Here is a 57,671-nt window from a genome sequence, read left to right as displayed (position 1 = left end):
AGCGCTTTGATGGAGTAATTTTATAGTCTAATAAAAAGCAAACTATGAAAACACTAAAAATGACATTAGTATTACTGTTGCTGGCCAACGGAGTACTATTTGCACAGAATGACAAAGACCGCGAAATTATACGGGACGCCGAACAGGCCAAATCGGCTTTTATAGCCGAAAACAACACCATTGCTACTTATTTTGACAATGCCGTTGCCTATGTGATCTTTCCCAATGTTGGGAAGGGAGCGCTAATTGTAGGAGCCGCCTCCGGAAACGGAGTGGTTACGCATAATGGAAAACAGGTAGGTATGGCCAATTTAAAGCAGGTGGATATCGGACTCCAGGCAGGAGGTAAAACCTATAGTGAGGTAATCTTTTTTGAAACGGAAGAGGCCTTTCAACATTTTACCAACAACGAATTTGAATTCGCTGCCGGGGCTTCTGCAGTCGCTCTAAAGAGCGGAGAAGCCGTAAATGCCGAATACCGCGACGGAGTAGCAGTCTATGCTTTACCCAAGGCAGGATTGATGGCCGAAGCCTCTGTGGGCGGACAAAAATTTGAATATCATCCCTTTACCCATAATAGTAATAATAGATAATTGGGGCACCGCTGTTGGAGCATTAGCTCCGGCCGGAGCGAAACCACTTTAGAAACCCTGTATGAAGAATGGGTTTTTGGAGTGGTTTTTTTTGAATATAGGGAAAAGGGAAAAGGAAAAAGGAAAAGGGAATAGGAATTAGTGAGTCGTGAGTCGTGAGTCGTGAAGCGTGAAAAGAGACTAGGGAATAGGGAAAAGAGAAAAGAGAAAAGAGAAAAGTAAAGAGAGAATAGACAATAGAAATTAATTCTGCTAACATCTAACATCTAACATCTAACATCTAACATCTAACATCTAACATCTAACATCTAACATCTAACAGCTCACCACTCACCGTCCTCCCCAACAATAGCATCGCATTTACATAGAATAAAACCACTTTCTTTATCTTCGCAAAAAAAAGCATGCTCAAAGCAGTGTTATTCGATATGGACGGGGTGATAGTAGACACCGAACCCCTGCACAAAAAAGCCTATTTTAACATGTTTGCCGATGTGGACATTGCTGTTTCGGAAGCTTTATATGAAAGCTTTACCGGGCAATCTACCTTAAATATCTGCAAGCAATTATGTGACCAATTCACGCTCGAACACGCACCGGAAACTCTGGTAGGCATAAAACGCTCACATTTTAAGTCACTTTTTGAAAATGATACAGAACTCGCTCTGCTGGATGGCGTTCTGGAACTTATTAAAGACTATCATCGCAACAAACTAACACTCGTCTTAGCCTCTTCGGCTTCCATGCCCAACATTGACAGGATATTTAATCGCTTCGATTTAAATCGGTATTTTACGGCCAAGCTTAGCGGTGCCGACCTGCAAGCTTCCAAACCCCATCCCGAGATTTTTATAAAAGCTGCCGCTGCAAGCGGTCATGATTCCCGCCACTGTATGGTAATTGAAGATTCCACTAACGGAATTACCGCAGCCAAAGCCGCCGGTATATTTTGTGTGGGCTACAACAGTCTCAATTCCAAAAATCAGGATTACTCCAAAGCCGATAGGGTGATTTCAAATTTTAACGAGATTGATTTTGCAAAGGTGAAGGACTGGAATGTAGGGAATAGGGAATAGGGATAAGGGAATAGGGAATAGGGAATAGGGAAAAGAGAAAAGAGAAAAGAGAAAAGAGAAAAGAGATAATAGAAATTAATTTTGCTAACATCTAACATCTAACATCTAACATCTAACATCTAACATCTAACATCTAACATCTAACATCTAACATCTAACATCTAACATCTAACATCTCACATCTCACACCTAGATCGCCATCTTTAACCGATGGAATTCGTTTCCAAATTGCCGGGAAAATTTTGTTAAAAATTGATTCAGGTAGTCAAGATTATTGGGTGTGCTGCTATTTAAAAGAACAATTACTCCTTCAATGGCCCCTTTGAAAAATATTGGAACCGCCATAGCAAATTGTATTCGGGTTCGTTTGGCATTGTAAACTCGAACAAAATTCTTACAATGTTTCACAGAGTCCCAAATTTCAATCTTCCCTGATTTCCAAGCGGTTCCCGGAAGTCCTTGCCCATAGGCTGTACTTTTAAAGTTGCAAATACGCAGAAATGTAATCGTATGTTTTGTCTCCACATGACTAGTGGTGAATTTGGTAAGCTGATTATTATTGCGAGTTGGAATCCAGCCTTCTGCAATATCCATTTCAGTAAACTTCAGTAACATATCCAGCATTTCGGGGAAACTTTCCTCAATAGATATTGCTGAAGTAATCTTTTCGTGTAGCTTTCTATAAAACTCCATTTCCAGAGTTTCGAGCTTTTCTTTTTTTATGCCATTCAAATCCGTCTGATTTCGACTATGAAGCCATCTGGTAAGAATTGTATGTAAACGCATAGGTTTCAAGGCATTTTCAGAAACCATATCGAAAATTCCCCATGCAAAGAAATTATTAATCTCGGTGGTGCCAAACGATGTATTCAAAGTAATAAATGCCGTTTGTGGATTGTTGTCAATAGCTTCTTTTAAAAGACTCTGTGAGGACTTCGTATCAAGATACCAAAACACCAGATGAGGAGCTGTATCGGGCATTGACCAAATTGGTTTAAATGAACACTCAAAATGAGCAATCTTAGATGTTTTCAATTCCTCCTCCAGAATTGCTTGTTCCTTCGAAGGGAAATTTATGGCAATAACAATATAAGAGGGTATCTTGAGGATACTCATAACGTAAGGGATAAATAGGTTTGTTACCGTAAAAATAGATAAAATTCATATTCGATTTTACCCGAAAACGTTATTGTTATGATAAAAACATACAAGGAATTCTTAATTTGTGGAAAATCAAACTTTTAGTGAAGAGTGAACGGGGAAGGGTGAAGGGTGAAGAGTGAAGAGTGAAGAGTGAATAGGAAATAGGGATTAGGGATTAGGGAATAGGGAATAGGGATTAGGGATTAGGGATTAGTAATTAGGGAATAGTAATTAGGGAATAGGGAATAGGGAATAGGGAAAAGAGAAAAGAGAAAAGTAAAGAGAGAATAGAGAATAGAAATTAATTTTGCTAAAATCTAAAATCTAAAATCTAAAATCTAAAATCTAAAATCTAAAATCTAAAATCTAAAATCTAACATCTCACATCTCACATCTCACATCTCACCTCTCACCTCTCACCGTTTATTAATATCCACGCTCAACCTCTTTCAAAATGAACTAATTTCAAATTAATCACTATCTTTATTCAGACCATACCACAATGAAGATGGGTAAAACCATTAAAAAAAATATTTCTGCAATACCTCACGATTCCTTCTTGCGTAATGCAGGTGAAATGGGACAACTTATTCGTGCTAAAAATTGGGGAGATACGGTACTAGGACCCATGGAAAATTGGCCTCAAAGCCTAAAAACCGGCCTCAGTATATTACTCCATTCAAAATTCCCGAAATTTCTTTTTTGGGGCCCGGACCTCATTTGTTTTTATAACGATGCTTTTAGACCTAGTTTGGGCAAAGAAGGCAAACACCCCGATATGTTAGGTTCTCGAGGAGAAGATTATTGGGGAGAAATTTGGGACATCATAAAACCTTTAATCGATCAGGTGCTGGATGGATATGAAGCCGTCTGGAGCGAAGATCAGTTAATACCAATCTATAGAAACGGAGCTATAGAAAATGTGTATTGGACCTTTAGTTATAGTCCTATTTCAGACGAATCGGGAAAAGTAGCCGGGGTATGGGTTACCTGTATCGAAACAACACAAAAGGTTTTTACCATGCAGGAATTGGAAGAAAGCAAGGATCAGCTTCACTTTGCAATAGAAGCAGCCAATTTGGCGACCTGGGATTACAACCCCAAGCTCAATCTTTTTAGGGCTAACAAAAGGCTGCAGGAATGGTTTAATCTTGACGGCCCCGATATTAATCCTGAGATTGCTTATTTATCGGTATGTGAGATAGACAGAGAGCGAGTTCGAAAAGCAATCGAATGGGCCATGACGTATGAGTCCGGGGGAGCATACGATATTACGTATCTGCTGTATGAGAAAAATTCTGTTAAAAAAAGGGTGGTAAGAGCTATTGGACGTGCATGGTTTAATGAAAATAAAGAGGTGTATCGATTTAACGGAATCCTTCAGGACGTAACCGAACAACATGTGGCTGAAGCTAAAGTGCAGGCAGCTATGCATAAACTTTCCGAAAGCGAAATAAGATTTCGTAATGTAGCCAATAGTGCTCCGGTACTTATTAAAATGACAGATGACCAGGCGCGTATTAGATTTGTAAATAAATTGTGGCTGGATTTTACCGGGCGTGCCGCAGATTATTATCTGGGATCCACAGCGCTAATGGACATACATCAGGATGAACGAGAAACAACAAAATCTAAATATGAAGTTGCCTTTAAACTTCAAAAAGAGTATCGGGCCGAATACAGAGTGAAACGAAAGGATGGCTCGTATAGGTGGATATCGAATATAGGAGTTCCCAGATTTACGGAGGATGGAAATTTTGAAGGTTATATCCATGCACTAATGGATATTCATGACATAAAAATGCAAGAGCATCAAAAGGATTTGTTTATCGGAATGGCAAGCCACGAACTCAAAACACCCGTGACATCCATAAAAGGATATACCCAAGTACTTCAAAGTGCATATAAGGATAGTGATGACAAATTACTAAAAAGTTCCCTGGATATAATCGACAAACAAATTCGGGTACTTACCAATCTTATCTCAGACCTTTTGGATTTGTCCAAAATGAAAACCGGCGGTCTTGACCTTAATTTCGAAACGTTCAATCTCAATAACCTGATTGTGGCTGCTATTCGGGAAATGAAACTTATAAACCCTACTTATGAATTTACATTTGTAAAAGGAGAGGGTACAACTATAGTAGCAGACAAGAATCGTATTAGACAAGTTTTAATAAATTTACTTACCAATGCAGTTAAATATTCACCACATTCAAAACTAATAGAAATTAAAAGCATATTTACAAAAAACACTGTCTCTGTACATATTCGCGATTTTGGAATTGGCATCAAAAAGGAGAATCAGAAAAAAATATTCGACCGATTTTTTAGAGAAGAAGGAAAGGATGAAAAAACTTTTCCGGGATTCGGAATCGGACTGTATATTGCATCAGATATCATAAAAAAACACAAAGGAACCATTGGAGTAAAGAGTGAAAAGGGAAAAGGTTCCGACTTTCATATTACTATTCCTATCGTAAAAAGCTAAAACCCACTACAATGACAAACCAAACCACACAAATCCTTATCATTGAAGACTCCGAAAATATATTGTCACTTCTCGAACTGATGCTCGATCTTCAAGGCTGGAAAATATCAGGAAGAGATAATGTTGATAATATTATTGAAGCGCTTACGACCAACAAACCCGATTTAATTCTAATGGATATGTTACTGTCAGGCGCCAACGGTTGTGATGCCTGTAAACTCATAAAAATGACTCCGGCGACAAGACATATCCCCGTAATTATGATGTCTGCACACCCGTCGGGACAATTGGATTGCATAGGAGCAGGAGCCGATTTTTTTATACCGAAACCTTTCGAAATGAACGACCTGATCGAAGCAATTGTTTCTAATTTGAATAAAAGTGAATCGTGAATGGTGAATGGTGAAGGGTGAAGGGTGATTAGTAATTAGGGAATAGGGAATAGGGAATAGAGATTAGTTTACTTCTAACTTCTAACTTCTAACTTCTAACTTCTAACTTCTAACATCTAACATCTAACATCTAACTTTCAACTTTCAATCGTAAATCGTAAATCGTGAAGAGTGAAGAGTGAAGAGTGAAGAGTGATTAGTAATTAGTAATGAGGGATTAGGAATTAGGGAATAGAGATTAGTTTATTTCTAACATCTAACATCTAACATCTAACATCTAACATCTAACATCTAACATCTAACTTTCAACTTTCAACTTTCAACTCACATCTCACATCTCACAACTCATATCTCATGGCTTTATATGAATCGGAATCCGTATCTTCGTCTTAACACGACTACCAACCTATGGACTACTATTTTATTGCTTCAATTCTCGTGGTATTGGCGGCGGCTTTCGGCTATATCAACGTTCGCTTTTTAAAACTGCCTAATACCATCGGACTCATGTTAATCACCATCGTTTTTACGTTGGTTGTATTTGCGATAAGCTATTTTGACAGCACGCTTTTGGATGCCGAAAAGTTTATCATCACGCAAATCGATTTCAAAAGTGTATTGCTGGATGTAATGCTGAGTTTTTTATTATTCGCCGGAGCCTTACACACCAATTTCGAACAACTGAAAGTACAACGCTGGCCGGTATTGGTCTTTGCCACAGCAGGAGTTCTAGTGTCCACTTTTTTGGTTGGAACAGCCATGTTCTATGTTTTACAGCTGTTTGGACTTGAGATTGCATATATCTACTGCTTACTGTTTGGAGCCCTTATTTCGCCTACAGACCCCATTGCCGTATTAGGAATTCTGAAAAAAGCCGGAGTACCCAAAAAACTGGAAACCAAAATCGTTGGTGAATCCTTGTTCAACGACGGGGTAGGAGTAGTGATCTTTCTAACCATTTTTCAAATTGCCAATCTGCATGGCGCAACATTCGAACCCACAGATATCATCGTATTGTTTGGGCAGGAAGTGCTTGGAGGCATTGCCTTGGGCTTATTATTAGGTTGGGTTACCTATCGATTGATGAAATCCATAGACGACTATGACATTGAGGTAATAATTACCTTGGCTGCCGTGATGGGAGGTACCTTAATTGCACAGAAATTTCACCTATCCGCTCCACTTGCCATGGTAACAGCAGGACTTTTTGTAGGAAACGATACCGTTCGCGCTTCTACCATGTCTGAAATTACCGAAACCTATGTTGACAAGTTCTGGGAGCTCATCGATATTTTACTAAACACCATACTTTTTGTCCTAATTGGTATGGAAATGCTCGTTTTAACCTACGAAGGCCATTATATTGTGGCGGGAATCATTGCCATTCCAATTGTTCTGGCGTGTCGTTTTACATCGTTGGTACTACCTATCAATTTCTTTAAAAAACGTCTGGATTTTGTACCCAACACCAATATTATTATGACCTGGGGCGGACTTCGTGGCGGAATTTCAATAGCTCTTGCTTTAGGACTCACTCAGGAAATGCATCGCGACCTGTTTTTAGTCATCACCTACGTGGTGGTGGTATTCTCTATTTTAGTCCAAGGACTAACCGTTGAGAAGTTGGTGAAACGCCTGGCGAAGGGAAATGGGGATTAGTAATTAGTTATTAGGGAATAGGGAATAGGGAATAGGGAATAGTTTACTTAAAACTTAAAAATTGTGGATCAACTATTAATCACTTTATTCTACAAAGCTGTATTTTTATTGTTAAAAGCTTTTTGTATCGATGAAACAGATGCAACTTTTGTTTGAAAAGATTGTAGAACAAGGATTGTGGTCTAAGAAATTAGCTCTGAAAAAAAATGAGTACCTCAAAGTTTCAGGGACTACGGACACAAACCTGTACTTTGTGATGAAAGGAAGTCTACGGATTTTTGTGTTAGATGATCGCAATGAGCATACAATTCGCTTTGGATATAAAAATAATCTGATAGGGGATCTCGAGAGTTTTATTACTGAAAGCCCTTCCGAATACTACATACAAGCCATAAAAGCGACGCAGCTAAAGGTGGTTACAAAGCAGACCATCCTTCAGCTGAATGAAAGCGCTCCCGAATTACAAAAAAACTGGACTGAAATACTCGAGTTGGTTCTCATTCAACAACTGGCCAGAGAACGGGATCTGCTTACCATCTCGCCGGTGGAACGCTTGCAACGAGTGTCCAAACGCAGTCCTTTACTGTTTCAGGAAATACCCTCAAAATATATTGCTTCTTATTTGCGAATGACCCCCGAAACGCTTTCCAGAATAAAGAAAGGCTAGATCGATCCTTTCGCAATACAGTTATTTTTCAGTTTAAAAAATTCCCATATTTCTGTTAGAAAGTGGAGCTGCTGATTTTTTTTATTAGCTATTGTAACATTTTCAATTTTTTTGAATCTATTGATTTCAATCAATTTCCGGGTTGGCATTAATTAAGAATTTTGCGACCTGATTAACAATTATAAAAAATAAGAAAATGAAAACACATGTTTTAAAAGGCATCGCAGTATTAATGGGTCTGCTTGCCTTGGGTTGTAATGAGCCGAAAGACACTACTGAAGCAGGTGACGGCTACGAATCTCAAGCCGAGCTTACAGATCGCATTGAGAGAGGGCGATATTTGGTGAATGTACTCGGGTGTACCGATTGTCATTCTCCCAAGATCATGACCGCCCGTGGCCCCGAATCGGACCCCGACAGGTTTTTATCAGGTCACGATGAAAATGAGACCTTGCCGGGATACGACCTTGCAATTACAAAATCGTTTGTGCTGTTTAATATGAATGGTACAGCAGTGGTAGGCCCCTGGGGGACTTCGTTTGCAGCTAATCTAACGCCCGATGATACCGGAATTGGCACCTGGTCTGAAGCGCAATTTTTGAAAGCCATAAAAGAAGGCAAGTTTAAAGGTCTGGATGGAAGTCGATCTTTGCTGCCTCCCATGCCCTGGCAGTCGTATTCACACATGCCGAATGAAGATCTTAAGGCCGTATTCGCATATTTAAAGAGCATAAAACCTGTTGAGAACGTAGTGCCTGCAGCCATTGCACCCGGCAGTTAGTATATCAAAATAGTATTCATCAATTAAAACCAAAATTATGTATAAAATAACCAAGTACCTAGTAATAATGCTACTTACCCTACAAAGTGGTGTAGCGCAAACGTTGAATAATTCTCCCTTGGGGAAAAACGATCTGTTTAGCCTGCTAAAGGCGGTTCCTGTTTTACAAGCAACCCCGGAAGCAGCTTTTCTCTATAAGTGTAACAACGATGTGAACTGTCAGAGTGGTTCTCCGCTCGAAGATCAATACGATGCATTCAAGCAAAAGATGGAATTGTTTAGCAACAATATGCAGGCGGCTTTAAGTGCAAAACACAATGACTATTTGAACGAAAAAGGCACGGACGGTATTCACAGGGACTTAAAAAATCAGGTGAATGAAAATGGCATTGTTAAAGACATGGGAGGCATCGATAAGATTAGTGGTATGAGTGAGCGTGAACTCGAAATCTCCGCCAAAAAGGCTGCAGCTTCACAGATGTCATCCATGCCCTTTAGTCCGTTTTCGGAGGCAGAGATGCAACGTATGATGAGCGATCCCGATTATGCTAGACAAATGACGGAAAAGTTTAATAATATGACCGATGCTCAAAAAGCAGCCCTGGTTCAGGGAAAGCTTGCAACCATGGACAATTCGGTCTCCAATGAGGAATTCGAACAACAAATGAAAGGAGCGCAAGAGGTGAAAAATGCCATAGATGTTACGGCCTTTGTAAATAATAGCATTCAAAAAATGAGAGAAGCCTTGGCGACCTATGGAACCAAACTTAATAATGCACGAGCTACAAAAGGAAATCACAATGACCTTCGTGCAAATTATGAAACGGAATATCAAAAAATTCCGTTGGTGGAGATGGGTGAAGGACAAATCCCTGATCCGGCGAAAGTTAGGGAGCTAAAACGCAACTACGCACATAAACATAAGAAGAGAGCGGCTATGGAACTTGAATTGGCCATAGGCGAGTTTCGTCAGTTTGAAGCTGCTATTAGTGCGTGTATTTCAGACTATTATGCCTACCTGGATGTAAACGAATTTCGTATTAACGGATCGATGAATGCCCTTTATAAAGGTACAAACACAGAAGTCAGCTTGGCACAATTAGAGCTGGGGATTGGAGCAGCCATAGGCGATTTGGCCGCGCTGAGTTTTAGTGAAAACACAATAGCTTCCGGATACGAGCAGCAATTACAGCTTGAATTGAATGCAAGGTAAGTTTGTTGGTGAAGAGTGAACAGTGAGCAGTGAGCAGTGATGAGTGAATAGGGAAAAGGGAATAGGGAATAGTTTACTTAAAACTTTTAACAGCCTACAGTCTACAGCCTACAGCATATAGCTTAAAGCCTACAGCTTAAAGCTTACATCTTACAGCCAAATTTATCCTACCTTTGTCAAAAAATAAATCAATGGCGCACAAAGCGGGATTTGTAAATATTATCGGGAACCCAAATGTTGGGAAGAGCACCCTCATGAACGCCTTTGTTGGTGAGCGGTTATCTATTATAACTTCCAAGGCACAGACTACTCGTCACCGCATCTTAGGGATTGTAAATGGTGATGATTTTCAGGTGATTCTAAGTGATACCCCGGGAATCATTAAACCGGCCTATGAGCTTCAGGAAAGTATGATGAGTTTTGTGAAATCGGCGTTTGAAGATGCCGATGTGCTCCTGTATCTCGTGGAATTGGGTGAAAAGGAATTAAAGGATGAAGCTTTTTTCAGAAAAATAACAAATGCAACCATCCCGGTGCTGTTGCTCATCAATAAAATTGATGTGGGAGATGAGCAAAAACTGGCTGAAGCCCTTGCCCTTTGGCAGGAAAAAGTTCCCAATGCCGAAATATTTGCGATTTCCGCACTAAAGAATTTTGGCGTAGCCGAAGTGTTTACCCGTATCATCGATCTTTTGCCCGAATCCCCGCCTTTTTACCCAAAAGATCAGTTAACCGATAAGCCTGAGCGATTTTTTGTTAATGAAACCATTCGCGAGAAAATCCTTGTACATTACAAAAAGGAGATTCCGTATTCGGTCGAAATTGTCACTGAAGAGTTTTTTGAAGAAGATCATATAATTCGAATGCGTAGTGTTATTATGGTGGAACGTGAGACCCAAAAAGGAATCATAATTGGGCACAAAGGAGCACCTCTAAAACGCGTGGGAACTGAGGCTCGGAAGGATTTGGAAAAATTCTTCGGAAAACAGGTGCATTTAGAGTTGTATGTAAAAGTAAATAAGAATTGGCGTAGCGATGCAAGGCAATTGCGACGCTTTGGCTACAACAATTCCTGAATCGTAAGACCTCACACTTCATATTCGAAGTAAAACTACTTCAAAGTTAATATGTTAGTTGGTGTAAAAGCATTACTTTTGCACACCTAAAAATTTAAGTTATGAGTATCGTTGCCATAGTAGGAAGACCGAATGTTGGAAAATCTACCTTTTTTAATAGATTAATCCAACGTCGTGAGGCTATTGTGGATGCTTCAAGTGGTGTTACAAGAGATCGTCATTACGGGAAAAGTGACTGGAACGGAAAAAATTTCTCGTTAATTGATACGGGGGGTTATGTAAAAGGGAGTGACGATGTTTTTGAAGCTGAAATCGATAAGCAGGTAGAACTTGCCATAGCCGAAGCAGACGCGATTATCTTTATGGTAGATGTCGAAAACGGTGTCACAGGGATGGATGAGGTGGTTTCGAAACTACTTCGGAAATCACATAAACCTGTATTTCTTGCCGTAAACAAAGTGGATAGTGCCAATCGTGTGAACGATGCAGTCGAATTCTATTCCTTAGGCTTCGAAAAATATTATATGCTATCCAGTATTAGCGGTAGCGGAACAGGCGATTTGTTGGATGATTTGGTTGAATCCTTACCCGAAACTCCCGAAAAAGAAGAAGTTGAATTACCTCGTTTTGCAGTGGTAGGAAGACCTAATGCCGGAAAATCATCGTTTATCAATGCACTTATCGGGGAAGACCGTTATATAGTTACCGATATTGCGGGAACTACGCGTGATAGTATGGACACCAAATACAACCGATTCGGATTCGAATTTAATTTGGTGGATACTGCGGGAATTCGGAAAAAGAGTAAGGTAAAGGAAGATGTTGAATTCTATTCGGTAATGCGAAGTGTCCGCGCTATCGAGCATTGCGATGTAATGATTCTTGTGTTCGACGCGACACGTGGTTTTGACGGACAGGTTCAAAATATTTTCTGGTTGGCACACCGAAATAACAAGGGTGTTGTGATTCTCGCCAATAAATGGGATCTTGTCGAAAAGGACAATCAAAGCGTCAAGGAATTTGAAAAGTATGTTCGTCAGCAATGTGAACCCTTTGTGGATGTCCCGGTAATTTTTATGTCGGTTTTAACCAAACAGCGAATTTTTAAGGCCATTGAAACTGCTGTTGAGGTATATACCAATCGGAGTAAAAAGATAAAAACAAGTTTGCTAAACGATACCATGCTTCCTATTATTGAAGCATTTCCTCCGCCTCAATACAAAGGCAAGTACATAAAAATTAAGTATTGTACTCAATTACCAACTCCATACCCCAGTTTTGCTTTTTTCGCAAACCTTCCACAGTATGTAAAAGAGCCTTACAAACGATTTTTGGAGAATAAATTGAGAGAAAACTTCGACTTTACCGGAGTCCCGGTGACTGTTTATATTCGGAAAAAGTAAATTTTGGTGAAGAGTGAACAGTGAGCAGTGAGCTGTGAAAAGGGAAGAGGGAATAGCGAAAAGGGAATAGCGAAAAGGGAAGAGCGAAGAGGGAATAGGGAATAGCGAAAAGGGAATAGCGAATAGGGAATATCGAAAAGGGAATATCGAAAAGGGAAGAGCGAAAAGGAATTAGATTTGCCTACTGCCTGCAGCCTACAGCTTTTCCTTTTCCAAATCCCAAATCGTAAATCGTTAATCGTTAATCGTAAATCGTAAATCGTTAATAGTATTAATTTTACTAATCCTATTTACTAACTCCGAATCCCTTCAATTACCAACTCCCGCTGGCACCACCGCCACCAAAGCCTCCGCCGCCGAAACCACCACCAAAGCCTCCGCCTCCGCCAAAGCTGCCACCTCCTGAACTTCCGCCACCATAGCCTCCGGTGCGCCCCATATTGCTGAGAATAATAACGTCCAGCATACTGCCGGTTCCTCCTCCACCGCCACCCCGACCTCCTTTTTTAAAGGAAAGTGCAATCACGAGAATAATAAAAACAATCAAGAAAATCTCAATAGGTCCCAAGGAAATGCCGTCATTAAATTTTCGGTCCTCCTTAAACTCGCCATTCAAGGCCGCGAAAATTGCGGTTGTACCCTTGTTTAAACCCGCGTAATAGTCTCCGGTTTTAAATTCGGGAATAATCACCCTATTTATAATACGTTCTGCTATGAGATCGGTCATTCTGTATTCAATCCCATACCCGGTATTAATGTCAATGGTTCTGTCTCCCTTGGCCAAAAGAATAAGAATCCCGTTGTCTTCTGCGGCTTGCCCAATGCCCCATTTTTGTCCCCATTTGGCTCCGAGTAACGAAATGTCCTCTCCTTTGGTGGAATTTATTACAACAATTACAATCTGTGTAGAGGTAGTATCGGCGTAGTTTTTAAGTTTTGTTTTTAAGGCGTCTTGCTGCGGAAGGGAAAGCAAATTGATATAATCGTAGACAGCTTCTGCTTTTTCGGGTTTAGGCGGAATTTCATACTGTGCCGAAACCGCTTCCGAAAGAAAGAAAAGCAGGAGCAATAAGCCAGCAACCTTGTATTTTGAAATAATCCGAAACAATTTCATTTGATTTTAGTTTAGCTGAAAATTTGCACTTTTAACCCATCACCCATCACCCATCACCCATCACCCATCACCCATCACCCATCACCCATCACCCTATCGAAATCTCATCGGGCAGCTCATTGCGATCGGTTTTAGTATATGGAAAGTGTTTTTTTAGCTGCTCTCCGGCCTTTAAGACACCATCAATCAAACCTTGCGCAACGTTTCCGGCTTTAAAATGATTGATAATCGTATCTTTTGTGCTTTCCCAAAATTGAGGTGACACCACATCATTAATGCCTTTATCACCCATAATTACTAGTGTCCGGTCTTCCACAGCCACATAAATAAGCACACCATTACTTAGTTTTGTATTGTCCATATGCAGGAAATCGAACACTTCGGCGGCCCGGTCAAATGCATCTATGGTACTGTGTGCTTCCAGATGTACACGAATTTCACCGGAGGTGTTTTTTTCGGCCTTTCTGATAGCTTCAATTACCTGTATTTCCTCTTCGCGGGTTAAAAAATCTTCTACCTTAGACATGCTGTTTATTTGCTGAAATCGAATTCTACTTTGGGAGCATTTTCACTGCCGGCTTCAGCTTCGTAATAGGCTTTAGAAGTAAATCCGAGCATTCCGGCTACCAGATTGGTGGGTACTTTCCGTATGGCAGTATTGAGTTCACGTGCGGTTTCATTGTAGCGATTTCGTTCCACATTGATTCGGTTTTCGGTGCGTTCCAGTTCGTTAATAAGCTCCTTAAAATTTTCATTCGCCTTTAAGTCGGGATAGCGCTCAAAAACGGCAAGTAATCTGGACAACGCCGAACTCAAGCCCGTTTGTACTTGTTGAAATTGCTCCAATTGCTGTGGGGTAATGTTGGTTGGATCTATGGTCACTGCTGTTGCCTTACTGCGTGCTTCAATTACCTGCGTGAGTGTTTCCTGTTCAAACTCGGCATAACCTTTGGCGGTATTCACAATATTGGGGATGAGATCGGCACGCCGTTGGTACGAACTTTCCACATTTGCCCATTGGGCAGCAACGTTTTCTTCCATGGGAACCAGTTTATTATTCACACTGGCCATCCAGGCTCCAATAACTAAAATAAATGCTAACACTATAAATACCGGAATCCATTTTTTCATGACCGTAGATTTTAAAGTTGTTCTTTAATTTTAAGCAATTCGGCTTTCACTGTTTCCAATTTACGAATTATCTCAAATCGGTCGAGCGTTTGCTGTTTGTTTTCTTTGAGATGTGTTTTGGCGCCTTCCAGTGTAAATCCGCGTTCTTTTACCAGATGGTAAATCAATTCGAGATTTTTTATATCCTGAGGTGTAAACTTTCGGTTGCCCTTGGCATTTTTCTTGGGCTGCAGCACATCAAACTCCTTTTCCCAAAAACGAATGAGGGAGGTATTTACATCGAAGGCCCGGGCGACCTCGCCAATACCGTAATATCGTTTTTCAGGAAGTTCTATGTGCATTAGTCAAGTGATTGATTTTCCTGTTGAGATGCTAGTAACATACTTGCAAATTCTTCCGGAGTTAGGTTTCCGTAATAGAAATTAATAGGATTAATACGTTCCCCGTCCTTAAAGATTTCGTAGTGTAAATGAGGGGCTTCAGAGCGTCCTGTACTTCCCACAAATCCGATGAGATCGCCTCGTTTTACTCTTTGCCCATTCCTAACGTTGAACTTGTACAAGTGCGCATAGAGACTCTCATAACCATAACTATGATCTATACGTATATGATTTCCATAGCCTGAAGCGGTATTGTCTGCACGAATCACTATCCCGTCACCCGAAGCGTATACCGGCGTTCCACGAGGTGCGGTAAAATCCATTCCAAAGTGAAACTTACTTCCCTTGGTAAAGGGATCTGTACGATATCCGAAACCGGAAGCCATACGCGTAAGGTCTTCATTTTTAACCGGTTGAATGGCAGGGATAGCCGATAATAATTCTTCCTTTTCTTCGGCCAATTGGGCAATTTCATCTAGAGAACGCGATTGCACCACAATTTGTTTGGTTAAAATATCCAAACGTTTACTGGAAGCGATAATTAATTTCGAATTGTCGAAACCTTCCAAATCTTTGTATCGGTTAACACCACCAAATCCTGCTTGACGCTGTTCGATAGGAATGGGATTGGCTTCAAAATACACACGATACAAATTGTTGTCTCGATTGGCAACTTCAGCTAAAACAGATTCGGCTTCTGCCATTTTTTTATTGAGAATCTGAAACTGCAGCTCCATATTGGAGAGTTCGCGCTTCAGTGTTTTTTCTTTTGGAGTCTCTACATAGGGCAAATTTATATATACCAACAGCAAAAGAAATCCGCTTAACATCATACCCGCGAGACTGAGTAAAAAAATACCAAGCCTACGGCCTTTCTTTTTTTCTATTTTTCGATAGGACAGGGTTTCACTATCGTAGTAATATTTAACCTTAGACATACGTTAAAAAAACTTATTTTTGCTCGATGATGGGTAGTGCCAATTGTACTTAACGATTTACAAATATAGAAATTGTTTCGAGCATAGCCCTAACATATATTTTTTAGCTTAAAAAGCATTTTATGAAGTCCAAGGAAATACGTTCCCAATTTTTAGAATTTTTCAAAACAAAAACACATGCAATTGTGCCCTCCGCGCCTATGGTGGTGAAGGACGATCCAACTCTGATGTTTACCAACGCAGGCATGAATCAGTTTAAAGAATATTTTTTGGGAAATAATGAACCTAAAAATAACCGAATTGCCGATACCCAAAAGTGTCTTCGCGTGAGCGGAAAGCACAACGATTTGGAAGAAGTGGGGATGGATACCTACCATCATACCATGTTCGAAATGTTGGGAAACTGGAGTTTTGGCGATTATTTTAAGAAGGAAGCTATTGAATGGGCCTGGGAATTGTTAACCGAAGTCTACGGAATTGACAAGGACATTTTGTACGTTACTATTTTTGAAGGAGATGAAGCTGAAGGATTGGAACGCGACACCGAAGCCTATAACTTGTGGAAGCAGTTTGTTCCCGAAGAACGTATTCTGAATGGTAACAAACACGATAATTTCTGGGAGATGGGCGAGCAGGGTCCCTGCGGCCCGTGTAGTGAAATACATGTGGATATTCGTTCGGCCGAAGAAAAAGCAAAGCAATCGGGAGCCGAACTGGTAAATAAAGATCATCCACAGGTAGTGGAAATATGGAACCTGGTTTTTATGCAATTCAACCGAAAAGCAAACGGCAGCCTTGAAAAATTACCTGCACAGCACGTCGATACAGGAATGGGCTTCGAACGGCTTTGTATGGTGCTGCAAAACAAACAGAGTAACTACGATACAGATGTCTTTACACCGCTAATTCGCGAAATTGAAGCGGTTACCAATACTACCTATGGCAAGGACGAAAAAGTTGATATTGCCATTCGAGTGATTGCAGATCATGTGAGAGCTGTAGCCTTTTCTATTGCGGACGGACAATTACCCGGCAATACGGGAGCCGGTTATGTGATTCGACGTATTCTGCGAAGAGGAATTCGCTACGGATTTACATTTTTAGACACCAAAGAACCTTTTATGTATAGGTTGGTGAAAACGTTGAGCAAACAAATGGGAGAAGCCTTTCCTGAATTGATTGCCGAAGAACATTTAATTACCAACGTAATTCAAGAGGAGGAAAAATCGTTTTTACGAACTCTGGATCAAGGACTGGTGTTGTTAGAAAATATCATTTCCGGTGCCAAATCGAAGACTATTTCAGGTAAAAAAGCATTCGAATTGTACGATACCTTCGGATTTCCAATCGATCTTACCGCGCTAATCTTAAGAGAACGCGGCTACAATTTGGACGAATCTGAATTTGAAGCAGAACTTCAGAAACAAAAAGAAAGATCCCGAGCAGCGACCAAGGTTGCAACCGGTGACTGGGTTATTTTAATGGAAGATGAAGTCGAAGACTTTGTAGGCTATGATACCTTGGAAACTTCTGTGAAGATAACGCGCTATCGAAAAGTGGAAAGCAAGAAATATGGTGAAATGGTCCAGCTTGTGTTCAATCTAACCCCTTTTTATCCTGAAGGCGGCGGACAAGTAGGCGATAAGGGTTATTTGGAAGCGCCCAATGGAGAGGTGGTCTATATTGTAGATACCAAGAAGGAAAATAATTTGATCATTCACTTTACCAAAAACTTGCCCAATCACCCGGAAGCTACCTTTAAAGCTGTAGTCGATGAAAAACAACGTAACAGAACAGCTTCCAATCATACGGCCACCCACTTACTACATCAGGCGTTGCGAAATATTTTGGGTACCCATGTCACTCAGAAGGGGTCTATGGTTCACAGTAGGAATCTGCGTTTCGATTTTTCTCACTTCGGAAAGGTTACCGAAGACGAATTAAAACAGGTGGAAGCCTTTGTAAATGCCAGAATAAGAGAGGGAATTGCTTTGGAAGAACGCATAAATATTCCATACGACCAAGCGATCGAAGAAGGCGCCATTGCTTTGTTCGGTGAAAAGTACGGCGACAGTGTTCGTGCCATTAAGTTTGGAAAATCCATGGAGTTGTGTGGAGGAACACACGTTCCTGTTACTTCTGATATCTGGCATTTTATCATTACTTCGGAAGGAGCGGTTGCTTCGGGAATTAGACGAATTGAAGCCATTACCGGAGATGCGGCCAAAGACTTTTTTGTGAATCGCAGTGAAGCCTTTTCGGAAGTACAAAAAGCTTTGAACAATGCGCAGGACCCTGTAAAAGCTGTTGAGAGTTTACAGGAAGAGAACAATGCATTGCAAAAGCAAATTCAGCAGTTATTAAAAGACAAGGCTAAAAACATAAAAGGAGAGCTGAAAGATGAAATCACCCGGGTAAACGGAGTCAACTTTTTGGCTAAGGAACTGGATTTGGATGCTTCGGGCTTAAAAGATCTGGCATTCGAGTTGGGAGGAGAAGTGGAAGACCTGTTTATTCTGTTCGGTTCCAAAAACGACGGAAAGGCACTGCTTACCTGTTATATTTCAAAGGAATTGGCCATAGCACGTGGTTTGGATGCCGGAAAAATTGTTCGTGAGTTAGGAAAATATATTCAGGGCGGCGGCGGCGGACAACCTTTCTTCGCAACGGCGGGAGGTAAAAATCCGGACGGAATAGAAACGGCGCTGGCAGCGGTTAAGGATTATTTGGGCTAGGCAAGCAAAGTCGCAAAGTTATTTTTATTTCTCGCAAAGACGCAAAGACGCAAAGACGCAAAGACGCAAAGACGCAAAGTCGCAAAGACGCAAAGTCGCAAATTGAGTATGTAAAGTCTAACGCAAAGCCGTAAAGCCGCTAAGTAATTCTTTTTAATTGTACTTTTAAAATAGATTGAACTCCCCATTTAATTATTTACATTATGGGGAAAACAGAGACTTTTTACGAAAATGATTTGGCTTCAATCATTGTAGATTGCTGCTATCACATTCATGTGAACTTGGGTCCGGGCTTACTGGAGTCTGTCTACGAAGAAATTTTATTCTATGAATTAACCGCAATTGGCTGTAAAGTTGAGAGACAAAAACCGCTACCGGTCATCTGGAAAAAATTAAAACTTAATTTGGGGTTTAGAACCGACCTTATTGTAGAAGACACTGTAATTATTGAAATTAAATCGGTAGAAGCAATACATCCCGTGCATCCGAAACAGTTGCTAACTTATTTGAAACTAACGGGTTTAAAGTTGGGTTTATAGATTAATTTTAATACTCCGCTTATTAAAACCGGAATTACACGTATCGTAAACGGACATTAATTTTAGATTTTGGTGATTTTGCGCCTTTGCACCTTTTCGAGAATCAATACTTTGTACCTCTGCGTCTTTGCGCCTTTGCGAGAACCAACCCTTTACGTCTTTGCACCTTTGCGTGCCTGGTAATTTTAATTACATTTTTTTCGCACCTTTGTGAACGCATGAAACTGCAAACTCAAATACCGCTACAACCAGAGGAAAACCCAATCGATTATAGTTCGAAAGTGGTGTTATTGGGCTCTTGTTTTGCTGAAAATATTGGAGGAAAGCTTGACTATTTTAAGTTTCAGAATTTACAGAATCCCTTCGGAATTATTTTTCACCCTTTGGCAATAGAAGGATTGGTAAGACGCGCCTTGGAGGAACGATTTTTTGCTGAAGATGATATCTTCTTTCACAACGAACAATGGCATAGCTTTGAAGTACACTCTTTGGTAACCGCTTCGGGAAAAGAAGATTTTTTAAAATTGCTGAACGAAAAACTGAAGCATTTCCGGGAATACCTCTTAACCGCTACGCATATTATCTTTACCTACGGAACAGCCCGTGTATATCGTTTTACGGAAACCAATAAGCTCGTAGCCAATTGTCATAAACTTCCACAACAGCATTTTACGAAGGAATTACTTTCTATTGAATTGATTTCAGAAAGTATTCAAAATACATCTCGATTACTAAAAACCTATAATTTCAAAGTACAACAGATTCATACTGTTTCCCCTGTTAGACACCTTAAAGATGGTTTTGTCGAGAATACACAAAGCAAGGCCCATTTGATTGCCGGCCTCCATACCGCTCTGAAAAACGATACCAGAAGTAACTACTTTCCTTCCTACGAAATTGTAATGGACGAGTTACGGGATTATCGTTTTTATGGCGAAGATATGCTACATCCTACGGCAACAGCCGTGACCTATATCTGGAATCGATTTAAGGAAGTTTGGATTGCTTCGGAAACGGATTCAATTCAAAATCAGGTGGATAGTATTCAAAAAGGGCTACAACACAGGCCTTTCAATCCTTCGAGCAAGGCAAATGAGGTTTTTCGAATTGAACTTCAGCAAAAAATAACAGCGCTTCAGAAGCAATTTCAGCATATACAATTTTAATTATACGTCAATTGCCGTATTGAGTGGCGTTGGGTTTTAGGGCATCTTTGCTTTATTCAAACTATAAAAATCCAACAATTATGAAAACGCTCAACAAAACAATTTTAATTTTAGTAATGGCTTTTGCCGCTACGGTTTCTTCATGTAAAAAGGACGATGACGGTGGAGGAGGTGGTTCGGCCGGAGAAGGTACAGTAACTGCCATAGTGAATGGTAACAGTTTTACATCTATGGACATCGCTTCTACTGCAAGTGAGAGTACATCAGGTAGTAATACCACAATTACAATTCAAGGATCTGACGCTTCCGGAAAGGGAATATTTTTGATTATCAACGGGTACGATGATACCGGTAGCTACGAGATATCCGATTCGAATGTCTTTATAACTGCTAACTACGTAGAGGCCAACGCCGGGAATCCCCAAAATTCACAATCATGGAACGCGCCGTATCAAGCGAGTGGCGTAGTTGGAGAAATAAATATTTCTGAAAAGTCAACCACTACAATTAAAGGGACTTTCAGTTTTAAAGCTAAAAATGTGAATGGTGATCAATCTATTAAGGACATCACGGAAGGGTCTTTCAATGTAAATTTTCAATAGCTGGTACATTATAAACGCAAATCTCAGTGTTGAGGTTTTTACGTGGACCGGGAGCGGAACGATTTGTTCTTCTTCCGGTTTTTTTATGGCTTCCGTCGAACGTAAAGACCAAATAGAGGAATGTGTTAGATAACTGCCCTACAAAAGAATACGACAATTGCCGTATTGAAACGCGTCTTATTATACGTCATCTTTGAAATATCAAATTACTAAAACCACGATTATGAAAACTTCAACATTTTTAAAAACAGTTACATGCCTAAGCTTACTATTGGCATCGACATTGATGGCACAACGTGCCGAAGAACCCGATTTTCGCTACGATACAGGAGCAAAAATCAATGAAATGACACTTACAGAAGGAGGTACTATGGTTGTTGCAACCAATGACGGACTTGTAGGTATTAAACCCGGAAGCAATCAATTGCTTTTTAATTTCACGGAATACGGACGAGTAAAGCCGGAGGAACTATATTTTGTTCCCGGTGCCCCCTATGTAATTGTTTCTCAGGGCGGATTTGCAGGAATTACTTCCAAGAAATCGGTTATCGATTACATTTCCGGAAAGACCCTATTCAATACTGAGGGCAACGGCTGGAAAATAGTGACCACCTGTGATGTAATGATGCCACAAAATAAACTTGTGGTGAGCGGGCAACGCACTTCCAAGGAAAAGTTTGCGACACAGGTTGCGGTTTATGACTTGAATACCGGCAATGAAGATTACCGCTTTAATTTAGGTGATCCGGATAGAGTGGGTATTGCCAAAGATTATAGCGTAACAGGACGACCTTTGTTGTTAAAAGAAAGACTTATTATTCCAACTGCACAGGGTTTAATAGCTAAAAAAGCGCAAACCGGCGAAGTGCTTTGGGAAACAAAAATTAAAGGGCTTAGCTGGGTTATTGCAGATGCCGAAGAAAAAGACATTTACGGTTTTGACCAGTCCGATACCGGAAGCAATACCAAAGTTTACAAAATAGGGAGCAATGGAGCAGAGTTGTGGAAAGACCCTGCAAAAGTGAAAGGAAAAGTAGTAAATTTTGAGATACTTCCACAAGGACTTGCCATCGTGAGCAATAAAGATGATGGGGGCAGCAATAGTGTCTTTGCCGCAAAGAATGAATCTGAAATAGGATTTCTAAGCGCAACAAATGGTGAAGATCTTTGGGACAAAGCTCCAAAAACGAAAGGGTATGTGCAGCATTTCTATATCATGGAAGACGGAATCCTTTTTGGAATCTACCAAGGGGGAATCAACAAAATATCCTTCGATGGTCAGACGCTATTCAAAAAACCCTTAAAAACCGGAGAGAATATTTTAACTATGGCACATACCCCGCAAGGCTTGATTTATATTACTTCGGAAGATGCCAATATTGTAAACCTTAATAGTGGTGATCAGGTTTGGAGCAAGCCGTTAAAGTACAAAAGAGCCGATGCGGTTTCGTCTACCTTCGACAGCAAGAACACCCGCTATTTAATAAGTGTGGATGAAGAATTGTTTGCTGTGGATGCCAACAGTGGAGAAGTGTCAACGCTAGCCGAATCTAAGTTCGATGGGAAAGAAGCTCCTACACATGTAGAGATTAGAAATGGGGGCGTGCTGCTTACCAGTGACCAAAATCTAATGCTCTTGGATAACAAGGGTGGAAAGTCCTGGCATGAGTACTACCGTGCACCGGGCAAGAGTGCAATGGGAGCTATTTTAGCCGGGGTAACAGCTGTGGCTGCTGCGACAGGCTCGGTGGCTGCCGCAAATTCATCGGTACAAAACCGCTTGGCAGGATATAATAGCAGAGCCGACCGTGAAAGTGAATTAGCGGGAGGTCTTGCCGCTGCGAGTGGTGCCTCGGTATCTGAAATGTTACGCCGATTTAAAGCAACCGCTGCCACCGAAAACGCCCAGTTTATTTTAACAAAATTGGATGAAGGAGTTGGACTTGTAAAAATCAACAAAGACTCAGGAGCTAAAGAAAAAGAAATTCTGCTTAAAGACAAACAACCCGAATATATTGTTGACGATTTTGGGGGCATCTTGTATTACAAAGCCGATAATAATTCAATTTTCGCGTACGATCTTAAGAAGTAACTAACTAACCAGGTTACATTGTTTGTAGATTGCTGAGGAGTGTCTGCACTATTCAAAACCCCATAGTTCTATATGGGGTTTTATTTTATAAATTTAGGTATGATTCAGACGATTTTATATCCGAATAAAAGTAATATCCTCGTTTGAGGGAATGCGCTGTTTTTATTCTTTCTGGTGCTTTTTAATTTGGACGATCTTGCAATGGTTTCTATCAGTAAGGATTCTTCGGTTGTCGACAAATTGGCTAGAAAATATGCCAATTCACATGAGCATTACTTGGAAATGAAACGCAAGTATCAGGAATTTTCAGAAAAAAAGGAAGATACGGCAGATGACGTATTTCAACTTTTGAATTTTTTTGAGTAATTTGTTTATCACTAAAAACCCATCAATTATGAGATATTTCATCCTATGTGTTGCAATCGTTATGAGTCTTTCTTATAATGTAATTGCTCAAGTGCCTCCCGCACCAATGTCTAGCACCGGTTCCGCAAAAATTAGCGGTGCTTCCTGGACAAAGACCAACAATGTCGATTTTGTACTTCGAAATGGGAAGGGAAACACAGTAACTAATGTAAAAGATTTGGTGTACCTAAAGACAGATACGCTAGCCGTTCTGGATAAAACCGGACGCGTAATTTATTTGCTGGAAGATTTTAAAGATGCACCCATAGGCACTGTAGGGAAGGCTTCTGTTTTGACCTCCAATATTGGGAAAGACTTTTATCTTACCAATCCGTATTCCTTTATTACCTACGTTAACGACGAATCTTATGCAGGAGAATTCAGCAATATTCAAGGCAATTATATAGATTATCTCGATGGGGTTGGTGCGACCTATTATTTGGATGGAGTGCGAAGTTTTAAAAACTGGGGAGCAAAGAACATTACTAAAATGGCTACTGCCCCAGATAACACATATTGGTACAGAGATGCCGATAAAGACCAGTATGGGGTACTCAAGAAAGGAAAACCAATAGATTATACAAATGCGACTACCGAAAAGGATGGAAATAATCTCATTGTGAAAATCAATAACGTAAAAACATACATATTAGAAGGTTATTACACCATTGCCTCCTTTGTGTATAAGCCCGTAAAATTATATGCGGGAAGTACAGCCACTACTACAACTGTGGCCTCCGGCACTGTTGGTTGTGTAGAAGGCGACTGTATAAATGGTTGGGGAAAATGGCAATATGAGGATGCCTATTATGACGGTTTTTGGCGTAATGCAAAACGAAATGGCTATGGATTGTATAAATGGGAAGGGGTAGGAAAGTATATTGGTAATTGGGAAAACGGTTCAATGAGTGGCTACGGTGCCTATCTTGCCGATAACGACGATAATATTATTGGTGAATACAGCAATGGAAAGTTAAATGGTATGGGATTTACTGTATTTGGAGACGAATGGAGTCAGGGAATTTATGTGAATGGCGAATTAAAAACACCCTATACTTTTTATACCAATAATGTTGAAGTAGGTTGTACCGCCGGTGACTGTGAGAATAAATATGGGAAAATGGTATGGAGCAATGGTGATTATTTCGTGGGATTCTTTAAGAATGGAAAATTGTATATGGGAACCTATACCTTCGCCAATGGGGATAAATACAGTGGCATGTTTAACAAAGAGAATCAGTTTAACGGAATAGGGCGTTATTTTTATGAAGATGGCGGTTATTACGGGGGAGAGTGGACTAATGGAAAATTCAACGGAAGAGGCTATTATCACAATAAGGACTTGGTCCAGCAAATTGGCGAATGGTCTTCAGGAACGCTCCATAAGAAATTTAAATAGGCTAATCCCGCCTTTATATGTAAAATACGACACCTGTCGTATTTTATTTGAAAAAATCTTTCCTAACTTTGAATAACACTAAAAACCAAAGCATTATGAAATCAGTAAAATTATTTGTACTCTCATTCTTTATGGTCCTTGGGATAACTGCAACTGCACAACAATCACCAAGTGTTCCAACGGCAGCAACCACCTCGTCCACTACGCTTGGATGCGTGAGCGGTAACTGTGAGGACGGATGGGGAAAGAAAAACTTTGATCACGGTTATTACGAAGGATTTTGGGAAAACGGCAAACGCAACGGATATGGCCTTTTCGATTGGAAAGACTCAGGAAAATATATAGGGTTCTGGGTAAATAACGACATGACAGGATACGGAGTGTATCTTGGCGTAGAAAAAGACATGGTAGGGGAATACCAAAACGGCTTTATACAAGGTTTAGGCTATATAGTAGAAGATGAAGTATGGGAGCAAGGAAAATATAGCAGCAGTCAGTTGGTCGATTCGTATACTTTTTATGACAACGGAGTAACCAGTGGTTGTACTGCAGGGGACTGTCAAAATAAATACGGTAGATTTAAATGGAGCAACGGAGATGCGTTTACAGGCTTTTTTAAAAACGGAAACATGTATTTAGGCACCTATCTCTTCGCTAATGGCGATAAGTATACAGGACAGTTTAACAGTAGTAATCAATATCACGGGCAAGGCCGTTTTTTCTTTGAAAGTGGAAATTACTACGGCGGCGAATGGTATAACGGGAAGTACCATGGCAAAGGTTATTACCAGGGTCAAAGTTCTACCGAAGATAAGATCGGAACCTGGTCTAACGGTAATTTTGTGAAGGCATTATAGCATTATTTTCGAAAATTTTTGAAAAGAACACGACTATGTCGTGTTCTTTATTTTTTGTGTATTTTAGAATCGGCCAATCGCTTTGTGTATGAAGAACATCTACTCCCTTCTCTTTATTCTTTTGACTTCTTTTTTACATGCTCAAACCAATTCTAAATTGGATGATCTACTATTAAAAGCTTATAGCAGCAAGGATTCTTCAGATTACTATTTCAATGCGTCGAAAAAATTACTCAAGCAAAAAGCAGACACCGCCAATTATTATTATTTTCAATTTTACCGAAAGCATAACGACAACGAAAAGGATAGTGCTATTTATTTCGCCGAAAAAGTAATTCCGCTTTTTAAGAAGTTGGATACACTAGACAGACTTCGGAAAGTATACGAACAATTACATTATCTCGAATTAAATCTGGGGCAATATGAATTGGCGCTGGATTATATTCAAAAGGCGTTAACTGTAGCCGAAAAAATGAAGGATACCGTTATGATTTCCTTGCATTTATCCGATAAATCCAACATCTATCACGACTTTGAAGATTATGAAAAAGGAGTGGCTTTCGGAAAAAAAGCTTTTAAAATTCTACACGATCACGACAGCACCAACTACAAATATTTAATTTTCGCCAACAATGTAATTGCCATTAATTTCGACGATTGGAAAAAACCCGATAGTGCGCTCTTTTATCATTATAAAAACCTGAAATACATCGCCAAGGTTTCAGATTCGGCACGGTTTGCATTTATATTCAACAATATTGGCAATACCCTGCTGAAAAACAAGAGATTCGCCGAAGCCAAAAAGTATATTAAAAGATCTCTGGAACTTAATAAAATGCGACAACGAGATAATAATTTGGCGACCAATTACACCAATCTCGCGACTATAGCCTATGAAGAGAACAAATTTGCAGAAGCTAAAGAATATTTTATCCTTGCCAATTTATACGCCGAAAAAAGTGGCAGCATCGAGAAGATTAGAGATGTGGTACAACAGGAGGCCTGGTTCTATAAAAAAACGGGAGATTTTGAAAAAGCACTCGAACGGCAGGAAGCTTTCTATGTCTTGAGAGATTCGGTCTTTAACGAAGAACGCGCAGCAAAAGTTACCGAAATGGCTACCAAATACGAAACGGCAAAAACTGCACAAGAACTGGCCGAAACCCGTGCCAATCTTGCCGAAAGTGAACTGGCCGTTGAGCAAAAGAACATTCTCATTTTTGGAAGTTTAGGACTGGCTGTAATTTTAGGACTGCTGGGCTATTTATTCTACAGTCAACAAAAATTAAAGAATCGGCAGTTGCAGAAAGAAGGTGAATTAAAAACAGCGCTGGCTCGAATTGAAACTCAGAATGAACTACAAGAACAACGCCTGCGAATATCGAGAGATTTGCATGATAATATTGGCTCCCAACTTACCTTTATAATTTCGTCCATAGACAGTCTTAAATACGGTTTGAAGGATGCAGGTGATGTGGTAACACAAAAACTGGGGAATATTAGTGCCTTTACTTCCAATACAATTTATGAGCTTCGGGATACCATTTGGGCGATGAATAAAAACGATATTACCTGGGAAGATTTACAGGCTAGAATTTCCAATTTTATTGAAAAAGCCGGCGTGGCTCAAAATACCATAGATTTCGATTTTTCAGTGACTCAGGGCGTTGTAGCGGATACCAAATTTACCTCCATTCAAGGGATGAATATCTATCGCATTATCCAGGAAGCACTTAACAACACCCTGAAATATGCAGATGCGACCAAGGTTTCAGTAACTATTGACAAGAACGCTTCGGCATATCACATCACCATTAAAGATAACGGAAAGGGCTTTAGTATTACCAATATTGAAGTCGGGCATGGGTTACAGAACATAAAAAAACGCGCCAAAGAATTGGGAGGTACCTCCGAAATTAATTCAGAAGTCGGTATGGGAACTACCGTCTCAATTCAATTTAAAGCCTGATTGAAATACGTCAACTGCCGTATACCAAAAGTAAACATCTCACAGTACCTTTAAGGCCTAGTTACTACCTCATGATTATTACTCCTTTTAGCGTCATAATTGCTACAATTCTATCAATTGGAGCAATTTCCTTTTATTTTTTTCAGAAAAACAAAAAAATAACAACCCTCCATCTGCAACATATTAGGGCGTTAGAACATGAAGTAACACAGCACCAAAAGCACATAAAATTTAGGTCAAATGGATTGGACACCTATCACTTTTTAAAATACAATCTGGAGGAAGCATTGGTAGTTCAACCCGATATCAAAATTTAGATTATTTTTAATAAAAAATTTAAATGCCGACCAAAAACCTCCGCTTCACAATTCTCCTTCTTTTTAGCTTCACCCTTTCATTTTCTCAAGAGACTCAAAAAAATATAGACAGTCTCCTTCTTGCTTTAAAAAGAGCTCCCGAGGATTCCACCAAGGTCTATTTATATCAGAAAATTGCAGGGCATTACAACGTAACTCATTTGGACAGTGCCAAGGCCTTTGCTGAGAGTGGCGTTGCCTTAGCTGAAAAACTGAATTTTAACTTTGGAAAAATTATCAACCTGAATGCGTTGGGGAATTACTTCGAAAGAAAAACCGATTACAACAATTCGTTGCGCTACTACAACAAGGCGTTGGAAATTGCCAAGGCTACAAACAGCACCAAAGGATATGCCATTGTTTACAACAATATCGCCACGGTGTACATTCGAAAAGCGGAGTATCAAAAAGCCATCCCCTTGTTATTTGATGCCTTGAAGGCCGAAGAAACGCTCAATAATGAAAACGGAATTGCTCAATCTTATAATAATATTGGGATTGTATATTATTATATGCAGGATTTCGATAAAACCACAGAGTACCTCACCAAAGCTTTAGAAATTCAGGAGCGATTGGGGAATTTTGCAGGATTGCAAAACGGCTACAACAATGTGGGCGCTATTTACGATCATCAGGAAAAGTATGACGAAGCCATAGGTTCTTACCAAAAGGCGTATGAAATAAGCCTGCAAATTGGCGATAAAAAAGAACAGGCGTCCAACCTGTCGAACATTGCTTTAGCCTATTCAAAAAAGCGGGATTATTTAAATGCAGAAGCTTATTTCAACCAGTCGATAATGCTTCGGGAAGAGGTAAAAGACTTTAACGGACTCGCGAATACCTATCTGGGTTTTGGGGAAAGTTTTAAGAGCCGGAAACAATTTCAGAAGGCAAAATTCTATCTCCAAAAAGGGCTGGAAATTGCCGAAAAGCACCATATAAAACTTTCGGCGAAAGAAGGCTATGCAAGCCTTTCCGAATTGGCCGAACAGGAAAAGGACTATAAAACCGCGAATGAGTACCTGTACAAGTTTATTGCAGTGAAAGACTCCATTCTCAATGAAAAAAATGCACAAATAATCACCGAAGCCGAAGCCAAATACGAAACCGAAAAGAAGGAAAACGAGATCTTGAAACAACGCGCCCAACTGGCAGAAAAAGATTTACAGGTACGCCGGAAAAATACCCTGGTGTACGGTGGATTCTCTCTCGCTCTTGTCCTCGGATTATTAGGATATCTTTTGTACAATCAGCAAAAGCTCAAGAACAATCAGTTGCAAAAGGAAAACGAATTAAAAACGGCTTTGGCGCGTATCGAAACTCAAAATAAGCTGCAGGAACAACGGCTTCGTATTTCGAGAGATCTTCACGATAATATAGGCGCACAACTTACCTTTATAATTTCGAGCCTGGACAATATACCCTTCGGATTTAAAGATATTGGCGAAAAACTCACGAATAAACTTTCAGGCATAAGCAATTTTACGTCTCAGACTATTTATGAATTGCGGGATACTATTTGGGCGATGAACAAGAACGACATCAGTTTTGAAGACCTGCAAACCCGCATCACCAATTTTATAGAAAAAGCGAAAATAGCTTCGGGAAAAACGGCCTTCGAATTTCATATTGATAAAGGCATAAGTGCAGGTTACACGTTTACTTCGGTGGAAGGAATGAATATCTATCGCATTATTCAGGAGGCGGTTAACAACAGTATGAAATATGCCCAGGCTACTTTAATTTCGGTACATATTTCAGAAAAAAACAGTACGTACAAGATTGAGATAAAAGACAATGGCAATGGATTTATTCCTTCGGAAGCGGAAGAAGGCAACGGACTTACCAATATGAAGAAGAGAGCTCGTGAAATTGATGGAACATTTACTGTGCATTCAATTCCTTCGGAAGGTACCACGGTAAAATTGGAACTTTCCAAAAAAAGCTAGAATACGTCAACTGCCTTATTTTATTGCACGGTTAGAATAGGTATTTTTAAGTATATTTAAAGCTAACTAACCAAGTATGAGTCTTAAAATTGCCATTGTTGATGACAATAGCTTCCTAATCCATGCGATTAAAGAAAAGCTTTCTTTTTTTGAAGACATTTCGGTAAAACATACTTCCTTAAATGGAAGTGAATTATTGACCAAACTCCAGGACAATCATAATATAGATCTTATCCTTATGGACATCGAAATGCCGGTGTTAAACGGTATTGAAACCACCCAGATGGTAAAGCAAAAGTATCCGCAGATTAAGATCATTATGCTTACAGCCTTCGACAACGATGAAAACATTTTTAATGCCATAAAGGCGGGAGCCGATGGGTATTTGTTGAAGGAAATAAATCCGGAAGACTTACACAACGGAATTCTCGATACGCTTAACGGAGGCGCGGCCATGAATCCGTCTATTGCCCTAAAAACACTGAAATTATTGCGAAACCCTATCGACATTCAAAACGTGAATGATCAGGAAGAAATTTCGTTGTCCAAGCGAGAAGTGGAAGTTTTGGAACAGTTGAGTAAGGGTTTGAGTTATACTTTGATTGCCGAAAATTTGTTTCTGTCTCCAAGTACTGTTCGTAAACACATTGAAAATATTTACAAAAAATTACAGGTGCACAGTAAAATTGAAGCGGTACAAAAGGCGAAAAATCACAACATTATCTAATCTTTATAAGCTTCTGGAATCCTTCGGGCATTCAAACTTTTTTCGATCGAGTATCCCATGCTTAACAGCGATTGTTCACTAAAAGGTGATCCTATTAATGTAAGGCTAATGGGTTCTCCGGATGGTTTATATCCCATTGGCACAGTTAGACATGGATGAAGGCCAACTGCGGCCGCTGCCGAATGATAATTATTTATGGAAAGTATGGCGTCCAGCTTATATTCGACCATTGGTTGTTGAAAAAATGCAGTGCCGTTTTTTAATAAATTCGCTCGAATTTCAGTGAGCTGCTCAGAGCTGGTACTATCGATCATAATTCGGTCAAAAACCCCTTGATGATAAGGCATTCTTATCAAACTATCTTTAGCGTTATAGGCCATCACATCCGATAAGGTTTTGATGGAATCGTTAATAGTAGTATATGCCGCTAAGTAAATGGGAAGATCCGCTTTCATTTCCAGATTAAGAACACTTAAAAATCCGTCGAGTGAAATTTCCGGCGGATTATATTCGATGAGTATTGCACCCTCTTTTTCCAGTTTTTTAACTGTAGTTGCATAAATTGAATCCTTCAGCAAACTCTTCATCACCCCTAATCGTTTTCCTTTTAATCCGGAATTTACTCGGGCTATAAGATAAGATTGCCTTTTAACAACAGTGATGGTGTCCTTTGTATCTTTCCCTGCCATAGCGTCCAGCAAAATGGCATTGTCTATAACATTTTTGGTCATTGGACCGGGAGTATCTAAGGTATGTGATATGGGAACCAAACCCGATCGACTTATAACTCCAATAGTGGGTTTTAGACCTACAACCGAGTTCTGACTTGAGGGAGAGATTATTGAACCGGACGTTTCTGTTCCCACCGCTGCTACAGCATAGTTGGCGGCTACAGAAGTCCCGCTGCCTGCACTGCTTCCTCCTGTTTCAAAGACTTTTCTGCCATACGGATTTAAGGTCTGGCCACCCACTGCACTATAACCCAAAGGACAACCTGTGCAAAAATAATAGGCCCATTCGCTCAAATTAACTTTTCCTAGAATAAGAGCCCCTTTTTTTTCTAATTCGGTTACCAGAAAGGCTTCTTTTCCGGCTGTAGACTCTTTTAAAATTGCAGCTCCCGCGCTTGCATTAATACCCCGGGTGTTGATGTTATCTTTCAGCAAAATAGGCATCCCGTAAATAGGATGCGAGTTTTCAAGTTTATTTTTATCTCTGGCCCTTGCCTGCTCTAAAACATTCCTATTTAGTGCAATAATGGTGTGTAGAGAAAAAGCAGGGTCCAACTCGTATTTATAAATTCGCTTTAAGAAAAATAAAGTCAGTTCTTCATAAGTGAATTTACCCTTAGAAATATGCAACTGAATTGTGGGAATATCCTGCTCCATTATTAAGGGATAGATCTCTAAATAACGCGACTCCGAAAATGCACTAACATCATTATATAATGGGCGAAAAACCTCATTCTTGTCCAAAAGCTTCGATTGAATTAATTTAAATTGCATTCGCGGCAACTCATGTGATTGCTGGTCTGCAATTTCTTGGAATTCATCATAAGACTCCCAAAGAACGGGAGGCTCATTCTTTTCATGTGGCTGATGGCAAGACAGCATTAGGAGGGCTAATAAGAGTACTGTAAATCGTAAAAAAGCTTTCATTAGAATCTTATTTTATATAAATGTAAAGAACCGCTCTCATTATTGAAGCAGGTTTCTAAAAAGAATTTTGTTTATAGTTAATTACAGATTTGTCTGGTTGTGCAATTTCTTTCTAAAATAATTGTAATTTTAAAAGCTTTAGCAACAACTAACTCACCAAACCATGAAAAAAATCTATTTTCTACTTCTTGCCACTCTCTTAATTTCAACCAATACTTTTTCTCAGGATTCCAATCCTATAGTCGACAACATAATAAAAGAAGCCAATGAAAACTCTCAGTTGGAGTTGTTGGCGCACGAACTCATGGATGTAATTGGACCCAGATTGGTGGGAACTCCGCAAATGAAAAAGGCAAACGATTGGGCGGTGAGTAAATATAAATCCTGGGGAATCAGCGCCAAGAACGAAACCTGGGGAGAATGGCGCGGATGGGAACGCGGAATTACCCATATTGATATGATCTACCCCAGAATTCAATCTCTGGATGGTACACAATTGGCCTGGAATCCCGGAACATCGAGCAAAGGTGTAACGGCCGAATTGGTTGTGTTGCCTGAGGTGCAGGATTCTATGGCATTTCAGAGATGGTTACCCAATGTAAAGGGGAAATTTGTAATGGTTTCTATGAACCAACCTACAGGTCGGCCGGATTATAATTGGAAGGAATTTGCTACTGAAAAGTCCTTCGAAAAGATGAAGAAAGACCGGGAAGCTCAGGAAACGGCATGGCGTGATAATATGCGTCGTATGGGCTATAACAGCAGAACCATCAACGAAGCCTTAGAAAATGCAGGTGCCGTTGGGATTGTATCCTCAAATTGGTCGGAAGGGTTTGGTGTAAACAAGATCTTTAGTGCACGAACCAAAAAAATACCCTCTGTAGATCTGGAATTGGAAGACTATACCATGTTGTATCGAATGGTGGAATACGGTGACAAACCACAAATTAAAATTGTAGCCGAATCCAAAGAATTAGGCTTGGTTCCCACATTGAATACCATTGGCGAAATGAAAGGTGTTGAAAAACCCGAAGAATATGTTATCCTTTCGGCGCATTTCGACTCCTGGGACGGGGGAACAGGCGCAACCGATAATGGAACCGGAACCTTGGTAATGATGGAAGCCATGCGTATTTTGAAGAAGGTATATCCTAATCCGAAGCGCACGATTTTGGTAGGACATTGGGGAAGTGAGGAACAAGGATTGAATGGTTCCAGAGCCTTTGTGGAGGACCATCCCGAAATTGTAAAAAATATACAGGCGGTTTTTAATCAGGATAACGGAACCGGAAGAGTTGTAAATCTTTCAGGCGCCGGATTTTTACACTCCTACGAGTACCTAAGCAATTGGCTGCATGCTGTTCCTAAAGAAATTTCAGATCAAATTGAAACCAACTTTCCGGGTTCTCCAAGTGGCGGGGGATCGGACAATGCGTCTTTTTTGGCAGCGGGAGCTCCTGCGTTTAATTTAAGTTCCCTTAACTGGTCGTATTGGGATTATACCTGGCATACCAATAGAGATACCTACGATAAAATAATTTTCGATGATGTGAGAAGTAATGCAATACTTACGGCTATTTTGGTCTATATGGCGTGCGAAGATCCTAATCGAAGTTCTACCGAGAAAATAGTGTTACCTATCAATCCAAGAACAGGCGAGCAACGCACCTGGCCGGAGCCTCGTTCTCCACAGCGTAAAGGGGGAATTGATTAAATAAAAAATGCCCTCTAAGAGTATTTTAGAGGGCATTTTTTTATGGTCTTAAAATCTTTTGTCAAACTGAACTTGATTCAGTTTCTAATTGGTGTCGACAACTAAATTGGATTCTGAATTAAACCTGCCTGCCGGCAGGCAGGTTCAGAATGGCAAATTTTACAACCCGAACGCTGTTTTAACCTTGTCCACATAATCCAACTTTTCCCAGGTAAACAATTCTACCTCTCTTTCTATACGTCCGTTGTATGGGCTTTCAAACACCTTGGTAACAATTTTAGGAGTTCTACCCATATGTCCGTATGCAGCGGTTTCCAAATAAATTGGATTGCGAAGCTTTAACCGGGTTTCGATGGCGGCAGGGCGCATATCGAATATTTTGGCAGTTAGCAAGGCGATTTCACCATCGGTTATTCCAACATGAGATGTACCGTGTGTATTCACCAAAATTGAAGTGGGCTCTACTACACCAATGGCATAAGATACCTGCACCAATACTTCATCGGCCACACCGGCGGCAACAAGATTTTTGGCAATGTGTCGCGCAGCGTATGCCGCACTTCTGTCTACTTTACTAGGGTCTTTTCCGCTAAAAGCTCCACCTCCGTGTGCTCCTTTTCCCCCGTAAGTATCCACAATTATTTTTCGGCCCGTAAGTCCGGTATCTCCATGCGGTCCGCCAATTACAAATTTTCCTGTTGGATTTATATGATATACTATAGCATCATTAAATAAATCCTGAACATATTTAGGAAGCTGTGCCTTTACTCTGGGCATCAAAATCTCAATGATATCCTTCTTAATTTTAGCAAGCATGATCTCGTCTTCATCAAAATCGTCATGCTGTGTAGAAACTACAATGGCTACAATTCGTTGAGGTACGTTGTCATCGCTGTATTCTATGGTCACCTGACTCTTGGAATCGGGACGTAAATACGGAATTTGCTTTCCTTCTCTACGTAAGGCAGCCAATTCGATTAATATTTTATGTGAAATGTCCAAGGCCAAAGGCATATAATTCGCTGTTTCTTTGGTAGCATAACCAAACATCATCCCTTGATCTCCTGCACCCTGTTCTTCTTTATTTTCACGATCCACACCCTGATTGATATCCTGAGATTGTTCGTGAATTAATGAAATTACACCACAGGAATCTCCACTAAATTGATAAGCACCTTTGGTGTAACCTATTTTATTAATAACATCTCTGGCAATGGTTTGAACATCGAGATAGGTTGCGCTTTTCACTTCCCCGGCAAGTACAACCTGGCCTGTTGTTACAAGTGTTTCACATGCTACTTTAGAGTCGGGGTCGAAGGCTAAAAAGTGATCTAATAAGGCGTCGCTAATCTGATCGGAAACTTTATCGGGATGCCCTTCAGAAACACTTTCAGATGTAAATAAGTAAGCCATAAAATGGTTTTAAATTATATAATAAATTATAAAGATTTGACGAACGCGTCGAAGGGAGTTTTCACTGCCTTTAGCATTTTTTCTTCGCATTTATTGCGGAGCCTCAAACTCAGAATTACTGCGTTTGAAAGAGGTTGCAATCAGTCAAATCTTTCCTCTTTGTTTTTCTGCTGCAAAAGTAAAAAAATAAAGTGAATAGGAATTTTATTTATATTTTTTTACGAAAAAATTTGGATACTAACTTTTTCTAACTGAATATTTGCGCATACAAAGTTCAAATCTTTATTGAAATGTTATCAAGAAAGGCGGAGGGATTAGACCCTATGAAGCCTTAGCAACCCTTTCTCTGGAAAGAAGGTGCTACATTCTACAATAATTTCCCAATAAGCGGAAATTGGCGATAGATAACGACACGACAATTTTTTTAAAATTGCCAACTCATTCTTAATAACATTTTTCTGGTAAAGTACATCGGCCGCAGGCAGATGCATTTTGACTTTTGGTTTAATCATTTATTAACTCAAAAAGAAAGAAAAATGAGTGCAACAAAAATTATTCATTCAATTCCCAGTGATCCGCTCACGGGGGCCATTTCGGTACCGGTGTACCAAACATCAACCTTTATCCAGGAAGCTCCGGGTGTAAACAAGGGTTTCGATTATGCAAGAAGTAACAATCCAACGCGAAAAGTTCTTGAAGACGTAGTCGCGCAATTGGAAAACGGACATTCGGCTTTTGCCTTTGCAACAGGTCTTGCCGCTATCGATGCAGTGTTGAAACTATTGAAATCGGGCGACGAAATCATTGCCGTCGACGACATTTACGGAGGCGCTTATCGGCTTTTTACCCATGTCTATGAAAAACTGGGTATCACCGTAAATTATGTAGATACTACCGATGTTTCCAATGTTTCTGAGGCAGTTTCAGAAAAAACAAAGCTCATCTGGATCGAATCTCCTACCAACCCTACATTGAAAGTTTCAGATATTGAGGCAATTTCAAAAATCGCCAAAGGGGTTAATGCCTTGTTAGTTGTCGACAATACATTTGCCTCGCCTATTGCGCAACGTCCCATTGAACTGGGAGCAGATATCGTAATTCACAGTGGCACCAAGTACATTGGAGGTCACTCCGATTTGGTTGCGGGGTTGGTAGTGACAAAGACCGAAACGCTTTCAGAAAAAATTAAATTCATTCAAAATGCTTCGGGAGGAATCCTGGGGCCATGGGATTGCTTTTTAACCATTCGCGGCATTGAAACCTTAGACATTCGGTATAAAAAGCAGTGCGAAAATGCATTTAAAGTGGCGTTGTTCTTACAAGAGCAGGAAGCAGTTCAGGATGTTTTCTATCCGGGATTAACGACTCATAAAAATCACGAGATTGCTAAAGATCAACAAAACGGACTCTTTGGTGGAATTGTGTCTTTTACTTTAAAAGAAGATACTCAGGATGCAGCCAATCAATTTGTGACATCAACCAACTATTTTAAACTTGCCGAAAGTCTGGGCGGTGTTAAAAGTTTATTATGCCATCCGGCGCAGATGACGCATGCTTCCATCCCAAGAGAGATTCGATTAAAAGCGGGAATTAAAGATTCGCTAATTAGACTTTCCTGCGGAATAGAAGATGCCGAAGATTTGATAACCGATTTATCTGAAACCTTAAAAGTAAGTGCAACCGCCAAAGAAGTACTCTTTGTATAAAACAACCACTATGAGCACTGAAATTATTGAACAACCCAAAGCGTTGATCGATTTGGAACAGATAAAACGAAAAAAAGTAAATCTCGCTATTTTTGGACACGGAAACGTGGGAAGTATATTGATCGATCAGATTATTGCATCCGGCAAAGGAATTTCAAAACGTAGAAATTTAGACCTGAACATTTTTGCGGTGGCAAATTCGAGCTCGCTGCTTTTGGAGGAAAAAGGCATTTCCGGAAATTGGCAGGAAGCAAAAAGAGAAAAGGGAACTTCCTATTGCGTTCGGGATATTATTAGCTTTGCACAATCCAATAATTTGGAAAACCTGATTGCTATCGACAATACCGCAAATGAAGAATTTGTAAAGCACTATAAAACTTTGGTGGAAGAAGGCTTCAGTTTGGTGTCTTCCAATAAAATAGGGAACACTTTGGGACTTGATTTTTACAAAGAATTGCGCGAATTACTTTCAGAAAACAACAAGGAATATTTATACGAAACCAACGTAGGAGCAGGATTGCCTTTGGTAGATACCATTAAATTATTGCATCTTTCGGGAGAGAATATCACCCGAATAAAAGGTGTATTCTCCGGATCTCTGAGTTATATTTTTAATCATTTTTCTGAAAAAGACGAACTCTTCAGCACAATATTAAAGCAGGCCATTTCAAAAGGGTATACCGAACCGGATCCTCGTGAGGATTTATGCGGAAAAGATGTAGCTAGAAAACTATTGATTCTGGCTCGCGAATTAGATTTGCATACTGAGTTTGAGGATGTAAAAATTCAAAACCTAATTCCAAAGGCCCTTAGAACACTTCCGAAGGAAACATTTTTAGAACATTTGAAGGATTTTGACGTTCCGTTTCACATCAAGCGAAACAATCAACTTCCCGATCATGTGTTGCGCTATGTAGGTGACCTACATGGCGATTTGTCAAGAGAGGATGGAGCAATTTTGGAAGTAAAATTGGTTTCCGTGCCTAAAAACAGTATGTTAGGTCAGTTGAAGGGAAGTGACTCTATCTTCGAAATTTACACCGAAAGCTACGGCAATAATCCTATTGTAATTCAAGGAGCGGGTGCCGGTGCCACGGTCACTGCCAGAGGTGTTTTTGGAGATATCCTGAGACTTAGCGATAAATTAAATTAAAACGTGAAAATAAAATATGAAAGTAACGCTTAACCGTATAAATGACGATTATCTTTTTGAAGCTATAGGCGCAAACGATGTGCCTGTGCTAATCGACAATAAAACCAATGATGTGGTAAAGGGTGCAAGTCCGATGGAGTTGGTGCTTATGGCGGTAGGAGGTTGTAATGCGATCGATATAATTTCGATCTTAAAAAAACAACGCCAGGAGGTAACTTCCTATTCGATAGATGTAGAAGGAACACGAAAAGAAGTGAAGCAGGCCAGGCCATTTGATTCTATACATCTAACGGTTCATCTGAACGGAACAGTCGATCCCGAAAAAGCAAAAAAAGCAGCTGCCTTAAGCTTCGAAAAGTATTGTTCGGTTTCACTAACCTTGACGGGGTGTGTACACATCACCTATTCTATAATTGTAAACGGAGAAACAATATGAGTGAGTTAGAAAAAGCCTTGCAAGAACGAATTCTCATCCTCGATGGAGCTATGGGAACCATGTTGCAGCGCTATAAATTTTCGGAAGAGGATTTTAGAGGAGAGCGTTTTAAAAATTTCCATAAATCGGTAAAAGGAAACAACGATTTGTTGTCTTTGACCCAACCTAAAGCGATTGCTGAAGTACATTTCAAATACTTTGAAGCCGGAGCAGATATTGTAGAAACCAATACCTTTTCAGGGACCACCATTGCGATGGCCGATTACAACATGGAAGACCTTGTCTATGAATTAAATTATGAGTCGGCAAAGATTGCCAAAGAGGTCGCTATTAGTTTTACTGAAAAGAACCCTGCCAAACCCAGATTCGTTGCCGGAGCTATCGGACCCACAAACAAAACGGCAAGTATGTCGCCCAATGTGAACGATCCCGGATTTAGAGCTATTTCTTTTGAAGAATTGCGTGTTGCCTACAAGCAGCAAGCCGAAGCACTCATTGACGGAGGTGTAGATATGTTGCTAGTAGAAACAGTTTTCGATACTCTAAATGCGAAGGCGGCTTTGTTTGCTATTGAAGAGATTAAGGAAGAACGAAACCTGGACATTCCGGTGATGATTAGCGGTACCATTACCGATGCTTCAGGGAGAACATTGTCGGGTCAAACTGCCGAAGCTTTTTTAATTTCAGTATCACATATTCCGCTCTTAAGCGTCGGATTTAATTGTGCCTTGGGTGCAAAACAATTGACACCCCATCTGGAAGCTATTGCGAGAAGAACCCAATTGGCGATTTCGGCTTACCCCAACGCAGGTTTGCCTAATGCGTTTGGAGAATACGATGAAAGTCCGCAACAAATGGCCTTGCAGATAAAGGAATATTTAGACAAGAATTTAATCAACATTATTGGGGGATGCTGCGGAACAACACCGGAGCATATAAAGGCGATCGCAGAGTTAGCTTCAGCGTATAAACCAAGACCTTTTCATTATAAAAAAAGTGTAACCGCATAAAATTTATGATAGAATCAGCAACCGAAATAAAACAAAAGAGATACCTGAAATTGTCGGGCTTAGAACCCTTGGTTGTCACTCCCGAAAGCAATTTTATCAATGTAGGCGAACGAACCAACGTTGCGGGTTCACGAAAATTCCTCCGACTCATAAAAGACGGGAATTTCGAGGAAGCCTTATCTATTGCTAGGCATCAGGTGGAAGGCGGGGCACAGATTATCGACATCAATATGGACGATGGTTTAATAGATGGAAAGGAAGCCATGGTCAAGTTTCTGAATCTGGTCATTGCCGAACCCGATATTTCGCGCGTTCCCATCATGATAGATAGCTCTAAGTGGGAAATTATTGAAGCCGGATTACAAGTGGTGCAAGGGAAATGCGTAGTAAATTCCATAAGTTTGAAGGAAGGCGAAACCGAATTCATTCGGCAAGCAAAACTAATAAGACGTTACGGAGCAGCCGTAATCGTTATGGCTTTCGATGAGGTGGGACAGGCCGATAATTACGAACGCCGCATCGAAATTGCACAACGCAGCTATACTATTTTGGTGAATACTGTTGGCTTTAACCCTGAAGACATCATCTTCGATCTTAACATTTTTCCGGTAGCAACCGGGATGGACGAGCATCGTAGAAATGCCATCGATTTTATTGAAGCGACACGTTGGGTAAGAACAAATTTACCCCATTGCAGCGTAAGTGGCGGTGTGAGTAATGTGTCTTTTAGTTTTAGAGGGAATGATACCGTCCGTGAAGCCATGCATTCAGTTTTTTTATACCATGCGATTCAGGCAGGGATGAATATAGGAATTGTAAATCCGACGATGCTGGAAGTGTACGACGATATCCCTAAAGACTTGCTCGAGTATGTGGAAGATGTCATGTTGGACAGAAGAGACGATGCCACCGAACGACTTTTAGATTTCGCCGAATCGGTCGTGCAAACCAGTAAAGAGAAGGTCGCCGATACAGCTTGGCGGGATGAACCTTTGCAGGACAGAATTACGCGAGCTCTGGTAAAAGGAATTGATGCTTTTATTGTGGACGATGTGGAAGAAGCCCGACAACAGGTTGCAAGACCTATAGAAGTGATTGAAGGCCATTTAATGATTGGAATGAACGTGGTGGGAGATCTCTTCGGAAGCGGAAAAATGTTCCTGCCACAAGTGGTGAAATCGGCACGGGTGATGAAAAAAGCCGTTGCCTATTTGTTGCCTTTTATTGAAGCCGAAAAGAACGGGGTCGCCTCGTCCAACGGAAAAATCTTGATGGCCACCGTAAAAGGAGATGTGCATGATATCGGGAAAAATATTGTTGGGGTAGTGCTGGCGTGTAACAATTACGAGATTATCGATTTGGGGGTTATGGTAGCGCCGGAGAAAATAATTTCTGAAGCAAAACTGCACCGGGTAGATGTTATTGGTTTGAGCGGACTAATCACTCCTTCCCTGGATGAAATGGTCTTTTTAGCGCAGGAAATGCAACGACAAGATTTTAAAGTACCCTTGTTAATTGGTGGAGCCACTACGAGCAAGGCCCATACCGCAGTGAAAATAGATCCCCAATACGAAAACGCGGTGGTACATGTTAACGATGCCTCCAGAGCAGTGACTATTGTAGGCGATTTGTTGCAAAAAGAAACCTCGGTTGCTTTTAAAAACAATTTAAAATTGGATTATGCCGATTTCCGGGACAATTTCCTAAAGCGACAAAAGGTGAAAACCTACATTTCGATTGAAGAGGCCAGAAAAAATAAACTGAAAATAGATTGGGATGCTTCAGAAATTGTAAAACCCAAAACCTTGGGGATTCAGGTTATCGATAATTTTGATTTGGAATTGCTGAAAGACTATATCGATTGGAGTCCGTTTTTCCGAAGCTGGGAATTGCACGGGCGTTATCCCGATATTTTAACAGATAGCGTAGTAGGCGAACAGGCGACCGAATTATTTAAAGATGCACAGGAAATGCTGCGGCAACTAATTTCTGAAAAAAAGGTAACTGCAAGAGCGGTCTTCGGCCTATTTGAAGCCAATACCGTAAATGATGATGATATAGAGGTAACAAATTCAGAGAAAAATTCAGATAAGACATATTTTAGAACACTGCGGCAACAAAGCAAAAAGGCTGAAGGAAGACCCAATATTGCCCTTTCCGATTTTGTTGCGCCGAAAGCTTCGGGGATACAGGATTATGTAGGATGTTTTTGTGTTTCAGCGGGATTTGGGACTCAGGAAATAGCCGAAGCCTATGTAAAAAACCTGGACGATTACAATGCAATATTGGTAAAGGCATTGGCAGATCGATTGGCGGAGGCCTTTGCCGAATATTTACACGAGCAGGTAAGAAAGGATCATTGGGGCTATGCCAGCGATGAAAAATTATCGAACGAAGATTTAATCAAAGAAAGTTATAAAGGAATTCGTCCGGCGCCCGGCTATCCTGCCTGTCCGGACCACCTCGAAAAGCAAACACTTTGGGAGTTGTTGCAAGTAAAAGAACGAATAGGAGTTGAGCTTACAGAGAGCCTGGCCATGTGGCCTGCGGCTTCGGTTTCGGGGTATTATTTTGGAAATCCGGAGGCTCGTTATTTTGGAGTGGGAAAAATAAAAGAAGATCAGGTGGCAGATTTTGCAAAGCGCAAAGGAATCGATTACGATTATGCCGAAAAGTGGTTAAAAACAAACATTGCAGACTAAATGAAAGTACTGGAACATATACAAAACGGAAACGGAAAAACACAGTTCTCATTCGAAATTTTACCCCCCTTGAAAGGGCAAAACATACAATCTATTTTTGACAGTATCGATCCGTTGATGGAATTTAAACCTCCTTTTATAGATGTAACCTATCACCGGGAAGAATATGTGTATAAGGAACTGGAAAACGGCTTTCTGGAAAAAAAGGTAGTTCGCAAAAGGCCCGGAACGGTGGGAATTTGTGCGGCAATCCAAAACCGCTATGAAGTAGATGCCATTCCGCATATTTTGTGCGGGGGCTTTACCAAGGAGGATACCGAGAATTTTTTAATCGATTTAGATTTTTTGGGGATTGACAATGTGATGGCACTTCGCGGCGATGCAGTGAAAACTGAAACCTATTTCACGCCCGAAAAAAAGGGACATGCCTATGCCGAAGAATTGGTAAAACAGATTAGATCCTTAAACAACGGAGAGTATCTTGACGCCGAAATTCTCAATCAGGCGCAGACCAATTTTTGTATTGGGGTTGCAGGCTATCCCGAAAAGCATATGGAAGCTCCCAATATGGAAAGCGATATTCACTTTTTAAAAAAGAAGATAACCAATGGCGCTTCTTACATAGTAACTCAGATGTTTTTTGACAATGAAAAGTTCTTCAGTTTCGTTCAAAAATGCCGTGACGCAGGAATTACCGTACCCATTATACCCGGCTTAAAGCCTTTGGCTTCCAAAAAGCAGCTCAATTTAATTCCGCAGCGATTTAATGCCAATTTGCCGGAGACCCTCATAAAAGAGGTTTTAAAATGTAACAATAATGACGATGTGAGACAAGTAGGGATAGATTGGTGTACTGCGCAAAGCAAAGAATTGATGCAACACGACATCCCGTTTTTACATTATTATTCCATGGGAAAGAGTGACAATATAAAGGCAATTGCTTCGCAATTATTTTAATTTATTGTAAGTTTAATGATATAATTTTAAGATTAGATGTTATCGCGAAAAACAAAATACGGACTCAAAGCGCTTACTTATTTGGCTAGAAATAAGGATAACAACCCTGTACAAATATCTGTTATTTCGGAAGCAGAAAACATCTCTCAAAAATTTCTTGAGAGTATACTACTCTCATTGCGAAAAGCCGGATTCTTAGAATCTAAAAAAGGAAAAGGAGGCGGCTATTACTTGCTAAAAGAAGCTAAAGATATTCCAATAGCGGGCGTATTCAGGATTTTGGAAGGTCCAATTGCAATGATTCCCTGTGTGAGTTTAAACTTTTACGAAAAATGTGACGATTGTCCCGATGAGGCACAATGCAGTGTCCACAATTTGATGATTCAGGTGCGGGATAATACACTTACCATTTTCGAGAATACCTCCCTGGCCGATCTTATTAATGACAGTGCTTTTGAATAGGCTATGATTCCGAAGAAAAATGAAATAGAAGCTGCCTACCTTCGAATACAGGCGCATGTTCACAATACTCCCGTACTTTTTTCAAGTTCCCTGAATAAAACAATAGGAGCTGAAGTATTTTTTAAATGTGAGAACTTTCAGAAAATGGGTGCCTTTAAAATGCGAGGCGCAGTAAATGCTATTTTACAACTTTCAGAAAAGCAAAAGCAAGCAGGAGTTGTGACCCATTCTTCAGGAAATTTTGGTCAGGCAGTAGCTTTGGCTGCCCGAAACCTGGGAGTGAAAGCCTATATTGTGATGCCTTCCAATGCACCTCAAGTGAAGAAAGATGCCGTGAAGGGATATGACGGGATTATTTCCGAATCTGAGTCGACTATAGCCGCTCGTGAAGCTGCTTCAGAAAAAATTATACAACAAACCGGAGCCACATTTTTACATCCTTCCAACAACACAGATGTTATTTTGGGGAACGCAACCGCCGCCTTAGAGTTGTGCAACATGCAACCAAACCTTAACTTCATTATCGCCCCTGTTGGGGGAGGAGGTCTTCTGGCCGGCACTTCCCTGGCTTCTTATTATTTTGGAAAAAATTGCAAAACAATTGGTGCCGAACCAATGGAAGCAGACGATGCATTTAGATCGTTACAAAGTGGTCGGATTGAAACAAACAATACTGCCAATACAATTGCCGACGGACTCAAAACAAATTTAGGAGATATAAATTTTCCAATTATAACGAAATTGGTGGATGAGATAATACGGGTGGAAGAGTCAGAAATCATTTCGGCAATGCGATATATTTGGGAGCGTATGAAAATAGTTATTGAACCCTCCAGTGCAGTAGCTGTCGCCGGTCTTTTTAAAGAGAAAAATAAATTCAAAAACAAGCAAATTGGCGTCATTCTTTCCGGCGGAAATGTAGATCTTTTACAGTTGCCTTTTGGGCGCTAAATTACATGTTAAATTTCCTTGTGTTTTTAGGATTAGTGTATCTTTACGCCTCTTAAAAAGACATGAACCGAATTTTTTGCTTATTAATCGTAATTCTTTGCTCTCAGCTTGTTTCTGCACAACAGAATGAAATAAAATTCCACTCTTTTGAGGCCAATTATTTCACGGGGACGATTATGGAGCACAATCCCGATATTTCACATTTAATTACGGGACATCCTACCGGTCTTATTCTAAGTTACAATAGAAAAACCTATGGTTTTGAGGAGGTAGAGGCGCGTTATAATTATCCGGATTGGGGCGTTACCTTTATCTATCAGGACTTAAAAAACCCCTTTTTAGGAGAGAACTATTCGTTGTACGGGCATTTTAATTTTTACTTTTTAAACAGGAATTTAACCGTTGGGATTGGCCAGGGCGTTGCTTATGCCAATAATCCCTATGATCCTGAAACAAATTTTCAGAATAATGCTTATGGGAGTCGGTTTTTGAGTTCGACCATATTGAGAGCCAATTTCATCAAAGAAAACCTTTTTGAGGGATTAGGGTTTCAGGCGGGATTTGGAGTAATACATTATTCGAATGCCAACTTCAAGGCTCCGAATAACAGTACCAATACCTTGTATTTTAATGCGGGATTGAGTTACCAACTGGATCCGTTAAGTTTTCCAACCTACATACCCGAAACTTCCTGGAGAAGTTCAAACTATGCGGAGCGAATCAAGTATAATTTTGCTTTTAGAACCGGTATTAATGAGGCAGATGTGAATGGCCTTGGACAATTTCCATTTTATACATTTTCCGTTTTTGCAGACAAACGACTCAATTATAAGAGCACACTTCAGGCAGGGGTAGATGTGTATTTTTCCGATTTTTTAATCGAATTGATTCGCTATCGTTCAATTGCGTTTCCGGAAGATGGTTTAACAGGCGATGAAGATTATAGGAGAATTGGAATCTTTGTAGGCCATGAATTGCGATTTCATAAAGTAGCATTTGTTTCTCAATTAGGGTATTATGTCTACTGGCCATATGAATTTGAAAATAGAGTCTATAACCGATTGGGAATTAAACGTTATTTTTACCGGGATAAACTTTTTGGAAGCGTAACAGTAAAGGCACATTATGCAAAGGCGGAGGCGGTGGAATTTAGTATAGGAGTGAGATTGTAAATAGATATGAAAAAATTAGGATACATACTGAGTTTGATTGTTCTAACTAGCTGCACTTCCGAATTTGCGTGGGATTGTGTGCAGGAGTCAGGGCCTATCATAGAAAGAGAATTTAATGTTCGTCAATTCAAAAAAATACAGGTTTGGGAACGAGTTCAGCTTATTGTCAGTCAGGGAGATTTTCAGAGTGTTCGTGTGGAGACAGGCGAAAATTTAATGAATGAAATTCAAGTTGTTGTTAAGGATAGTATACTTACAATTAGCGATCGAAACAGCTGTAATTGGGTCCGGGAATATGGTATAACAAAAGTCTACGTAACTACACCCAATATTACAGAAATACGAAATAGTTCTGGTCTTACAGTTGAAAGCAGAGGAATTCTTAGATTTAGAAGATTAAAATTGATATCGGAAGATATAACTGCTGAAGGTGTATATCATACTGATGGAGATTTTAATCTGGATTTGGATGTGGGTAATTTGAATATCAATGCAAATGGACTTTCTAAATTCTACTTGAGAGGTAAAATTTATTCTGGTTTCTTTGGGTTGTTCGATGGGGATGTACGAATTGAAGCTGCAGAATTGGAAGTGGAACGTTTATACGTATTTCATAGAAGCACGAATAAAATGATAGTAAATCCTCAAGATATTATAAGAGGTGAAATTCGTAGTTTGGGTAACGTTATTTCCAAAAACCGGCCTCGAGTTGTAGAAGTAGAAGAATTATATACAGGAAGACTTATTTTTGAGTAGTCAATTCTATAAATAACTTTTCCAACGAAGTGTTTTTTTGATGTAGCTGAAGTATTTTCAAACCGTTGTCATGGGCAAAATCAAAGACCGAAGCTCTCATATCACTGTCGGTTGCGAAATAAATATTGTATACAAACCCTGAAGGATTCTCCACCTTCGATACTTTTTTTAACTGCTGTAGGGCTTCCGTTTCTACCCTGTAATCAAATTCTACCTCTATAATTTGCTCTTTGCTATTGGATAGTTCCTTGAGTTTCTTGTCTAATACAATCCGACCTTTATTAATAATAATCACTCGATCGCAAATGGCTTCCACTTCTTGCATTATATGTGTTGAAAGCAAAACAGTTTTTCCATCCTTGTCTTTACCGATGTTTTTTATGAGCTCTCGTATTTCAATTAACTGATTGGGATCCAAACCTGTTGTAGGCTCATCGAGTATTAAAACTTCCGGATTGTGTAAAAGTGCATTGGCAAGCCCCACTCTTTGTCGATACCCTTTTGAAAGCTGCTCAATTTTTTTATGCGCTTCGGGTGTAAGTCCGGTGCGTTCTATAATTTTTTCGACTTCCTCCTTTGGAATTTTATAAATTTCGGCATTGAACATTAGGTATTCCCGAACGTACATATCTAAATACAAGGGATTGTGCTCGGGGAGATAGCCTACACTTTTTTGCACATTAAGATCATCTTCAGAAACAGTAAAATTATTAACAGCTGCAGTTCCTTCGGTAGGTTTCAAATAAGTGGTAAGAATCTTCATCAGGGTAGATTTCCCCGCGCCATTTGGTCCTAAAAAGCCTACAATTTCTCCTTTTTCGATTGAAAAAGTGACATCATCCAATGCTTTCTGCACGCCGTATTCCTTAGTGATATGTGAAACCTGTATGGACATTATTTTTGTTTTTCAAAGCTACATAAATAAAAAAGTTGTCGAAACATTTTGTTGTCTAAAAGTTTTATTTACTTTAGCAAGATACAAACGAAGCATGAACGCATTACATACATATTTCAATTTTTGGTTTTTCTATTTTACGGAAAGATCCGAGATTGCTGTGTAGTTAATTAACATATTAATTATAATGAAAGTCTCGGAAAAATTCCGGGACTTTTTTTTATGCAATAATCCGAAAAATACACGCTTATGAAAATAGCAATACAAGGAATAGAAAGTTCATTCCACGACATGGCGGCGCAAAAGCTCTTTCCAAATAGGAAGATTCAATTGGTGCCTTGCAATTCGTTCGATCAAGTGAGCCGGGAAGTGTCAAATTTTAATGCCGACTTTGGGGTGCTCGCCATTGAAAATACAATTGCAGGATCTATTCTGCCCAATTACAACCTAATCGATTCGGGAGATTTTCAAATAGTGGAAGAGATTTTTTTAAATATTGATATGTATGTCATGGCATTGGAAAGTGAAAGCATACACGATATTGAAGAAATTCATTCACACCCTGTGGCATTGCAACAATGCAAGGATTATTTACAGCGTTTTCCGCCTCATTGTAAAATAATTGAAGGCAAGGATACCGCTTCAGAAGCAAGACGAATCAAGGAAAACAATCTTAAAGGTGTGGCTGCTATAGCCGGGAAACAGGTAGCCGAAAAATTCGGTCTAAAAATTCTGGATAGTAAAATTCAGAATATCAAAGAAAACCAAACCCGTTTTATTGTCATTCGCAGAAAAATCGATACAGGTGTAACGGACGCCAACAAAGCTACCCTAAAATTTGTGCTCAACCATAAGGTAGGCAGCTTGTCCAATGTATTGCAAATGTTGAGTACCTTTGACATTAATTTAACGAAAATACAATCCTTGCCAATTACAGGTCGTCCGTGGCAATATGCCTTTTTTGTGGATGTATTGTTTTCAGATTATATACTATTTTCTGAAGTAATTATTATGATGGAAAAAGCGGTCAAAGAATTAAAAATATTAGGAATGTACAAACAAAATCTTGAAAGTAATCCCAGTCATCTAACACATATCGCGCTCGATGGAAAATAGTAAAAACCTCAGAAATTGGTTGGATGCATTTGGTTTGAAACACCCATTGGTAATTGCCGGACCTTGTAGTGCCGAAACCGAAGCGCAGGTATTGAAAATTGCACATCAATTAAAGGAAACGGATACTACAGTATTGCGCGCCGGAATTTGGAAACCCAGAACTCGGCCCGGAAATTTTGAAGGGGTAGGAGCGTTAGGCCTCAAGTGGATGCAAAGAGCCAAGGAAGAAACAGGTCTGTTAACAACCACCGAAGTAGCCAATGCCAATCATGTGGATTTGGCATTACAGCACGATATTGATATTCTATGGGTGGGAGCACGAACCACTGTTTCCCCATTTATTGTTCAGGAAATTGCGGAAGCCTTAAGAGGTACTTCCAAGACTGTCCTCATCAAAAACCCTGTAAACCCCGATTTGGCTTTATGGTTGGGCGCCGTAGAGCGTTTTTACGAAGCGGGCGTACAAAATCTGGGAGTGATCCACAGAGGATTTTCTACCTACGAAAAAACACGATATCGCAACAACCCCGAGTGGCAAATTCCAATCGATTTGCAAAATCGTTTTCCCGATTTACCACTTATTCTGGATCCTTCGCATATCGCCGGAAGACGGGATATTATCTTCGATCTATGTCAGACGGCATTGGATCTAAATTACGACGGACTGATGGTCGAAACCCATTTCGATCCGGACAATGCCTGGAGCGACGCAGAACAGCAAATAACTCCCGCAACCTTACATCAAATGACCATTGACCTTCGTATTAGAAAGGAAGAAGGCGACGCGATTGAGTTTAAAAATAAGCTGGCAACATTGCGTACCAAAATCGATGTCATGGATCATAAACTACTCGAAATTCTAGGGAAACGTATGAAAATATCTGATGAGATTGGAGGCTTGAAAAAGCAAAACAACGTGGCCATCTTACAAACAAAGCGATGGAATGAAATTTTAGGCAAGATGATTTTGGAAGGTGAAGAAAATAGTCTCAGTGAAGAATTCATCTTAAAAATCTTTAAAGCAATTCATCAGGAATCTATTAACCATCAAAAAAATGTAATGAATGCTAAATAAAAAAAGCCGCTGATTGCGGCTTTTTTTATGAACTCGGAATGAGGCTATTGCTTTTGTCTCTTGAAAATATAACGGGTAATAAAAATACCTTGTCCGTCGTCTTGTCCTGCATCACTCTCTACAGCGCTGGATACAAATGCCAGATCCCAACCCTCAGCAATCATGGCGTTAATTTTTGAAGTAATTACAGCATCGTTGGCTGCAATGTTTTGAAAACGAATTCCACCTAAATTGTAAAAATTCAACAATTTGGTTTCGTCGAAGTCTTTCACTCGTATTTCGGAGCGATCCGATTTGTTTCTGGAATTATCGTCTTCGGTTTGGGTTGAGGTAAATTCTTTGTAGTCTCTTTCGGCATTTGCCGAAATAATTCGGGATCTCCCCAAACCACTTGGCACAATCGATTCGACACTTGTAATGACTTTAACTTCATATTGTTGTGCGGCAACGGTCAAAGTAAATAGCAGTACAAAACTTGCTAAGGCAACAATTTTCTTCATACAATTAGGATTTATTGATTTTTCGCCGCAAATATAATTAATTATGGTGTTGTTTGTTTTAATTTTCAGAATTTTGCACCCTATGAAAGGAGTTGTTTATAAGTCTACCGGAAGTTGGTATACCGTAAAATCGTTACAAGGCGATTTTTACGATTGTCGTATCAAAGGAAAGTTTCGGATGCAGGGTATCAAAAGTACCAATCCGGTGGCAGTTGGGGATCTTGTGGTGTTCGATGTTGAAACAAAAGGGGATGAGACCGTTGGAATCATTTCAAAAATTGAAAAGCGCGAAAACTACATTATTCGCAAATCGGTCAACCTTTCAAAGCAAACTCATATCATTGCTGCTAATATCGACATTGCTTTTTTATTGATAACCCTTACCAATCCGCCAACTTTTACAACCTTTATCGATCGGTTTTTAGTCACTGCCGAAGCGTATCATATCAAAGCGATCCTCCTTTTCAATAAAATAGACACCTATAACGATGATGAGCTGCTGGAAATAAAATTCTTGGCCGCATTGTACCGAAATATTGGGTATGAATGTATAGGTATTTCGGCAAAAACAGGAAAGAATATCGACAAGGTTAAAACCTTGATGGAAAATAAAGTATCTATGTTTTCGGGGCATAGCGGAGTTGGAAAATCGACGCTAATCAATGTCATAGAACCCGATTTAAATTTGAAGACTTCAGAAATTTCGGAACAGCACCAACAGGGACAGCACACCACAACCTTTGCCGAAATGTACGACCTGGCTTTTGGAGCACAAATTATAGACACTCCCGGGATAAAGGGTTTTGGGGTCGTGGAAATGGAAAAGGAAGAGTTAGGAGATTACTTTCCCGAGTTTTTTGACATAAAGGATCAATGTAAATTTAATAACTGTTTGCATTTGGAGGAACCTCAATGTGCTGTTAAGGAAGCCTTGGAACAGGGAGAAATTGCATGGTCGCGCTATAAGAGTTACCTTCAGATTTTGGAAGGAGAGGAAGAAAATTACAGAAAGGATATTCACAATACATGAGAGTAGTATTACAACGTGTAAAAGAAGCTTCGGTGCTAGTTGAAGGGAAAGTCGTTTCAGCCATACAACAAGGACTTCTAATTCTGTTGGGCATTGAAAACGAAGATTCTCGAGAAGATATTGAGTGGTTGGCAGGAAAAATTGCTCGACTTCGTATTTTTTCGGATGAAAATGATGCCATGAATCTTTCTATTTTAGATATACACGGAGATATTATTGTGGTAAGTCAGTTTACACTGCACGCCGGCACCAGGAAGGGAAACAGGCCTTCCTTTATAAAAGCAGCCCGTCCCGAAACTGCGATACCGTTATACGAAGCATTTGTGCTTCAGCTTGAAAATGAGCTTCAAAAAAAGGTGCAAACCGGCGTCTTTGGAGCCATGATGGATGTTGTCTTAATAAATGACGGTCCCGTAACAATTTGTATTGATTCAAAAAATAGAGAATAAAGTTCTACGGAATCGTTCATTTTTTTATTTTGAAACGGAAGAATACATGCATAAGTTCTATCTTTACTTAATTGAAATCAGCCATAGTGGATATAGTAAATAATTCATACTACTTATCAGCCGAGTCCTTGACAGCACAAGCGTTTGGTAAAAATAAGCTGAAATTAAAAATTGTAGAAATTGAAGTCGGAAATTTCCCAAAAATATAAATCATGAACATTCAAAATGCTCAAGCCGCTGTAGATACATGGATACAAGAACATGGCGTACGTTATTTTAACGAGCTAACCAACATGGCGCAGCTTACGGAAGAGGTTGGGGAAGTGGCTCGTATCATTGCAAGACGCTACGGAGAGCAAAGCGAAAAGGAAAGCGATAAAAACAAAGATCTTGGAGAAGAGTTGGCAGATGTGGTTTTTGTGGTGTTGTGTCTTGCCAATCAGACAGGCGTAAACTTGGAAGAGGCTTTTGCCAAAAAATTAGCCGCAAAAACAAAGCGGGATCACGATAGGCATCACACAAATAAAAAACTGAAATAATGTTTAAACAAGTTGTTTCCCATAAGGGATTTTGGAAATCGGTTTTTACTTTGGGTCTGGCCTTTGTATGTGTTTTTATTCTTATAAAATGGGCCTTTGAGGGTTTTGAGATCGCCTTTTTTACTGAAAGAGATCCATGGTACTTGTTAGGTGGATCTTTGGTTGCGGGATTAGCGTATGGTTTTATCGTTTCCTTCGGAAAGTTTCAATCAAAAATCAAAAATAAAAACCTTTAAAATGAGGGTTTTATTAGGACAAACTAACAAATCGGTCGCACACCCTACTATCACCATCACGGGTTCAAAAAGCGAATCCAATCGCTTATTGGTACTTCAAGCCTTGTACCCCAATTTACGGCTTGTTAATCTCTCGGAGAGTGACGACACCCATGTGCTCCGTAACGGGCTGGCCCAAAAAGAGGGGATAATCGACATCCTGCATGCAGGTACCGCTATGCGCTTTTTAACGGCCTATTTTACGAGTAAAGAAGGAAGCGGAGTCACACTTACCGGAAGCGAACGCATGCAGGAACGCCCTATTGCAGTTCTGGTAGATGCATTGCAAAGTTTAGGAGCCGATATCACCTACACCGAAAACGAAGGTTTTCCACCGCTTAAAATTGTTGGAAAAAAACTAAGTAAGGCTTCGGTCGAGATTATGGCCAATATAAGTAGTCAGTATATTTCGGCACTACTTTTAATTGCACCGTCATTACCAAAAGGACTCACGCTATCTTTGGAAGGAGAAATTACATCGGTCCCATACATTACCATGACATTAGATTTGTTGAACAACCTTGGTATAGCGACTACTTTTTCTGAAAATACCATCAAAGTTGAACCTACTGAAACGATTGAGGATACGACCGTAATAATAGAATCAGATTGGAGTTCGGCATCCTATTTTTACAGTCTGGTTGCGTTATCTGAAGGGCTTTCCGTAACCCTGAAAAGCTACCACAGTAACAGCCTTCAGGGAGATTCGGTAGTGGCTACTTTGTATGAATCACTGGGCGTGAATACTTCTTTTAATCCGTCCGAAGCTTCAATTACCCTTTCAAAGAAATCGGTCAAGTTTCCTAAAGAACTGAAATTAAACTTATCAAATTCACCCGATATTGCCCAAACCATTGCCGTTACCTGTTTCGCATTGGGTATTTCATGTGAGCTAACCGGGCTTCATACCCTAAAAATTAAGGAAACCGATAGAATTGCCGCCTTAAAAACGGAATTGGAAAAATTGGGAGCCAAAGTACATAGTACCGAAGATTCCTTGTCGATTTCAGTTTCAGCCAAAATAAAGGAACATATCACCGTCGATACCTATGACGATCATCGCATGGCAATGGCTTTCGCCCCCTTGGCGATGAAAATTCCTATCACAATTCAAGATCCCAACGTGGTAACAAAATCGTTTCCAAAGTTTTGGGATGCCCTCGCTAAAGTTGGCATTTCAGTAGATTATCAATAATAAATACGCTTTTACTTGACAACCCCTATCCCGAGGTTGTATATTTGCCACTTTTTAAAGACAAAACCACTGCTGCTATGGGAATGAAGTTATCCAATTTTAGTTTTAATTTACCACCTGAATTACTGGCCGAATATCCGGCACCAAACAGAGACGAATCTCGTTTAATGGTACTCAACCGAAAGGAAAAAACCATTGAACATAAAATGTTTAAGGATCTTATCAATTATTTTAATGAAGATGATGTTTTGGTGTTGAACAACACTAAAGTATTTCCTGCGAGATTGTTCGGGAATAAGGAAAAAACAGGCGCCCGAATTGAAGTTTTTTTATTGCGGGAATTAAATTCCGAAACCAGGTTATGGGACGTTTTAGTAGATCCTGCACGTAAAATTAGAATTGGGAATAAACTTTATTTCGGGGATGACGAATCGTTGGTAGCCGAAGTAATAGACAATACAACTTCCAGAGGAAGAACCCTTCGTTTTTTGTTCGACGGGTCGTATGAAGAATTCAGAAGTAAATTAACCGAACTAGGGGAAACACCCCTTCCTAAATACATTAAAAGAGAAGTAGAGCCTGAAGATGCAGAGCGTTACCAGACCATCTTCGCCAAAACCGAAGGGGCGGTTGCTGCTCCAACTGCAGGATTGCATTTTTCAAAACATTTATTAAAGCGTCTAGAAATTAAAGGCATAAACTTTGCCGAAGTCACTTTGCATGTAGGTTTGGGAACTTTTAGCCCTGTTGAGGTTGAAGATTTGTCCAAACACAAAATGGATTCGGAAGAAATTATCATCGGGGAAGATGCCGTTGGCGTAATCAACAACGGAATTGCCAAGAAAAGACGCGTTTGTGCGGTAGGAACTACCGTGATGCGTGCTCTGGAAAGTTCGGTGTCTTCAGATCATACACTTAATGCATATTCGGGGTGGACTAATAAATTTATTTTTCCTCCCTACGATTTTAGTATCGCCAATACAATGGTGACTAATTTTCACACTCCAAAATCGACCTTGCTAATGATGGTGGCTGCTTTTGCGGGACACGAATTTATAAAGGAAGCCTATGCCGAGGCCATCAAAGAAAAGTATCGCTTTTATACTTATGGCGATGCGATGTTAATCATTTAACAGCAGTCTTATAACCCCATTACCATTCAAAAATCCTGATATTTTATCAGGATTTTTTCTTTTCTTCTCATTTGGTTTTATAATATCAAAATAAAGGAGTATTTTAGTATGCTTATTGTCTAACTAACTGGGTTATAGCATGAAAAGAACACTACTTTTCTCTTTTTTATTCCTGCTATCATTTGTGTCCTTTTCACAGGGCGTAAATGGTGATATTCCTTTTAGTTGGGAATTGAATCTTTCTGCTAATATAGATCCTATTGTACTACCACCCTTAGACTTGGAAGCCATTCACGTGCAAGATAGCATTAACGATTTGGACAAGAGTATCCCATGGCGATACGGAATTGCCAGACCTCTTACGGTAAACTTACAGGAAGAAGGAGTTTGGACCAACCTGCCGAATAATCGGGGTAGAATATGGAGAGCGGCCATCAAATCTTCAGACGCCATAAACATAAGTGTCAATTTTGACGATTTTTATTTGCCTTCGGGAGGAAGGTTATTCCTCTACAATAACGATCGTACAGATATTTCAAAACCTTATACACACAGCAGTAATCGTGCAAACAAACAATTGGGCTCATGGTTTGTAACCGGAGATTATATCTGGCTCGAATATTATGAACCCCTTTATACAGCAGAGCAGGTTGAATTGGTAGTAGGAACTATTATTCACGGCTACAGAATGAATTTAGTAAATGATATTGTGACAGGGGGTTCCGAAACAAGAGGAATGAACGATTCCGGAGCTTGTAACTACGATGTAAATTGCTCTATTGGTCCCGATTTCGACGAGATGAAAGACGTGCTTAAAAAGGCAGTGAACATTCTCAATCTGGGGAATGGGTATCTGTGTTCCGCTTCGCTGGTGAATAACACTGCGGGGGATAAAAAACCTTATCTGCTTACCGCTAACCATTGCCTGGAAAATAGCGATCCTGCATTGTGGTCTATTCGTTTTAATTGGATTAGTCCGACCCCTGTTTGTGGGACCGGAGAGGACAGTGCCGATTTACAAACAAATTTCACCATGAGTGGGGCTCAATTAAGAGCGAACAATGCAAAAAGTGACTTTGCATTGGTAGAATTATTTAATAGTATCCCCGAGTCGTGGGACATCGCCTTTGCCGGTTGGGATAACTCCGATGCCTTACCAGAATTTGAAGTGGGCATACACCACCCTAATGGGGATATCATGAAAATTTGTCGTGATGACTCAGGCGCTGTAAAAGAAACAGCCGGAGATGTTGATGTTTGGCTTATTGGCGGAGTTTCAATAGGAACTGGAAATGGGTGGGAAATTGGAACTACCGAAAGCGGTTCTTCAGGCTCTCCACTTTTTAATGAAGACGGTAAAATTATTGGTCAGTTGTACGCCGGACAATCTACTTGCAACGGTACAAGCAACAATGGCGATTACGATATTTACGGCAGATTTGGTGTTTCATGGAATGCCGGCACAACTCCCGAAACCCGCTTAAAAGATTGGTTAGATCCTATAAATACAGGGCAAACCACAGTAGGAACCCTCCAAAACATATTGAACATTCCCGATATTGAAATTAACGGTACTTTGGATATTTTCCCTAATCCGGCGAGCACCTATATTACTGTTATGAATAGCAGATACCCTAACCTTTCCTATAGCCTTTATAACTTGGTAGGGCAACAATTAATGTCCGGATCTGTTTCCAACACTATGAATACAATCATGGTGGATCGTTATTCTAAAGGAATTTACTTCTTACGCCTTGTTGACGAAGAAACGCAATCTGAAATTACCAAAAAGATTATTATCGACCGCTAGTCAATTTCCTTTCCTTTTTCAGAAAAAATAAAAACTGTTAAGCTCTATGGGCTACTGCAAAGGAAACTGTATTTTTGCACTGAAATGATTTCAGAAAAAAAAGACATACGGGCATTATCCAAAGAAGAACTACGCACTTTCTTCGAATCTATTGGCGACAAACCTTTTAGAGGAAATCAGGTTTATGAATGGCTTTGGAGCAAAGGCTTGCACACGTTCGAGGAAATGACCAACATTTCGAAGCAAACCCGCGCGCATTTGGAGGCCAACTTTGTGATAAATCATATTGAAGTAGACAGCTTGCAAAAGAGCAGCGACGGGACAGTAAAGAACGCTGTTAAGCTGCACGACGGACTCATTGTTGAATCGGTCTTAATTCCCACGAAAAAGAGAACCACGGCCTGCGTATCTTCTCAGGTTGGTTGCAGTTTGGATTGTAAATTTTGCGCCACGGCGCGATTGAAGCGAATGCGGAATTTAAATCCGGACGAGATCTACGATCAGGTTGTAGCCATCGACAAAGAAAGCAGACTTTATCACAGTCGCCCGCTTTCAAATATTGTGTTTATGGGAATGGGTGAGCCGCTTATGAATTACAAGAACGTTCTTGAAGCTATCGATAAAATAACTTCAGATGAAGGACTGGGGATGTCTTCCAAGAGAATTACCGTATCCACATCGGGGGTGCCCAAAATGATAAAGAAGTTGGCC

At 40.0% G+C, this 57,671-nt stretch carries 51 protein-coding genes, 1 pseudogene and 1 riboswitch (1 of these 53 only partly in view); of the genes and pseudogenes, 42 read left to right on the top strand and 10 right to left on the bottom strand.

Annotation, left to right across the window (positions count from 1 at the left end; translation table 11 throughout):
- Positions 1-44 precede the first annotated feature (44 nt).
- Entirely contained in the window at positions 45-593 is a 549-nt protein-coding gene (locus ATE92_RS02790) for a YSC84-related protein (RefSeq protein WP_100802249.1), read from the top strand.
- Positions 594-997: 404 nt separating this feature from the next.
- On the top strand, positions 998-1,669 hold the full coding sequence (locus tag ATE92_RS02785; protein WP_100802248.1) for an HAD family phosphatase: 672 nt from the start codon (positions 998-1,000) through the stop codon (positions 1,667-1,669).
- 189 nt (positions 1,670-1,858) lie between these two features.
- Here ATE92_RS02785 and ATE92_RS02780 read toward each other — a convergent pair whose 3' ends face one another.
- Positions 1,859-2,785: a GAF domain-containing protein gene (locus tag ATE92_RS02780; RefSeq protein WP_100802247.1), complete on the bottom strand. Its 927-nt coding sequence runs from the start codon at positions 2,783-2,785 to the stop codon at positions 1,859-1,861.
- 529 nt (positions 2,786-3,314) lie between these two features.
- Between ATE92_RS02780 and ATE92_RS02775 the strand changes: the two genes are divergently transcribed.
- From ATE92_RS02775 to der, 8 genes are all read left to right on the top strand, one after another.
- Positions 3,315-5,303 carry an ATP-binding protein gene (locus ATE92_RS02775; protein ID WP_100802246.1) on the top strand — a complete coding sequence of 663 codons (1,989 nt, stop codon included), beginning with the start codon at positions 3,315-3,317 and terminating at the stop codon, positions 5,301-5,303.
- 11 nt (positions 5,304-5,314) lie between these two features.
- Positions 5,315-5,695 carry a PleD family two-component system response regulator gene (locus ATE92_RS02770; RefSeq protein WP_100802245.1) on the top strand — a complete coding sequence of 127 codons (381 nt, stop codon included), beginning with the start codon at positions 5,315-5,317 and terminating at the stop codon, positions 5,693-5,695.
- Positions 5,696-6,103: 408 nt separating this feature from the next.
- Positions 6,104-7,354: a sodium:proton antiporter gene (locus ATE92_RS02765; protein WP_100802244.1), complete on the top strand. Its 1,251-nt coding sequence runs from the start codon at positions 6,104-6,106 to the stop codon at positions 7,352-7,354.
- Positions 7,355-7,484: 130 nt separating this feature from the next.
- Positions 7,485-8,021 (top strand): Crp/Fnr family transcriptional regulator, encoded by a 537-nt coding sequence (locus ATE92_RS02760; protein WP_100802243.1) that lies wholly within the window; start codon positions 7,485-7,487, stop codon positions 8,019-8,021.
- 196 nt (positions 8,022-8,217) lie between these two features.
- Positions 8,218-8,802 carry a diheme cytochrome c-553 gene (locus tag ATE92_RS02755; RefSeq protein ID WP_100802242.1) on the top strand — a complete coding sequence of 195 codons (585 nt, stop codon included), beginning with the start codon at positions 8,218-8,220 and terminating at the stop codon, positions 8,800-8,802.
- Positions 8,803-8,839: 37 nt separating this feature from the next.
- Positions 8,840-10,015, top strand: coding sequence for a hypothetical protein (locus ATE92_RS02750; protein ID WP_100802241.1), 1,176 nt, complete (start codon positions 8,840-8,842; stop codon positions 10,013-10,015).
- A gap of 191 nt (positions 10,016-10,206) precedes the next feature.
- Entirely contained in the window at positions 10,207-11,091 is an 885-nt protein-coding gene (gene era, locus ATE92_RS02745; RefSeq protein ID WP_100802240.1) for a GTPase Era, read from the top strand.
- A 101-nt stretch (positions 11,092-11,192) separates the two neighbouring features.
- Positions 11,193-12,494, top strand: a complete 1,302-nt coding sequence (gene der, locus ATE92_RS02740) for a ribosome biogenesis GTPase Der (RefSeq protein WP_100802239.1) — start codon at positions 11,193-11,195, stop codon at positions 12,492-12,494.
- A 313-nt stretch (positions 12,495-12,807) separates the two neighbouring features.
- On the opposite strand, the gene ATE92_RS02730 is transcribed toward der, so the two are convergent.
- From ATE92_RS02730 to ATE92_RS02710, 5 genes are all read right to left on the bottom strand, one after another.
- Positions 12,808-13,608 (bottom strand): YgcG family protein, encoded by an 801-nt coding sequence (locus ATE92_RS02730; protein ID WP_100802238.1) that lies wholly within the window; start codon positions 13,606-13,608, stop codon positions 12,808-12,810.
- Between the two features lie 88 nt (positions 13,609-13,696).
- Positions 13,697-14,134: a TPM domain-containing protein gene (locus ATE92_RS02725; protein WP_100802237.1), complete on the bottom strand. Its 438-nt coding sequence runs from the start codon at positions 14,132-14,134 to the stop codon at positions 13,697-13,699.
- A gap of 5 nt (positions 14,135-14,139) precedes the next feature.
- On the bottom strand, positions 14,140-14,739 hold the full coding sequence (locus ATE92_RS02720; RefSeq protein ID WP_100802236.1) for a LemA family protein: 600 nt from the start codon (positions 14,737-14,739) through the stop codon (positions 14,140-14,142).
- An 11-nt stretch (positions 14,740-14,750) separates the two neighbouring features.
- A complete protein-coding gene (locus tag ATE92_RS02715) occupies positions 14,751-15,080 on the bottom strand; it encodes a MerR family transcriptional regulator (RefSeq protein WP_100802235.1) in 330 nt (109 codons plus the stop codon).
- Positions 15,080-16,057 (bottom strand): M23 family metallopeptidase, encoded by a 978-nt coding sequence (locus ATE92_RS02710; protein WP_100802234.1) that lies wholly within the window; start codon positions 16,055-16,057, stop codon positions 15,080-15,082. The genes ATE92_RS02715 and ATE92_RS02710 overlap by 1 nt, the downstream gene beginning before the upstream one ends.
- Before the next feature lie 122 nt (positions 16,058-16,179).
- Between ATE92_RS02710 and alaS the strand changes: the two genes are divergently transcribed.
- From alaS to ATE92_RS02650, 11 genes are all read left to right on the top strand, one after another.
- Positions 16,180-18,792, top strand: coding sequence for an alanine--tRNA ligase (gene alaS / locus ATE92_RS02705; protein WP_100802233.1), 2,613 nt, complete (start codon positions 16,180-16,182; stop codon positions 18,790-18,792).
- Between the two features lie 203 nt (positions 18,793-18,995).
- On the top strand, positions 18,996-19,331 hold the full coding sequence (locus ATE92_RS02700; protein ID WP_100802232.1) for a GxxExxY protein: 336 nt from the start codon (positions 18,996-18,998) through the stop codon (positions 19,329-19,331).
- Positions 19,332-19,549: 218 nt separating this feature from the next.
- Positions 19,550-20,497 (top strand): GSCFA domain-containing protein, encoded by a 948-nt coding sequence (locus ATE92_RS02695; protein WP_100802231.1) that lies wholly within the window; start codon positions 19,550-19,552, stop codon positions 20,495-20,497.
- Between the two features lie 80 nt (positions 20,498-20,577).
- Complete coding sequence (locus ATE92_RS02690; RefSeq protein ID WP_100802230.1) at positions 20,578-21,099, top strand: DUF6252 family protein; 522 nt, start codon at positions 20,578-20,580, stop codon at positions 21,097-21,099.
- 223 nt (positions 21,100-21,322) lie between these two features.
- Complete coding sequence (locus ATE92_RS02685) at positions 21,323-23,191, top strand: PQQ-binding-like beta-propeller repeat protein (protein WP_100802229.1); 1,869 nt, start codon at positions 21,323-21,325, stop codon at positions 23,189-23,191.
- 186 nt (positions 23,192-23,377) lie between these two features.
- The gene (locus tag ATE92_RS02680; RefSeq protein WP_157809536.1) at positions 23,378-23,557 is read left to right on the top strand and encodes a hypothetical protein; all 180 of its coding nucleotides are present in this window, start codon (positions 23,378-23,380) and stop codon (positions 23,555-23,557) included.
- Positions 23,558-23,585: 28 nt separating this feature from the next.
- Positions 23,586-24,995, top strand: coding sequence for a hypothetical protein (locus tag ATE92_RS02675; protein WP_157809535.1), 1,410 nt, complete (start codon positions 23,586-23,588; stop codon positions 24,993-24,995).
- A gap of 95 nt (positions 24,996-25,090) precedes the next feature.
- Complete coding sequence (locus ATE92_RS02670) at positions 25,091-25,852, top strand: hypothetical protein (RefSeq protein ID WP_100802226.1); 762 nt, start codon at positions 25,091-25,093, stop codon at positions 25,850-25,852.
- Positions 25,853-25,940: 88 nt separating this feature from the next.
- Positions 25,941-27,821 (top strand): tetratricopeptide repeat protein, encoded by a 1,881-nt coding sequence (locus ATE92_RS02665; RefSeq protein ID WP_100802225.1) that lies wholly within the window; start codon positions 25,941-25,943, stop codon positions 27,819-27,821.
- A 340-nt stretch (positions 27,822-28,161) separates the two neighbouring features.
- Positions 28,162-30,126 (top strand): sensor histidine kinase, encoded by a 1,965-nt coding sequence (locus tag ATE92_RS14105; protein WP_232729104.1) that lies wholly within the window; start codon positions 28,162-28,164, stop codon positions 30,124-30,126.
- Between the two features lie 76 nt (positions 30,127-30,202).
- Positions 30,203-30,853 (top strand): response regulator transcription factor, encoded by a 651-nt coding sequence (locus ATE92_RS02650; protein WP_100802223.1) that lies wholly within the window; start codon positions 30,203-30,205, stop codon positions 30,851-30,853.
- Here ATE92_RS02650 and ATE92_RS02645 read toward each other — a convergent pair.
- Complete coding sequence (locus tag ATE92_RS02645; RefSeq protein WP_100802222.1) at positions 30,850-32,511, bottom strand: amidase family protein; 1,662 nt, start codon at positions 32,509-32,511, stop codon at positions 30,850-30,852. The genes ATE92_RS02650 and ATE92_RS02645 overlap by 4 nt on opposite strands.
- Positions 32,512-32,674: 163 nt before the next feature.
- Between ATE92_RS02645 and ATE92_RS02640 the strand changes: the two genes are divergently transcribed.
- Positions 32,675-34,225, top strand: coding sequence for a M20/M25/M40 family metallo-hydrolase (locus tag ATE92_RS02640; protein ID WP_100802221.1), 1,551 nt, complete (start codon positions 32,675-32,677; stop codon positions 34,223-34,225).
- A 159-nt stretch (positions 34,226-34,384) separates the two neighbouring features.
- On the opposite strand, the gene metK is transcribed toward ATE92_RS02640, so the two are convergent.
- On the bottom strand, positions 34,385-35,638 hold the full coding sequence (gene metK / locus ATE92_RS02635; protein WP_100802220.1) for a methionine adenosyltransferase: 1,254 nt from the start codon (positions 35,636-35,638) through the stop codon (positions 34,385-34,387).
- Between the two features lie 290 nt (positions 35,639-35,928).
- Positions 35,929-36,049: riboswitch (SAM riboswitch) on the top strand.
- Between the two features lie 125 nt (positions 36,050-36,174).
- On the opposite strand from metK, the gene ATE92_RS02630 reads away from it, so the two are divergent.
- The 10 genes and pseudogenes from ATE92_RS02630 to ATE92_RS02585 all read left to right on the top strand — a co-directional run bounded on the left by ATE92_RS02630 (position 36,175) and on the right by ATE92_RS02585 (position 46,943).
- The gene (locus ATE92_RS02630; RefSeq protein WP_100804332.1) at positions 36,175-37,344 is read left to right on the top strand and encodes a PLP-dependent aspartate aminotransferase family protein; all 1,170 of its coding nucleotides are present in this window, start codon (positions 36,175-36,177) and stop codon (positions 37,342-37,344) included.
- Positions 37,345-37,414: 70 nt separating this feature from the next.
- A pseudogene (locus ATE92_RS02625) lies at positions 37,415-38,497 on the top strand (aspartate kinase); the annotation flags it as partial.
- A 16-nt stretch (positions 38,498-38,513) separates the two neighbouring features.
- Positions 38,514-38,933, top strand: a complete 420-nt coding sequence (locus tag ATE92_RS02620; protein WP_100802218.1) for an OsmC family protein — start codon at positions 38,514-38,516, stop codon at positions 38,931-38,933.
- On the top strand, positions 38,930-39,943 hold the full coding sequence (locus ATE92_RS02615; RefSeq protein WP_100802217.1) for a homocysteine S-methyltransferase family protein: 1,014 nt from the start codon (positions 38,930-38,932) through the stop codon (positions 39,941-39,943). The genes ATE92_RS02620 and ATE92_RS02615 overlap by 4 nt, the downstream gene beginning before the upstream one ends.
- A gap of 5 nt (positions 39,944-39,948) precedes the next feature.
- Complete coding sequence (metH, locus tag ATE92_RS02610; RefSeq protein ID WP_100802216.1) at positions 39,949-42,645, top strand: methionine synthase; 2,697 nt, start codon at positions 39,949-39,951, stop codon at positions 42,643-42,645.
- Positions 42,646-43,602, top strand: a complete 957-nt coding sequence (gene metF / locus ATE92_RS02605) for a methylenetetrahydrofolate reductase [NAD(P)H] (RefSeq protein ID WP_100802215.1) — start codon at positions 42,646-42,648, stop codon at positions 43,600-43,602.
- Positions 43,603-43,638: 36 nt separating this feature from the next.
- Positions 43,639-44,064, top strand: coding sequence for an Rrf2 family transcriptional regulator (locus tag ATE92_RS02600; RefSeq protein WP_100802214.1), 426 nt, complete (start codon positions 43,639-43,641; stop codon positions 44,062-44,064).
- Between the two features lie 3 nt (positions 44,065-44,067).
- Entirely contained in the window at positions 44,068-45,015 is a 948-nt protein-coding gene (locus tag ATE92_RS02595) for a pyridoxal-phosphate dependent enzyme (RefSeq protein ID WP_100802213.1), read from the top strand.
- A 62-nt stretch (positions 45,016-45,077) separates the two neighbouring features.
- The gene (locus ATE92_RS02590; RefSeq protein WP_100802212.1) at positions 45,078-46,187 is read left to right on the top strand and encodes an acyloxyacyl hydrolase; all 1,110 of its coding nucleotides are present in this window, start codon (positions 45,078-45,080) and stop codon (positions 46,185-46,187) included.
- A gap of 33 nt (positions 46,188-46,220) precedes the next feature.
- Complete coding sequence (locus ATE92_RS02585) at positions 46,221-46,943, top strand: head GIN domain-containing protein (RefSeq protein ID WP_232729103.1); 723 nt, start codon at positions 46,221-46,223, stop codon at positions 46,941-46,943.
- On the opposite strand, the gene gldA is transcribed toward ATE92_RS02585, so the two are convergent.
- A complete protein-coding gene (gene gldA / locus ATE92_RS02580; RefSeq protein ID WP_100802210.1) occupies positions 46,930-47,838 on the bottom strand; it encodes a gliding motility-associated ABC transporter ATP-binding subunit GldA in 909 nt (302 codons plus the stop codon). The genes ATE92_RS02585 and gldA overlap by 14 nt on opposite strands.
- Positions 47,839-48,087: 249 nt before the next feature.
- Here gldA and ATE92_RS02575 point away from each other — a divergent pair, with 249 nt between their 5' ends.
- Together ATE92_RS02575 and ATE92_RS02570 are read left to right on the top strand one after the other, a co-directional pair.
- Positions 48,088-48,954, top strand: coding sequence for a prephenate dehydratase domain-containing protein (locus ATE92_RS02575; RefSeq protein ID WP_100802209.1), 867 nt, complete (start codon positions 48,088-48,090; stop codon positions 48,952-48,954).
- On the top strand, positions 48,944-50,029 hold the full coding sequence (locus ATE92_RS02570) for a bifunctional 3-deoxy-7-phosphoheptulonate synthase/chorismate mutase type II (RefSeq protein ID WP_100802208.1): 1,086 nt from the start codon (positions 48,944-48,946) through the stop codon (positions 50,027-50,029). The genes ATE92_RS02575 and ATE92_RS02570 overlap by 11 nt, the downstream gene beginning before the upstream one ends.
- A gap of 44 nt (positions 50,030-50,073) precedes the next feature.
- Here ATE92_RS02570 and ATE92_RS02565 read toward each other — a convergent pair whose 3' ends face one another.
- Complete coding sequence (locus ATE92_RS02565) at positions 50,074-50,529, bottom strand: hypothetical protein (protein WP_100802207.1); 456 nt, start codon at positions 50,527-50,529, stop codon at positions 50,074-50,076.
- An 82-nt stretch (positions 50,530-50,611) separates the two neighbouring features.
- Here ATE92_RS02565 and rsgA point away from each other — a divergent pair, with 82 nt between their 5' ends.
- From rsgA to rlmN, 8 genes are all read left to right on the top strand, one after another.
- Positions 50,612-51,559, top strand: a complete 948-nt coding sequence (gene rsgA / locus ATE92_RS02560) for a ribosome small subunit-dependent GTPase A (protein WP_100804331.1) — start codon at positions 50,612-50,614, stop codon at positions 51,557-51,559.
- Positions 51,556-52,008: a D-aminoacyl-tRNA deacylase gene (gene dtd, locus ATE92_RS02555; protein ID WP_100802206.1), complete on the top strand. Its 453-nt coding sequence runs from the start codon at positions 51,556-51,558 to the stop codon at positions 52,006-52,008. Before rsgA ends, dtd begins: the two co-directional genes overlap by 4 nt.
- A gap of 212 nt (positions 52,009-52,220) precedes the next feature.
- A complete protein-coding gene (locus ATE92_RS02550; RefSeq protein WP_100802205.1) occupies positions 52,221-52,547 on the top strand; it encodes a nucleotide pyrophosphohydrolase in 327 nt (108 codons plus the stop codon).
- Positions 52,547-52,783: a hypothetical protein gene (locus ATE92_RS02545; RefSeq protein ID WP_100802204.1), complete on the top strand. Its 237-nt coding sequence runs from the start codon at positions 52,547-52,549 to the stop codon at positions 52,781-52,783. The genes ATE92_RS02550 and ATE92_RS02545 overlap by 1 nt, the downstream gene beginning before the upstream one ends.
- Position 52,784: 1 nt before the next feature.
- The gene (gene aroA, locus ATE92_RS02540) at positions 52,785-54,017 is read left to right on the top strand and encodes a 3-phosphoshikimate 1-carboxyvinyltransferase (protein WP_100802203.1); all 1,233 of its coding nucleotides are present in this window, start codon (positions 52,785-52,787) and stop codon (positions 54,015-54,017) included.
- A gap of 83 nt (positions 54,018-54,100) precedes the next feature.
- A complete protein-coding gene (gene queA / locus ATE92_RS02535; RefSeq protein WP_100804330.1) occupies positions 54,101-55,150 on the top strand; it encodes a tRNA preQ1(34) S-adenosylmethionine ribosyltransferase-isomerase QueA in 1,050 nt (349 codons plus the stop codon).
- 139 nt (positions 55,151-55,289) lie between these two features.
- The gene (locus ATE92_RS02530; protein WP_100802202.1) at positions 55,290-56,960 is read left to right on the top strand and encodes a T9SS type A sorting domain-containing protein; all 1,671 of its coding nucleotides are present in this window, start codon (positions 55,290-55,292) and stop codon (positions 56,958-56,960) included.
- 84 nt (positions 56,961-57,044) lie between these two features.
- Positions 57,045-57,671, top strand: partial view of a 23S rRNA (adenine(2503)-C(2))-methyltransferase RlmN gene (rlmN, locus tag ATE92_RS02525; protein WP_100802201.1) — the 5' portion only. Its footprint extends 414 nt past the window's final position; the window shows 627 of its 1,041 coding nt (coding positions 1-627); its start codon is at positions 57,045-57,047; its stop codon lies beyond the right edge, outside the window.

This window comes from Ulvibacter sp. MAR_2010_11 (genome assembly GCF_002813135.1).
GTDB lineage: Bacteria > Bacteroidota > Bacteroidia > Flavobacteriales > Flavobacteriaceae > Altibacter.
Note: the sequence above shows the minus strand (reverse complement) of the source record. Positions and strands in the feature narration are given on the sequence as shown.

Bases quoted from the DNA above. Each gene is read 5' to 3' on its own strand.
- ATE92_RS02790 (WP_100802249.1), top strand. From the start codon at position 45: ATGAAAACACTAAAAATGACATTAGTATTACTGTTGCTGGCCAACGGA.
- ATE92_RS02785 (WP_100802248.1), top strand. From the start codon at position 998: ATGCTCAAAGCAGTGTTATTCGATATGGACGGGGTGATAGTAGACACC.
- ATE92_RS02780 (WP_100802247.1), bottom strand. From the start codon at position 2,785: ATGAGTATCCTCAAGATACCCTCTTATATTGTTATTGCCATAAATTTC.
- ATE92_RS02775 (WP_100802246.1), top strand. From the start codon at position 3,315: ATGAAGATGGGTAAAACCATTAAAAAAAATATTTCTGCAATACCTCAC.
- ATE92_RS02770 (WP_100802245.1), top strand. From the start codon at position 5,315: ATGACAAACCAAACCACACAAATCCTTATCATTGAAGACTCCGAAAAT.
- ATE92_RS02765 (WP_100802244.1), top strand. From the start codon at position 6,104: ATGGACTACTATTTTATTGCTTCAATTCTCGTGGTATTGGCGGCGGCT.
- ATE92_RS02760 (WP_100802243.1), top strand. From the start codon at position 7,485: ATGAAACAGATGCAACTTTTGTTTGAAAAGATTGTAGAACAAGGATTG.
- ATE92_RS02755 (WP_100802242.1), top strand. From the start codon at position 8,218: ATGAAAACACATGTTTTAAAAGGCATCGCAGTATTAATGGGTCTGCTT.
- ATE92_RS02750 (WP_100802241.1), top strand. From the start codon at position 8,840: ATGTATAAAATAACCAAGTACCTAGTAATAATGCTACTTACCCTACAA.
- era (WP_100802240.1), top strand. From the start codon at position 10,207: ATGGCGCACAAAGCGGGATTTGTAAATATTATCGGGAACCCAAATGTT.
- der (WP_100802239.1), top strand. From the start codon at position 11,193: ATGAGTATCGTTGCCATAGTAGGAAGACCGAATGTTGGAAAATCTACC.
- ATE92_RS02730 (WP_100802238.1), bottom strand. From the start codon at position 13,608: ATGAAATTGTTTCGGATTATTTCAAAATACAAGGTTGCTGGCTTATTG.
- ATE92_RS02725 (WP_100802237.1), bottom strand. From the start codon at position 14,134: ATGTCTAAGGTAGAAGATTTTTTAACCCGCGAAGAGGAAATACAGGTA.
- ATE92_RS02720 (WP_100802236.1), bottom strand. From the start codon at position 14,739: ATGAAAAAATGGATTCCGGTATTTATAGTGTTAGCATTTATTTTAGTT.
- ATE92_RS02715 (WP_100802235.1), bottom strand. From the start codon at position 15,080: ATGCACATAGAACTTCCTGAAAAACGATATTACGGTATTGGCGAGGTC.
- ATE92_RS02710 (WP_100802234.1), bottom strand. From the start codon at position 16,057: ATGTCTAAGGTTAAATATTACTACGATAGTGAAACCCTGTCCTATCGA.
- alaS (WP_100802233.1), top strand. From the start codon at position 16,180: ATGAAGTCCAAGGAAATACGTTCCCAATTTTTAGAATTTTTCAAAACA.
- ATE92_RS02700 (WP_100802232.1), top strand. From the start codon at position 18,996: ATGGGGAAAACAGAGACTTTTTACGAAAATGATTTGGCTTCAATCATT.
- ATE92_RS02695 (WP_100802231.1), top strand. From the start codon at position 19,550: ATGAAACTGCAAACTCAAATACCGCTACAACCAGAGGAAAACCCAATC.
- ATE92_RS02690 (WP_100802230.1), top strand. From the start codon at position 20,578: ATGAAAACGCTCAACAAAACAATTTTAATTTTAGTAATGGCTTTTGCC.
- ATE92_RS02685 (WP_100802229.1), top strand. From the start codon at position 21,323: ATGAAAACTTCAACATTTTTAAAAACAGTTACATGCCTAAGCTTACTA.
- ATE92_RS02675 (WP_157809535.1), top strand. From the start codon at position 23,586: ATGAGATATTTCATCCTATGTGTTGCAATCGTTATGAGTCTTTCTTAT.
- ATE92_RS02670 (WP_100802226.1), top strand. From the start codon at position 25,091: ATGAAATCAGTAAAATTATTTGTACTCTCATTCTTTATGGTCCTTGGG.
- ATE92_RS02665 (WP_100802225.1), top strand. From the start codon at position 25,941: ATGAAGAACATCTACTCCCTTCTCTTTATTCTTTTGACTTCTTTTTTA.
- ATE92_RS14105 (WP_232729104.1), top strand. From the start codon at position 28,162: ATGCCGACCAAAAACCTCCGCTTCACAATTCTCCTTCTTTTTAGCTTC.
- ATE92_RS02650 (WP_100802223.1), top strand. From the start codon at position 30,203: ATGAGTCTTAAAATTGCCATTGTTGATGACAATAGCTTCCTAATCCAT.
- ATE92_RS02645 (WP_100802222.1), bottom strand. From the start codon at position 32,511: ATGAAAGCTTTTTTACGATTTACAGTACTCTTATTAGCCCTCCTAATG.
- ATE92_RS02640 (WP_100802221.1), top strand. From the start codon at position 32,675: ATGAAAAAAATCTATTTTCTACTTCTTGCCACTCTCTTAATTTCAACC.
- metK (WP_100802220.1), bottom strand. From the start codon at position 35,638: ATGGCTTACTTATTTACATCTGAAAGTGTTTCTGAAGGGCATCCCGAT.
- ATE92_RS02630 (WP_100804332.1), top strand. From the start codon at position 36,175: ATGAGTGCAACAAAAATTATTCATTCAATTCCCAGTGATCCGCTCACG.
- ATE92_RS02620 (WP_100802218.1), top strand. From the start codon at position 38,514: ATGAAAGTAACGCTTAACCGTATAAATGACGATTATCTTTTTGAAGCT.
- ATE92_RS02615 (WP_100802217.1), top strand. From the start codon at position 38,930: ATGAGTGAGTTAGAAAAAGCCTTGCAAGAACGAATTCTCATCCTCGAT.
- metH (WP_100802216.1), top strand. From the start codon at position 39,949: ATGATAGAATCAGCAACCGAAATAAAACAAAAGAGATACCTGAAATTG.
- metF (WP_100802215.1), top strand. From the start codon at position 42,646: ATGAAAGTACTGGAACATATACAAAACGGAAACGGAAAAACACAGTTC.
- ATE92_RS02600 (WP_100802214.1), top strand. From the start codon at position 43,639: ATGTTATCGCGAAAAACAAAATACGGACTCAAAGCGCTTACTTATTTG.
- ATE92_RS02595 (WP_100802213.1), top strand. From the start codon at position 44,068: ATGATTCCGAAGAAAAATGAAATAGAAGCTGCCTACCTTCGAATACAG.
- ATE92_RS02590 (WP_100802212.1), top strand. From the start codon at position 45,078: ATGAACCGAATTTTTTGCTTATTAATCGTAATTCTTTGCTCTCAGCTT.
- gldA (WP_100802210.1), bottom strand. From the start codon at position 47,838: ATGTCCATACAGGTTTCACATATCACTAAGGAATACGGCGTGCAGAAA.
- ATE92_RS02575 (WP_100802209.1), top strand. From the start codon at position 48,088: ATGAAAATAGCAATACAAGGAATAGAAAGTTCATTCCACGACATGGCG.
- ATE92_RS02570 (WP_100802208.1), top strand. From the start codon at position 48,944: ATGGAAAATAGTAAAAACCTCAGAAATTGGTTGGATGCATTTGGTTTG.
- ATE92_RS02565 (WP_100802207.1), bottom strand. From the start codon at position 50,529: ATGAAGAAAATTGTTGCCTTAGCAAGTTTTGTACTGCTATTTACTTTG.
- rsgA (WP_100804331.1), top strand. From the start codon at position 50,612: ATGAAAGGAGTTGTTTATAAGTCTACCGGAAGTTGGTATACCGTAAAA.
- dtd (WP_100802206.1), top strand. From the start codon at position 51,556: ATGAGAGTAGTATTACAACGTGTAAAAGAAGCTTCGGTGCTAGTTGAA.
- ATE92_RS02550 (WP_100802205.1), top strand. From the start codon at position 52,221: ATGAACATTCAAAATGCTCAAGCCGCTGTAGATACATGGATACAAGAA.
- ATE92_RS02545 (WP_100802204.1), top strand. From the start codon at position 52,547: ATGTTTAAACAAGTTGTTTCCCATAAGGGATTTTGGAAATCGGTTTTT.
- aroA (WP_100802203.1), top strand. From the start codon at position 52,785: ATGAGGGTTTTATTAGGACAAACTAACAAATCGGTCGCACACCCTACT.
- queA (WP_100804330.1), top strand. From the start codon at position 54,101: ATGAAGTTATCCAATTTTAGTTTTAATTTACCACCTGAATTACTGGCC.
- ATE92_RS02530 (WP_100802202.1), top strand. From the start codon at position 55,290: ATGAAAAGAACACTACTTTTCTCTTTTTTATTCCTGCTATCATTTGTG.